The organism is Candidatus Phytoplasma gossypii (assembly GCF_030586975.1).
GTDB lineage: Bacteria > Bacillota_I > Bacilli_A > Acholeplasmatales > Acholeplasmataceae > Phytoplasma > Phytoplasma citri.
The window spans coordinates 1-43015 of sequence record NZ_JAOSIT010000001.1 but is presented as its reverse complement, the minus strand read 5'-3'; the positions used below and the strand labels follow the sequence as shown (position 1 = coordinate 43015).

At 24.1% G+C, this 43015-nt stretch carries 35 protein-coding genes and 1 tRNA gene; 26 read left to right on the top strand and 10 right to left on the bottom strand.

Translation table 11 applies throughout. From position 1 onward, the window contains the following. The first annotated feature begins 332 nt into the window (after positions 1–332). The 13 genes from nrdE (at position 333) to OC698_RS00120 (ending at position 16259) form a co-directional block, all read left to right on the top strand. On the top strand, positions 333–2873 hold the full coding sequence (gene nrdE / locus OC698_RS00180) for a class 1b ribonucleoside-diphosphate reductase subunit alpha (protein WP_304512742.1): 2541 nt from the start codon (positions 333–335) through the stop codon (positions 2871–2873). A 46-nt stretch (positions 2874–2919) separates the two neighbouring features. Continuing rightward, complete coding sequence (gene dnaA, locus OC698_RS00175; protein WP_304512741.1) at positions 2920–4374, top strand: chromosomal replication initiator protein DnaA; 1455 nt, start codon at positions 2920–2922, stop codon at positions 4372–4374. Between the two features lie 11 nt (positions 4375–4385). Then, on the top strand, positions 4386–5525 hold the full coding sequence (gene dnaN, locus OC698_RS00170; protein WP_304512740.1) for a DNA polymerase III subunit beta: 1140 nt from the start codon (positions 4386–4388) through the stop codon (positions 5523–5525). A gap of 40 nt (positions 5526–5565) precedes the next feature. After that, on the top strand, positions 5566–6813 hold the full coding sequence (glyA, locus tag OC698_RS00165; protein WP_304512744.1) for a serine hydroxymethyltransferase: 1248 nt from the start codon (positions 5566–5568) through the stop codon (positions 6811–6813). Positions 6814–6981: 168 nt separating this feature from the next. Next, positions 6982–7197 carry a 50S ribosomal protein L31 gene (gene rpmE / locus OC698_RS00160; protein ID WP_304512739.1) on the top strand — a complete coding sequence of 72 codons (216 nt, stop codon included), beginning with the start codon at positions 6982–6984 and terminating at the stop codon, positions 7195–7197. An 828-nt stretch (positions 7198–8025) separates the two neighbouring features. Further along, positions 8026–8151 (top strand): hypothetical protein, encoded by a 126-nt coding sequence (locus OC698_RS00155; protein ID WP_304512738.1) that lies wholly within the window; start codon positions 8026–8028, stop codon positions 8149–8151. 223 nt (positions 8152–8374) lie between these two features. Continuing rightward, on the top strand, positions 8375–8959 hold the full coding sequence (locus OC698_RS00150) for a thymidine kinase (RefSeq protein ID WP_420887771.1): 585 nt from the start codon (positions 8375–8377) through the stop codon (positions 8957–8959). Between the two features lie 41 nt (positions 8960–9000). Further along, the gene (locus OC698_RS00145) at positions 9001–9468 is read left to right on the top strand and encodes a nucleoside deaminase (RefSeq protein WP_304512736.1); all 468 of its coding nucleotides are present in this window, start codon (positions 9001–9003) and stop codon (positions 9466–9468) included. 229 nt (positions 9469–9697) lie between these two features. After that, a complete protein-coding gene (locus OC698_RS00140; protein WP_304512735.1) occupies positions 9698–10342 on the top strand; it encodes a hypothetical protein in 645 nt (214 codons plus the stop codon). Between the two features lie 65 nt (positions 10343–10407). Then, entirely contained in the window at positions 10408–12264 is a 1857-nt protein-coding gene (gene mnmG, locus OC698_RS00135; RefSeq protein ID WP_304512734.1) for a tRNA uridine-5-carboxymethylaminomethyl(34) synthesis enzyme MnmG, read from the top strand. Further along, a complete protein-coding gene (gene rsmG, locus OC698_RS00130; protein WP_304512733.1) occupies positions 12257–12874 on the top strand; it encodes a 16S rRNA (guanine(527)-N(7))-methyltransferase RsmG in 618 nt (205 codons plus the stop codon). Before mnmG ends, rsmG begins: the two co-directional genes overlap by 8 nt. A 633-nt stretch (positions 12875–13507) precedes the next feature. Beyond that, on the top strand, positions 13508–14863 hold the full coding sequence (locus OC698_RS00125; RefSeq protein WP_304512732.1) for a hypothetical protein: 1356 nt from the start codon (positions 13508–13510) through the stop codon (positions 14861–14863). A 232-nt stretch (positions 14864–15095) separates the two neighbouring features. Next, positions 15096–16259 carry a hypothetical protein gene (locus tag OC698_RS00120; RefSeq protein ID WP_304512731.1) on the top strand — a complete coding sequence of 388 codons (1164 nt, stop codon included), beginning with the start codon at positions 15096–15098 and terminating at the stop codon, positions 16257–16259. Positions 16260–17089: 830 nt separating this feature from the next. On the opposite strand, the gene OC698_RS03280 is transcribed toward OC698_RS00120, so the two are convergent. From OC698_RS03280 to OC698_RS03260, 5 genes are all read right to left on the bottom strand, one after another. Further along, positions 17090–17236, bottom strand: coding sequence for a group II intron reverse transcriptase/maturase (locus tag OC698_RS03280; protein ID WP_304512730.1), 147 nt, complete (start codon positions 17234–17236; stop codon positions 17090–17092). Between the two features lie 180 nt (positions 17237–17416). Further along, complete coding sequence (locus OC698_RS03275; RefSeq protein ID WP_304512729.1) at positions 17417–17713, bottom strand: reverse transcriptase domain-containing protein; 297 nt, start codon at positions 17711–17713, stop codon at positions 17417–17419. Continuing rightward, a complete protein-coding gene (locus OC698_RS03270; protein WP_304512728.1) occupies positions 17689–17847 on the bottom strand; it encodes an RNA-dependent RNA polymerase family protein in 159 nt (52 codons plus the stop codon). Before OC698_RS03270 ends, OC698_RS03275 begins: the two co-directional genes overlap by 25 nt. A 15-nt stretch (positions 17848–17862) precedes the next feature. Further along, positions 17863–18210, bottom strand: coding sequence for a reverse transcriptase domain-containing protein (locus OC698_RS03265; protein WP_304512727.1), 348 nt, complete (start codon positions 18208–18210; stop codon positions 17863–17865). Positions 18211–18217: 7 nt separating this feature from the next. Next, positions 18218–18352: a hypothetical protein gene (locus tag OC698_RS03260; protein ID WP_304512726.1), complete on the bottom strand. Its 135-nt coding sequence runs from the start codon at positions 18350–18352 to the stop codon at positions 18218–18220. A 343-nt stretch (positions 18353–18695) separates the two neighbouring features. Here OC698_RS03260 and OC698_RS00090 point away from each other — a divergent pair, with 343 nt between their 5' ends. From OC698_RS00090 to OC698_RS00065, 6 genes are all read left to right on the top strand, one after another. Beyond that, the gene (locus OC698_RS00090; RefSeq protein WP_304512725.1) at positions 18696–21752 is read left to right on the top strand and encodes a hypothetical protein; all 3057 of its coding nucleotides are present in this window, start codon (positions 18696–18698) and stop codon (positions 21750–21752) included. Positions 21753–21796: 44 nt separating this feature from the next. Further along, on the top strand, positions 21797–22330 hold the full coding sequence (locus OC698_RS00085) for a helix-turn-helix domain-containing protein (RefSeq protein WP_304512724.1): 534 nt from the start codon (positions 21797–21799) through the stop codon (positions 22328–22330). 303 nt (positions 22331–22633) lie between these two features. Then, positions 22634–22721, top strand: a tRNA-Leu gene (locus OC698_RS00080). Between the two features lie 121 nt (positions 22722–22842). Further along, on the top strand, positions 22843–27276 hold the full coding sequence (locus OC698_RS00075; protein ID WP_304512723.1) for an exonuclease domain-containing protein: 4434 nt from the start codon (positions 22843–22845) through the stop codon (positions 27274–27276). Between the two features lie 153 nt (positions 27277–27429). After that, the gene (locus tag OC698_RS00070; RefSeq protein WP_304512743.1) at positions 27430–28767 is read left to right on the top strand and encodes an FAD-dependent oxidoreductase; all 1338 of its coding nucleotides are present in this window, start codon (positions 27430–27432) and stop codon (positions 28765–28767) included. 999 nt (positions 28768–29766) lie between these two features. Next, positions 29767–30114, top strand: a complete 348-nt coding sequence (locus OC698_RS00065; RefSeq protein ID WP_304512722.1) for a hypothetical protein — start codon at positions 29767–29769, stop codon at positions 30112–30114. Positions 30115–30986: 872 nt separating this feature from the next. Here the strand turns inward: OC698_RS00065 and OC698_RS00060 are convergent. Next, complete coding sequence (locus OC698_RS00060) at positions 30987–31616, bottom strand: nitroreductase family protein (RefSeq protein WP_304512721.1); 630 nt, start codon at positions 31614–31616, stop codon at positions 30987–30989. A gap of 161 nt (positions 31617–31777) precedes the next feature. On the opposite strand from OC698_RS00060, the gene OC698_RS00055 reads away from it, so the two are divergent. The 7 genes from OC698_RS00055 to OC698_RS00025 all read left to right on the top strand — a co-directional run bounded on the left by OC698_RS00055 (position 31778) and on the right by OC698_RS00025 (position 39500). Then, positions 31778–33145: a Wadjet anti-phage system protein JetA family protein gene (locus OC698_RS00055; RefSeq protein WP_304512720.1), complete on the top strand. Its 1368-nt coding sequence runs from the start codon at positions 31778–31780 to the stop codon at positions 33143–33145. A 92-nt stretch (positions 33146–33237) separates the two neighbouring features. Then, positions 33238–35079: a DNA polymerase III subunit gamma/tau gene (gene dnaX / locus OC698_RS00050; RefSeq protein WP_304512719.1), complete on the top strand. Its 1842-nt coding sequence runs from the start codon at positions 33238–33240 to the stop codon at positions 35077–35079. A 99-nt stretch (positions 35080–35178) separates the two neighbouring features. After that, positions 35179–35451 carry a YbaB/EbfC family nucleoid-associated protein gene (locus OC698_RS00045; protein ID WP_078122998.1) on the top strand — a complete coding sequence of 91 codons (273 nt, stop codon included), beginning with the start codon at positions 35179–35181 and terminating at the stop codon, positions 35449–35451. Positions 35452–35606: 155 nt separating this feature from the next. Further along, positions 35607–36122, top strand: a complete 516-nt coding sequence (gene rpoE / locus OC698_RS00040; protein ID WP_304512718.1) for a DNA-directed RNA polymerase subunit delta — start codon at positions 35607–35609, stop codon at positions 36120–36122. 116 nt (positions 36123–36238) lie between these two features. Then, positions 36239–36943 (top strand): CDP-alcohol phosphatidyltransferase family protein, encoded by a 705-nt coding sequence (locus OC698_RS00035; RefSeq protein WP_304512717.1) that lies wholly within the window; start codon positions 36239–36241, stop codon positions 36941–36943. Further along, positions 36940–37812, top strand: coding sequence for a phosphatidylserine decarboxylase (locus OC698_RS00030; protein WP_304512716.1), 873 nt, complete (start codon positions 36940–36942; stop codon positions 37810–37812). The genes OC698_RS00035 and OC698_RS00030 overlap by 4 nt, the downstream gene beginning before the upstream one ends. Before the next feature lie 59 nt (positions 37813–37871). Further along, on the top strand, positions 37872–39500 hold the full coding sequence (locus OC698_RS00025) for a CTP synthase (RefSeq protein WP_304512715.1): 1629 nt from the start codon (positions 37872–37874) through the stop codon (positions 39498–39500). A gap of 41 nt (positions 39501–39541) precedes the next feature. Here the strand turns inward: OC698_RS00025 and OC698_RS00020 are convergent, their stop codons facing one another. The 4 genes from OC698_RS00020 to OC698_RS00005 all read right to left on the bottom strand — a co-directional run bounded on the left by OC698_RS00020 (position 39542) and on the right by OC698_RS00005 (position 42543). Continuing rightward, a complete protein-coding gene (locus OC698_RS00020) occupies positions 39542–40057 on the bottom strand; it encodes a hypothetical protein (protein ID WP_304512714.1) in 516 nt (171 codons plus the stop codon). Positions 40058–40208: 151 nt separating this feature from the next. After that, on the bottom strand, positions 40209–40823 hold the full coding sequence (locus tag OC698_RS00015) for a DnaD domain protein (protein WP_304512713.1): 615 nt from the start codon (positions 40821–40823) through the stop codon (positions 40209–40211). After that, the gene (gene rnc, locus OC698_RS00010) at positions 40823–41503 is read right to left on the bottom strand and encodes a ribonuclease III (protein WP_304512712.1); all 681 of its coding nucleotides are present in this window, start codon (positions 41501–41503) and stop codon (positions 40823–40825) included. The genes OC698_RS00015 and rnc overlap by 1 nt, the downstream gene beginning before the upstream one ends. A 14-nt stretch (positions 41504–41517) precedes the next feature. Further along, positions 41518–42543 carry a phosphate acyltransferase gene (locus OC698_RS00005; RefSeq protein ID WP_304512711.1) on the bottom strand — a complete coding sequence of 342 codons (1026 nt, stop codon included), beginning with the start codon at positions 42541–42543 and terminating at the stop codon, positions 41518–41520. Positions 42544–43015 lie beyond the last annotated feature (472 nt).

The following is a 43015-nucleotide window of genomic DNA, read 5'->3' as shown; positions in this document are numbered from 1 at the left end:
ATTCTATTTATTTTTTAATATAACATTTAATATATTTTTTTATATAATAATAATTAGTATTAATTCATTGATTAATTTTTTTAAAATTATTTTTTTATTTAAAAAAATTTTTAAAAAAAAATAATTAATTTTCTGATTCTTTTTCTATTAAATTTATAATTTTGATATTTAATTCTAAATAATATAATTCTAAATTTTTTTATTTTTTTTATTACTTAAGTTTTATACTTAAGTTTTATTTTTTGTTTTAGTTTGAAAATTTATTTATGTTATATAATAAGATCATTAAAAAAATTATAACTGTAATGGAATTTTAAATAAAAATTAAATAGGTGATTGTTTTGAAAATTGTTTATGATGGATTAAAGCAAGGTAATGTTTATGATTTTGTAAAAAAATTAAATTATCCTAATCAACATATATCAGAATTTGTTGATAATAATGATAAAATTATTTTAGTAATTAAAACAGTTGGTTTCGGGGAATTATCCCAAGAAGCTAGAAATTTTTTGAAAAAATATTCTCATTTGGTTATAGGTTTAGCTTCTTCTGGTAATAAAAATTATGGTTTTAATTATGCCAGATCTGGAGATGTTGCTTCTAAAGAATTTGGTATTCCTTTAATTATGAAATTTGAAGGAAAAGGTTTTACAGAAGATGTTCAAAAATTAAATGAATGGATTCAAAATTATAATAAATTTGAAATTAATATAGGGGTGAGTTGTAGTTTGGATTATAAATGTAAAAATTTTTTTAAAAATCAAAATAAATTTTGTGATAATAATTCAATTTCTCGTTGGATTGTTTTAAATAATCAAATCATAGATGAAAATGGTAATATTAAGGATCTTAATAAAGATTTAGAAGCTTTAGATAGTTATTTGTCTGAAGAAATTAAGCCTAAATTAAAGAAATTTGATAATTTATCTGATAAATTAAAATTTTTAATTGATAATGAGTATTATGAGGAAGATTTTTTAAAACTTTATTCTTTTGATCAAATTCAAGAAATTTACAAAATAGCATATGATTATAATTTTCGTTTTAATTCTTTTATGAGTGCTTATAAATTTTATAAAGATTATTCTTTAAAAACTAGAGATAAAAAAAATTATTTAGAAACTTATGAAGATCGTTTAGTTATTAATGCTTTGTATCATAGTTCCGGAAATTTCGAATTAGCTAAGAAATTAATTAATAGTTTAATTAGACAAAATTTCACTCCAGCTACTCCTACATTATTAAACAGTGGGCTTAAAAAAAGAGGAGAATTTGTTTCTTGTTTTCTTTTAGAGGCCGGAGATTCTTTGAATGATATATCTCGTATTATAGAATTTACTATGCAATTATCTAAAATAGGCGGAGGAGTCTCTATTAATTTATCCAATTTAAGAGCTAAAGGTGAATCTATTAAAGGAATTGATAATGCATGCAAAGGTGTTATTGGTGTAGCCAAAATTTTAGATTATGTTTCTCGTTATGCTGATCAAATGGGACATAGATTAGGAGCTGTTGCTATTTATTTAAGTGCTCATCATGCTGATATTTTAGATTTTTTAAACTCTAAAAAATTAAATGCAGATGATGATATTAGATTAAAAACGTTATCTTTAGGTGTGGTAGTATCTGATAAAATGATTTCTTTAGCTAAAGAAAATAAAATGATGGCTTTGTTTTATCCTCATAGTATTTATAAAAAATATAAAATGAATTTTGCAGATGTTAGTGTTGAAATGAATAAATGGTATGAAATTTTGGTTAATGATTCTGATATTGATAAAAAATTTATAAATCCTAGACATCTACTAGAAACAATTGCTCAATTACAAGGTGAATCGGGTTATCCATATATTATGTTTTGTGATAATGCCAATAAACAAAATACTTCGAGCGGAAAAATTAAATTTTCCAATTTATGCACAGAAATTTTACAGCCTTCATTAACTTCTCATTACGCCCCTTATGATCAAAGAGATAAAGATAAAATTGGTATGGATATTTCATGCAATTTATCTTCTGGTCATATGGGTAATATGATTAAAAATAAAAATATTAAAGAGACTGTTTTTTTAGCTATGGAATTGATGAATTCGGTTTCTATAAAGAGTAATATTCATTATGTTCCGGGAGTATGTAAAGCTAATCGATTAAATAGGAGTGTTGGTTTCGGCATGATGGGTCATCATAGTTTTTTAGTAGAAAATATGATAGAATTTGGTAGCGAAGAAAATTTAGAATTAATTGATGTTTTTTTTAATGCTGTTAATTATTATTCTTTGTTACATTCTAATTTGAAAGCGAAAAAAACAGGTCAAAAATTTTTTAACTTTGAACAATCAACTTATGCTAGCGGCGAATATTTCGAAAATAGAAAAGCTATTATGCCTAAACTTCCCAAAATTAAAAAGATTTTTGAAGATATTGAATTACCTAATAACGAAGATTGGGATGAATTACGTAAAAACATTATAAATTATGGTTTATGGAATTCACATAGATTAGCTATAGCCCCTAATGGTTCGATTGGATATGTTATGTCTACTACTTCTTCTCTAACACCTATTAAACAATTAGTTGAAGAAAGAACTTATGGAAATTCTAAAACTTATTTTCCGGCACCTTATTTGTCTGATTTTTCTTTTATGTATCAAACTGCTTATCAAATTGATAAATTTAAACTAATAAATGTTATAGCAGTTGCGCAAAAACATATAGATCAAGGTATTTCTTTGGAATTATGTATTAATTCTGATATTAATACTAGAGAATTGCAAAAAATTTATTTATATGCTCATCATAAAGGAATAAAAACTCTTTATTATACTAGAACTAGAAAATTAAAATTATCCGAATGTGAAGCATGTTCTATTTAATTATTTTTTTTGGATAAAAAAAATATTTCTTAAGGAGAAAATGATTATGTCATTGTCGGTAAGACAAGTTTTAGATAAAGTGGTAGAAGAATTGTCTATAAGGTGTAGTCCAGAGGTTTTTAGAGCTAATTTTGTTAATATGAAAAATCCTTATAAAATAGAAGAAAATACTATTTTTATTTTAGTTAGTGATTTTATTAAAACTAAAATTATTTTACTGAATTATTTAGATTTAATTCAGGAAATTTCTAAAAAATATTCTGATAAAGACATTTTTTTTAAATTTTTGTCTGAAGAGGATTTGTTAACTAATTCTGATAAAAATATGGTTATAGATACTAATAATTCAGATAATTTTGATAAAAACAAATCTTTACAAATTGATTATTCTTGGGATTTAAAAGAATTTGATTTGAATTATAATGATAATTTTTCTTCTGGTTTGGAATCTAGGTATAATTTTGATAATTTTGTTACAGGAGCGAGTAATGATTTTACTTTTCGAATTGCTAAAAAAACTGCTAACGAAGAAACCTTATTGAGAGCTAACCCTTTATATATTTTTGGAGATGTTGGTTTAGGTAAAACTCATTTAATGCATGCTATAGGTAATTTTATAATGCAAAAAAATCCCCATAAAAAAATTTTGTATGTGAAAGCCGAAGGATTTATGGAAGAGTTTACTTCTAAACTGAAACAAGATCAAATGAATGAATTTCATGCGAAATATAGAAATTTAGATGTTTTATTAATAGATGATATTCAAATGATGGAAAATGCTAAATATACGCAAATAGAGTTTTTTAAACTTTTTGATCATTTGAATTCTCAACGTAAGCAAATAGTTATTACCAGCGATAAACCTGTAATTCAATTGAAAAAAATTATGGGTAGATTAACAAACCGTTTTCAATCAGGTTTAGTTAGTGATATTAAGAAACCCGATCAACAACATTGCTTAAAGATTATTCAAAAAAAGTTATTATCAATGCCGAGTAATTTAAGAAATAAATTAAATAAAGAAGTTTTAAATTTTATTTCTTTTCATTTTGGCGATAATATCCGCGAATTAGAAGGAGTTTTATTACGTTTATTGAATTATACTCAAATTTATGGTTTTGAAATGAATTTGACCAATTCATTAATCGCTTTAGAACCTTTATTAAAGAATAAAAATAATATTTCTCCTGAAGAGACTGATATTAGGAAAATTCAAAAAGTTGTTAGTCGATTCTTTAATATTAAAGTTAGCGATTTAAATGGTCAATCTAGAGATCCTCAATATTCTTTACCTCGGGATATAGCTATTTATTTAATTAAAAAAAGAAATAAAATTTCTAATGAAATGATAGGTTTTTTATTTAATAAAAGACATTATTCGACTATTTCAAAATCTTATCAGAGAATCAAAAATAAAATTAAAGTGGATCAAAATTTAGAAAAAAATATTCAGAAAATAATGTTAAAGTTAAATAATGATAATCTCGCTTTGGAGGGTTAATTCGAACAATTATGCATTTAGAAATTACAAAGGAAGTTTTATTACATTATTTATTGCAAATTTATAAAATACTTCCTCCTAAAACTCTTTTTCCTATTTTTCATTATATTAAAATTAAAGCTTTAAATAATGTTTGTTATTTAGAGGCGATGGATTATAATAAGAATATTCAATTACAAATTAAAGACACTGATTTATCAGTTAAACAAAATGGTTCTTTAGTGATTATAGGCAAACATTTAGTGGATATTATTAAAAAAATTGATTTTTGTTCGTTAGAAATGACTCTTGTAGAAGATTATTTATTATTTATTAATTCTAAAAATTCTGAATATAAATTAAAAGTTATTGATTTGCAATTTTTTCCTTCTGTTAGTTTCGATTTTGAATCTGATAAATTTTTAGTTATTAAAAAGGAACTTTTAAAAAAAATTATTAAAGAAGTTAATGTTGCTGCTTCTCGTGATAAGCAACAAAAAATTCTTATGGGAGTTAATTTTATTTATGAAAATTCTATTTTAAGAGTTTTGGCTACAGATACTTTTCGAATTGCACAAAAAGAAATATCATTAGATTTAGATTATTGCGATTTTAATATTACTGTTTCTTATAAAAATTTAGAAGAATTATATAAATTATTAGATTATCAAAAAGACGAATTCGTTAATATATCTATTAATAAACAAAAAATGATTTTAAAATGTGATAGTTTATTATTTCAAACTACTCTTTTAGAAGGAAAATATCCTGCATGGCCTATTATTAAGGTTGGTTCTTTTCCTTTTTTTGTAAAAATTAATAGATTAGATTTTTTAAAAACTTTAGAAAGAGTTTCTTTAGTTTTAACTAAAGAAGAAAATATTTTTTCTAATATTATTAGATTATATATTAGATTAGATAATATTATAGAAATTTCAGCTAGTAGTGATGAAATTGGTCAAGCTTCAGAGCGATTAAATTCTATTGAAGTTTTTGCTAATGAAAATGTGGAAACTTTTTTAAATGTTCAACATTTAGAAGATATTTTAAAGGTATTTGCGGTTAAAGAATTTAAAATGATTTTTGATAGTTTTGCTACATCTTTTGTTGTTTTTAACGAAGAAGATGCTGGTATGTTATATTTGTTGTTTCCTGTTGTTGGCAAAATATAATATTATTCGAAAATTAAAATATCGGTGGTTTTTTGGGGACATGGATTATCTTAAAAAAAAGGATATTACAATATATAATTTAATTTTAAAAGAAAAAAAAAGGCAAGAAGATTGTTTAACATTAATTGCTTCTGAAAATTTTACATCTCCAGCTGTTTTAGAAGCTCAAGGAAGTATATTAACCAATAAATATGCGGAAGGTTATCCTGATAAAAGATATTATAATGGTTGCTATTGTGTTGATGAAATTGAAAAAATAGCAATTTCAAGAGCTCAACAATTATTTAATGTTAAATATGTTAATGTTCAACCTCATTCAGGAACTCAAGCGAATATGGCTGTTTTACAAGCTTTATTAAAACCTAATGATGTTATTTTAGGTATGTCTTTGGATGCAGGAGGACATTTAAGTCATGGTTCTATTTTAAGTTTTTCTGGTATTTTCTTTCGTTCTTTTAGTTATAGTGTTTCTCCGGAGACAGAAATTCTTGATTATGAAAATATTCTTAAAATAGCTTATCAAGTGAAGCCAAAATTAATTATAGCAGGCGCTTCTGCTTATTCTAGAAAAATTGATTTTGTAAAATTTCGCCAAATTGCTGATAAAGTTAATGCTTATTTGATGGCGGATATTGCTCACATAGCGGGATTAATAGTAAGTCGTTTACACCCTTGCCCTTTACTTGCTAAGGTCGATGTAGTTACTTCTACTACTCATAAAACTCTTAGAGGTCCTAGAGGAGGAATTATTTTAACTAATAGTTTAGAGATAAATAATAAAATTAATAAAGGGATTTTTCCTGGAACACAAGGGGGACCTTTTATGCATACTATTGCTGCTAAAGCGGTCGCTTTTAAAGAAGCTTTAACAAATGATTTTATATTATATCAACAACAAGTGGTTAAAAATTCTTTGTGTTTAACTAATTGTTTAATAAGTTTAGGCTATCGTGTCATTAGTGGTACTACAGAAAATCATTTATTAACCATTGATATTACTTATAATAATCCGCAATTAAATGGTAAAATTGCGGCAGATATTTTGCAAAAAATTAATATTATAGTTAATAAAAATTTTATTCCTTTCGATAAAAAGAAAGGTTTTTATCCTTCAGGAATTCGATTAGGAACTGCTGCTATGACTACAAGAGGTTTTAAGGAGAAAGAATTTATTCAAATAGCTTATATGATAAATCGTGCTTTAAAAAATTATCAAAATGAAATTATTTTAGCACAAATAAAAAAAGAAGTTTTAACCTTAATCGCTAAATACCCTTTATATTGTTAAAAAATTAATATAAAATTTTGATTTTATTATGATATTTTAATTTAAATTTGGTGAATATGTTAAAATGTATTAGTGAATATTTTTTATCAAATTTAAATTATTCAAAGATCATTTTTATTGGTTATGAAAAAAATATCAATTTTATTTATTTAGAAAAGGATATAACTTATGAAAAAGACTATTAAACATCCTAATTTTTACGAAATCGAAGTCGCTTGTGCTACTTGTCATAAAAAACATAAAATTGGAACTACTGTGGAAAAAATTAAGATTGAAACTTGTTCTAATTGTCATTCTTTTTATACGAATTCTCAATCTTTTGTTACAGTCGCGGGTAGGATTGATAAATTTTATAAACGCTATGGGGGCGCAAAAAAATCCTAAATTTTATGCTATTTAACCAATAGCCAGGGCGGATATAAATCCTGAAAGGAGATGGTCGGTTTGGCAAACGAAAGAATGTTAGATTAAAGCAGACTATAAAAGCTGATTGTGACGAAAGCAAATTAGTCAAGACGATCCCGCCACCGAATAACTCGATGGAGAAGCCTGAAATGGCCTAATAAGGAAATTGCTGTAATGTTTAAACCTGTCTCGGAAGTTGCTTAAACGGACAGTCCAGAGCCTACTAATACATGACTCCGGTATTGAGTAGTTTATCAAAAAACCTGGAATTAGCCTCCCTAAAGAGGGCACCCCCCTAAAGAATTAAGGTCGAAATTTAGTGTAACTTGGAGAATTCTAAAACTAAGGAAGGGGTTGATAAATTATATCAATAACGGTTTCACCAGAAACAGGGACAAAATTTTATTCTACATGATTCAGATAAACCCCACCCCACCAATAACGCTTGTAAAGAGAAAGTTACAAAGAATTCCTAGAATGGTCAAGTTCAAATCCAATTTCTCAAAGCAAAAACCAAAGAATATGGAGATGAATACAATTGGTTAAGAAAAGGAAAGGTTAAGCGCGACGAAACATTAGCGGATAGAGACGAGTTAGAAATAATCGGGACCTATCAAACAATTGTCAGAGTTGTTATTCAATAATTTTGTTTAGATAATAAATGCGTAACTACAAGGAAAATCCTGATAAGATTGTAAGAATCTAACTGACCGTCTGAAGGCGGAACGTTTTGAGAATTGCGGCAAAGCAACCCAACTTCAAATTCATCACATGGGGACAATTCGCAAGGCGAATCGTCAAAGGAACATGAATAAAAGAATAAAAGTATTGTGTAAAGATTGCCATCATAAGATAACCAATCAACAAATGCATGGTATTAGAAAAATAAGAACAATAAAAATAAATAGCGAATCAGTCGCGAGACGAAATTAGTTCTCGAAAGAGAGTAAATTAGGGAAAGCGGTGTGCTGGGAAACTTGCTCGCACCGTTTGGACGGGGGCCAATTGTAAATAAAACAGTAAATACAAATCGCTGAATAAAACGTAATTAATCTATCCGTATTAAATTATCAGATGTCAAAGATGAAAATAAAAATTAAAAAAATAAATTAAAATTAATTATGTATCAACAGAGAGAGAGGTTATCTTTATAATGATGGTGGTAGATGAAGAAGGTTTTATTGAAGTTATTTGCGGTCCGATGTTTTCTGGAAAAACAACTGAATTGATTAAACGTATTAATTTATTAAAATCTTTGCAATTACAATTTTTAGTTTTTAAACCATTTATTGATAATCGTTATTCGTGCAAAAGTGAATTAATTAACCATAATTTAGAAAAAGCTCCTGCTATTTTAATTGGTCAAAGTCAAGAAATTTTTAATTTTATGAAACCGGGCATTGATTTTATAATTATTGATGAAGCCCAATTTTTAGATTCTGATATTGAAGTAATTGTTAATGATTTATCTTATCAAGGTATACGTATTATTATAGCGGGTTTAGAATTAGATTTTCGTGGTAGACCTTTTGGTTCTATGCCATATTTATTATCTATTGCTGATAGAGTCACTAAGTATAGATCTTATTGTTTTGTTTGCGGAAAAGAAGCATCTAGAACTCAAAGAATTTATTCTAATTTGAAAAATAAATTTTCAATTGAGGAAGAACCAATAATTTTAATAGGTGGAAAAGATTATCATGAGCCTTGTTGTCGAAAATGTCATAAATTTAAATTTTAAATTATTTTTATATTAATTTTGTTTTAGGTTTGTATTTGGTTATGAAAAAAAAACATTTTTGGTTTATGAAAGAAGCTTTTCAGGAAGCGCAAAAAGCTTTTGAAAAAGGAGAAGTTCCTGTAGGGGCTGTTGCAGTAATAGATGATAAAATTGTAGCTAGAGCCCATAATAATACAGAAAATAGCCAATTATTCTTTAGTCATGCAGAATTTTTAGTTCTTATAGAAGTTAATCTTCAAATAAAAAATTATAGAATGAATATGGTTGATATTTATGTTACTTTAGAACCTTGTATGATGTGTTTTGGAGCTTTAATTCAATCTCGAGTTAATAAAGTTTATTATAGTGCTTCTAATGTTAATTTTAATTTTTATCATAATTTTTTATATATCTATAATAATTTAAAATATCATGAAAAATTTGTTAAATTATTTATTTTTGAATTAGAGAGTCGGAATATTTTAAGAAAATTTTTTTCTAATTTAAGACATAAACATTCTTATAATTGATTTTTTAATGTATAATAAGTTAGGTGATGATGTTTAAATTATATATTTAATAATTTTTTTAAAAATCATCATTCAATGTTAATTAAAATGAATTTGGTCAGATCTTAATTGAAGCAGCCATAAATTTTATTGCATGTGAGTGGTGATTTTTAAGAAAATTTGTTATATAATTTATATATATAAAGATAATTTAATTTTGAATAAAAATAAATAGGATAGGTTTAACAATTTGGGTTTTAATTTTTGGAATGAAAGTAAATTTCAGCTTTTACCTTTAGTTTTTGATTCTGTCAAAGGCGAACCTTTTCATGAGGATGAATATAAATTAGATCAACAACAGGTTAAAATTCAATTTTATTATTTGAAACAAAATGAATATCAAGATAATTTTACTAAATTAAATCAGTATGTTGTTTGGACTTTAAAAGATAATATTTATCGAGTTTTTATAGATAAATTTTATTATGAAAAATTTAGTATTTTATATCAACCTGAAATTAATATTTTTTTTATTAAGTATATTTTGAATTCTTTAAAAACTTATAATTCTATGTTATTAAAGAGATATTTTTATATATTTTGCGGGTTTTTATTTTATGTATTAAATGTTATTGTCTTTTTTAAATTAAATTATTTTTTAGGTAATTTCAAATTACTCTTAATATTCTTATTTTTTCTGTTATTTTTGATTTTCTCGTTATATTTAATTAAAAATCAAAATAGTATTTTTGTAGATAAGAAAAAGAAATTATTTCAAGAATTTAAAAATAATATGGAAAGTTTTTTAGGAAAAGAAGTTACGGAAAAAATTTTATTAGAACATAAAGAATATTTAGCTTTTATATCTGATAAAATAAAAAATGAAAATGAATAAATTTACTATTTTTATCAGAAATTTAATTTAAAAGATGACAATTTTTTCAGAAAGGCATGCTTAAAATGAAATATTACCAAACTATTGTAGTGGGCGGTGGTCATGCCGGTGTAGAAGCTGCTTTAGCTTTAGCAAAACAATCTTATAAAACTTTGTTAATCACTGGTAATTTCCAACAAATAGCTTCTCTTCCTTGTAATCCTTCTATAGGTGGTCCAGCTAAAGGTGTGGTTGTGAGAGAAATTGATGCTTTAGGTGGTATTATGGGAAAAGCTGCTGATATTTGTCAAATTCAAATGAAAATGTTAAATACTTCTAAAGGGCCAGCTGTTAGAAGTTTAAGAGCTCAAATAGATAAAATTAAATATCCTCAGTTTATTTTAAAAACACTTAAAAAAACTTCTAATTTAACTTTAATAGAGGATTTGGTCGAAAATTTAATTATTCAAGAAAACGATTCATGTGTTAAAGGAGTTAAATTAATTAGCGGCAAGATTATTTATAGTGATATCATTATATTGACTACAGGAACTTATTTAACAAGTAAAGTTTTAATAGGTTCTAAAATTATAAATTCAGGTCCTAATAAAGCTCCTACCACTTATGGTATCAGTGAACAATTAAAAAAATTTGGAATGGAAGTTATTCGTTTAAAAACAGGAACTCCGCCTAGAGTTCATAAAGATACTATTGATTATAGTAAAACTGTTGAACAAGCAGGTGATAACATTTTTCGAACCTTTAGTTCTCCTCCGATTATTAATGATTTAGGTGTGCAGAAATTATGTTTTTTGACTCATACTAATAATGATACTCATCAATTAATTCGTAAAAATTTACATAAATCGGCAATGTATAGCGGTTATATTTATAGTTCTGGTCCACGTTATTGTCCTTCTATAGAAGATAAAATAGTAAGATTTTGTGATAAAAATAGACATCAATTATTTATTGAACCTGAAAGTTTGTTTTCTGACGAGATGTATTTGCAAGGACTATCTATGAGTATGCCTTGCGAAGTACAAGAAGAAATTTTAAAAACTATTCCAGCTTTTTCAAAAGCTAAAATTGTTAAATACGCTTATGCCATCGAATATGATGCTTTTAATCCTAATCAACTGTTTCATACTTTAGAAAGTAAAAAAATTAAAAATTTATTTTTAGCTGGTCAAATTAATGGTACTAGTGGTTATGAAGAAGCTGCCTGTCAAGGACTAATTGCGGGAATCAATGCAGCTTTAAAACTTCAAAATAAACCTCCTTTTATCTTAAAACGTAATGAAGCTTATATTGGTGTTTTAATTGATGATTTAATTAATAAAGGGACTTATGAACCGTATCGTTTATTAACTTCTAGAGCTGAATTTCGTTTATTATTGCGGCATGATAATGCGGATTTAAGATTAATGCCTTATGGTTTTAAATTTGGTTTAGTCGATCATAAAACTTTCGATTGGTTAAAAAGCAAACAAGTGAAAATTGATTCTTTAAAAGAAAAATTAAGTAATTTTTATTTAGATATAGAGGATTTTCGTAAATTAAATATTCATTTTGGTTCTCGTCGTATGAGTTTATATCAGTTATTAAAAAGATCTGATTTACAAGAAGATATTTTATATAATTTTTTTTCAAATCAATATTCTGCTGATGTTATAGAACAAGTAGGAATTCAAATTAAATATGAAGATTATATTTTAAAATCTGAAAAAGAAGTTAAAAAAAATTCTTATTTGGAAGAAAAAATAATACCTAATAATATTGATTATCAAATGATTAACAATTTATCTCAAGAAGCTAAAGAAAAATTAACTAAAATAAAACCTTTTAATATAGCTCAAGCTTCTCGTATTTCTGGAGTTAATCCTGTTGATATTAATATTTTATTAATTTATTTGCAAAAGTATAGTAATTCTCATGTATAAATCATGTTTACAAAAAAAATTCAAATTAAATCAATTCCAAATGATGAAATTTCATACATATGCTATGTGTTTATCCAATTCTAATAATCAAATAAATTTAACTTCGATATTAGAACCTGAATTAATATACATTAAACATTTTTATGATTCTTTATTAGTGTCTTCTTTGGTTGATTTTAATCAAATCAATTCTTTGTGTGATATGGGTACAGGAGCAGGTTTTCCGGGAATTCCTTTAAAAATTGCATTCCCTCATTTAAATTTAATTTTAATTGAATCTTCTTATAAAAAAACTATTTTTTTAAAAAGTTTGGTTAAAAAAATATCTTTACAAAATGTTTATATTTATAACCATAAGATAGAAAAACATCATCTTCGATATGATTATCTTATAGCTAGAGCTTTAGGACGATTAAATATTATTTTAAAATTGGTTTATCCTTTGTTAAATAATCAAGGTAGTTTTATTGCAATGAAAGGTCCTAATTATGATAGAGAGTTTATAAGTGATAAAATTTTTGATAAATTCCGATTAAAAGATAAACAAATGGTTAATTTGCCTAATCAAATAGGTACTAGAGTAAATTTATTATTTAGTAAATTGATATAATTTTATTTTATTTACTCACGATTGTTAATTTATAATTTTTTATTATCTTGATTTAATTTTAATTGATAGTTTTTTCTTATTTATTGTTAAATTTAATTCTTGCGATTGTTATCTTTTATTTATATATAAATGGCGTTATTTGATAATAATTTTAATTCCAATAGATTAAATAGATATAGAGAAAGCGCTATTAGAGAAAATAATAATGATAAAATTCTATCAACAAAATTTTAATATTCTTTTTAATTTTTATATTGATAGTATTTTTAATCAATTAATTATCAATCGAATTAATTTAAATATTTTTAAATGGGATTTTGGAATAATTTTGGTAGTTCGCTCTGGTTATATCTAGTTAATGTTTATTATTGAATAAATTTTTAATTAAAATGAAAATTTATTTGTATTTTTGTTCTTTAAGATTTATTTTTTACAGTAATTTAATATTTATGAAATTTAGTGATTATTATTAATTATTTTATGTATATATTCGTTTAAAAATAATTTAATTAATGTTGATTTATTTCAAAAAAATTTAATTAAAAATGATATAGATATTTATTAAGTTATTGAATTAAATTATTTGTTATTTTTGATTCGAAAATAGAAAAAAAGGAATTAATATAGAATTTCATGAATAAGTTATGGGAAAATATTTCTTATATTTTAATTTCTTCTTTTATTATTATCAGTGTCTTTTTAATAGGTTTTATTATTGTTAATTATGACGAAAATAAAGCTTATAATAGCCTTCTCAATAATTCTAAAATTTTTGAAAAAAGTCCGAATAATGAAGAAAATAAGAAATTTATAAAAGATGGATCAATAACACGTTTCACGTCTAAATCTTATCATGATTTTCCACAAGACGACCCTTCGGCGTTAGACAATAAAAACAATCAACAAGAAGATTCCGAATCAACTACACAAAGTTTTCAAACCACTAGTCATACAATAAATTCAGGTTCGCCAGAAAATACCGAATCAACAATTAATAATAAAAACAATCAACAAGAAGATTCCGAATCAACTACACAAAGTTTTCAAACCACTAGTCATACAATAAATTTAGGTTCGCCAGAAAATACCGAACCGAGAACTAATATTGTTTCTTTTGGCCAAAGACATTTTTATAATCCGAATTTTTTTGAATTTATTCAAAAAGTTTTAAATTTTGAAGTAATTGACTGGGGAACTATTCCAAATTTACATCCTGAAGATTTATTTTCGTTTTTCAAAGAAGAACCTGATAAATTTTTCACTCAAGAACAAAGAAATTTAATTATTAAATCTTATTTAGATGATTATAATATTCGAAGATTATTAAAAGAATATATTCGTCAAAATTACATTAATTTCCAAGAATTATTTAAATTCGGATTTACTTGGGAACAATTAGCTTTTTATTTTGATTTTCTCGGTTCAGACTTTCCTCAATATATTAGAGAAGTTTTAGAAGGTAAAAAGATTGTATGGAAACAATTATCAGTAGTATATAGTCATGATTTATTTATATTTTTTGATGAAGAACCTGATAAATTTTTCACTCAAGAACAAAGAAATTTAATTATTAAATCTTATTTAGATGATTTAGATGTTCGAGGAGCTTTAAAAGTTTATATTGAAGAAGATTCTAAACGTTTTTCCAAATTACTTAAATTCGGATTTACTTGGGAAAAATTAGCTTTTTGTTTTGGATTTAAAAATAGAGTTTTTTATAAATATATTAAAAATGTTTTAAAAGGTAAACCAGTTGATTTGATAGATTCAAAAAATTTAAATTATCATGATGTATTTAGATTTTTTATACAAGAACCTGATCACTTTTTGACTAAACAACAAAGAAATAGAATTATTCAAGCTTATTTATCAGATGATAATATTAAAAAATTTTTAAAACACCATATATACCATGATATTATTAGTATTTCGCAATTGTTTGAATTTGGATTTACTTGGCAACAATTAGAATTTTGTTTTCAATTATAATTAAAGAGTTTTTAGAATGTCAAAAGGTTGTATATCAATAAATATCAAATTTATATAATAATGATTTATTTTTGTTTAATTTTGTTTTAATGTTTTTTTGATTATTATAAAAATTTATTATTATTTATTTGGTAAAATTAATCGAGATGAAATTTTTAAAAAGTTTATCTCGATTAATTTCTTTTTTCTTTTTATAATAAATTCATTAATTAAGGAAGTTATAAAATATTTTATGAATATCGAAAAAATTTTTAATTATAAATTGATTGTATGTATTATTAATTTATTTTTGATAAGTGGAATGTTTTTTTCAATTTTTTCTAATTATCAAACACAAACAAATCCTAAAGAAGTTATATTATCTTCTAAAAATAACATTTTTAACAAATATAATGATGATTCGAAAATGGTGATTCCTGAGAAAAATTTTTTTTCAATTGATCAAGAATTTTTTAAAAGTGTTACAACTGATATAAGAAAAAAAATTTTTAAAAATGGTAAATTAGTAGGAATAAAATTATATGAAAACGAAAATGATAAGTTTCCTATTGTGTTTGAAGAATATAATGAGAAAAATTTTATAACACAAATTACTAAGTATAACAAAGACAATGGCTTTAAATTGTATACAATTAAATATATTTATGATAAATCAAAAGTTATTAATAAAATTAAAGAAATTTATAATGATTTGCAAAAAATTAGTCAAATAGAAATATACAATGTTAATTATAGTTTTGATAAATCTAATGATTATTTGAGTAAAGTTACTAAATATAATGATTTTAATAGTATTTTATATACTATAGATTATATTTATAATAAAGCACAAAAAGTTAGTCGTATGAATAAAGATATTTATAATGATTCAGGTAAACGTCTTTTTACAGAAATTTATCATATCATTGATGGTTCAGAGATGCCTGTTTTGAGAAAAAAAATTCGTTATTCTTTGAAAAATGGTATAATTGAATCTATTTTTCACTATTTTAACGTAAAAGATAATAAAAAAAAGATAGTTAAGCAATTTTTTGTTGGTGGTATTCTTGATAAAACTGTTACAGAAGAAACCGATTTATTAGCCAATAAAAAAACTAAAATAGTTTATCAAGATCGTAATGATGAAATATTTAAGATTAGTAAATATGATTTAAATCAACATATGTGGTGTTCAGAAGTTTATAAAAATAAAGTTATTGTAGACAGACGTTGCGAAGATAAAAAAGATAAAAGTAATCGTTCTTATAAGCATTATCAAAAATTACAAAATAAAGAAGATTTGGCTCTTATTGATGAACAATTTATTGATGAACAAAATAATGTATGGAATAAAAAATATATTTATAAAGCTAATGGCGAATTAGATCATGTTATCGCTAAAAAAATTTATTATTAAAAATATTTTGTATTATTTTTCAATATTAGAAGTAATTAATTTATAATAAATTTAGATTTTAATTGAAATTAAAATTTTTAAATTTATTTAAATTTTTACTTTTTTTTATTATAATAATATCTAAGGGCGCTAAATAGACCTTAATATTTTTGATATCATATATTTGTTGGCTGGTCCGCTTCCGATGACCAATCTTATAAGGGACCATGGTTTTTTTATTCATAATGTTTTTCCAGTGAGAATCTCTAACGGTTCCGATATAATGAATTTCCAGAGGTTGATTTTCTGATTATCAGACTTCGCATTTTTTCGCTATCAATCTATCAGTTAATCTGTTTCGTCCTTTGAAGAGATTGTGATTGATAATTATTTCGGTTATTTCGCCTTTGTAGTTTCTCATTTTTTTAATTTTCTCCCAGGAGAACTTCTCCCATGATTCCATTTTCATCTTTCGGATTGGTAATTCATATATGATTTCCCATCCCAATTAATGGTTAAGTTTCTTTCGGACTCTGGCGATGGAGGTTTTCCATTTTGTCGCCATTGTCATTAAACAACTGTATTCCTCGAGGTAACTTAGTTACTTTAGATAACATAAAGCTTTAATATTTCTTTGTTGATTGGTTATTTTACGATGACAATCTTTACACAATACTTTTTATTTTTTTATTCATGATCCTTTGGCGATTCGCCTTGCGAATTGTCCTCATGTGATGAATTTGGAGTTGGGTTGTTCTGTCGCAATTCTTTTATCTCAAGAGTAGACGACCCATGGTTCATATTGGGTTTTTCCTTTATTAAGATAAGGAATACTCCAAGTTGATTCTGTATTAAATTATCTTTCGAACTCTGGCAATCGATGTTTTCCATTTTCTTGCCAATGTTTTCAAACAGCTATATTCAGCTAGATAATTTAGATGGGTTAAAACACCGAGATTGTTAGCTAAACAAAAGTATTGGATAAATTCTTCTAACAATTGCCTTATAGGTTCGGATTATTTCTAATTCGTCTCTACCCGCTAATGTTTTGTCGTGTTTTACCCCCCCCTTTTAACTAATTGTATTCATATCCGTATTCTTCGACTTTCGTTTTAGGAGCTTGGATTTGGATGCTGCCGTTTAAAGAATTCTGTGTGGTTTTTTCTTTACGGGTTTTATTAGTGGGTTTTTACCTTTATCATATAGGATAAAAATTTTGTTCCTTTGCTGGCCTTGACAATTTTTGATTTGTCCTTACTGATCGTAAGTTTTAAATCTTGCTCTAGCCATTGAGTGACTTGATTCTTAATCCTTTCAACTTGGTCATACTCGCCTTTAACACCAATGATAAAATCATCAGCGTAGCGGATGTAATCAATTCTTGTCTTTGGGTTTAGGTTGATAGAACTATCAATCCCCAGTTGATGGTGCTGGTTTAAACCATGCTTTCTTATATTCTGGGTTTTTTCTTCCAAGTTGGCTTTCCTTCTTTAATCAGTTCCTCCATTTTCAGGTCGATGTAATGTAAGTATACATTTGCCAACAAGGGGGAAATAATCCCTCCTTGGGGAGAACCAGATAAAGATTTATATTTGATCCCGTCTTCCATGACACCGGCTTTCAGTCATTTGCAAATGGTTGAGAGAGTTTTGTTCTTTTTGATGAACTGGTTTAAGGTTCTCATGAGAATCTCATGATTGATCGTATCAAAGTAGCCTTTTAAGTCGATTTTGATAATGTAATCAATTCCTTGAAATCTTGGTTTGACGCGTTTGATAGCATCATGACAAGATTTTTTGGTTCTAAATCCCAAGTTCCATGCTGAAAAGATATTTTCAAAATAAAGAGCTAAGAGTTGTTCTAGGCATTTTTGCATTAACCGATCTTTGATGGTGGGTAGCTCCAGGGGGTTTGGTTCTTTTATTATCGCTAGGAATGAGAATTCTTTTAACTGGTTTGGGTTTTTAACCATTATTGACTTATTCCTGAGGGTATCTTTCTAGTTTTTCTAAATTAACCTCATCAATGGTTTCATTGTCCACATCTGGTGTACCCGCCCCTTTGTTAACGGCAATTTTATTAAATGTCGTTAACATATTCTGAAAGTTATTCATTTCCTGCTGTAATTCTCTTTTTAAAGAGTAACCGTTTGATGAATAATATCGAATTTATTCAATTTTCGTGAAAGTTTAGTTTCTAGTGAAACCGTTGTTGACATCATTTATCAACTTCTTTCTCGATACCATTGAATAAATAAGTAAATTACTTTCTTCTTTCGTTCTATAAGAATGATTAACTCTTTTCTTGGTAAGACTATCTATCTTTGTAATACATATGTTAATTAATTATTATTTTTAAGTTTTTTATAAATAGCATTTATTATTTTTTTGTCTAATATGTAATAATATATAATAAGTTCAAGTGATAATATTGCTTTAAGGGGATTTTTGTAATATAATGCGTCAAAAAAAATTTAAAAATGATGATATTAATTGTTTAGATAATGTAAAAAATTATGATCCTATAATAGATTTGTTAATTCAAAAACTAATTAATTTGTGTCAAGAAATTCAACAAATAAATTTATTCAATGATAACTATATGAAAGATTTTTTGATTTTTTTGCCTATTTATAGTGCTAATCCTCATACAAATTTAACTCCTCAATTTGCGTCTAATATTCCACAATTAAATGCAGATTCCCATTATAATATAGATAATTTAAAGCAACAACTCAGTAAAAATTTAGAAAAATCAAGGTTAATTACAATTAATAAAGAAATTTCTTTAAATCAAGAGTTTATAAAAAGAAAACAACAAAGTGTTTTACAAAAAGATCGAATAATTACAGAATATAATATTCAAAAAGATAAATTGAATTGTAAATGCCATCTTGCTTTGGAAAAATTAAATTTGTTGGAAAACGAAGTAAACAAAGAACAAATGCAACAAAATGATTTTTTTACAGAACAATATTCTCAAGTTAATCAAAAATATCAAAAAAATATTTCAGATATTTATGATTTTTTTCATCAAAAAATTATCATTTTAAATCAAAAAATTAAACAATTAAAAGATATTTTTAATCATTCTTTAGAAAATATGAAAAATTTTTACCAAAAACAAATTCAACAAATACAAGAACAACAAAGACAACAAGAGATAGATTTTTCCAAAGAAATCAAAGATTCTTTTAATTTGTTACAACGCAAAATAGAAATGCATAATAAAATTTTTGATCAATTGAAATTGGAATTTATAGAAAAACAAGAAATAATTTTTAAAAAAAAACATAATATTTGGAATCAAGGTATAAGGGGATTTTTTTTTATTCAACCAATGTTTATAAATAGTTTTCCTGTAATGACAAATTTAATGCGAGATTTTTTTGTTTATCAACGAATGTATTTTATGCGTTTATATGGGTGGCGTTTTCAATATATGAAATTTAAATTTATTTATAATCGAAATTTAAATATTGTCGAATATAATAAACAAATTTTCCAAAAAATAAAAAATTTTCAAATTAATAATTTTGATTTAATCCAAAAGCAAGAATACAAATTAATTTATAATAATTATTTACAAAAAATTGATAATTTAGAAGTGGACTTAACTTTATTAAAAATAAAAAAAAAATATGGCATCATTAAGGAAGAAGCTATAGATGAACAATATAAACAAAAAATATCTTATGAACATTTACAAAAAAATTTCATTTTAATCGAAAAATTAAATGATATACAATATCAAAAAGACATATTATTATTGCAGAATCAAATTCAAGAACGTAAATTTTTGCTTAAAATGCAATTGCAAATGACAAAAATTCCTTTAAAAACAAAATATGATTGCGAAATTTTGCAAAATCTTCAAGAAATACAAAAATTACAAGAAAAAGTCTCTAATCTACATTATTATCAGGAATATGAAATAAATTTAAAAAATATTATTTATAAACAAAAAAAACAAAATTATTTTTATAAAGTGGAAATACCAAAAATTAAAATCAGAGATATTGTGGCTAAAAATAATTTTATTAAACAAAAAAATTTAATAAATGCTATATTATTCAATAATTATTTAAATAAACAAAATCAAACACATTTGAAAATTTTGCAACAAATTAAAGAACAATTGGATTTGTTTTGGCATTTGTATTTGAAAACAATTAATAAGAGTTTTTCTATGATTCATTTACATTTAATTTATAAATTAAATAAAATTTTTGTAGAAAAAGTTATAGAAGAACATTTTAAATATCTTTATTTATTGAAAATAAATATGATCGATTTAAGACTGAATAAGATAAAACAACAAATTAATTTGAATAAAGTGATTTTAAATTTTTATAATCAAAATATTTCTTTTATTAGTATTTTAATGCATCGAATGAAATTGAAAAATTTGGATAAAAATACAAAATTTTTAGTTTTTTTTGAACAAAAAATGAAAATTTATGAAAATATAGGAAATTTTTTTAAAAAAAAAATGAAATATTTAGAATATCAACAAAATAAACATCAGCAATCAAAAGAACAAATGACTAATAAATTGAAAAAACAACAAAATTGTTTTGTGCAAACTAATAATTTATTACAATACCAAATGTTTCAATTGACTGCTAAACTTAGAAGTTTTTCGAATTCTAAATTTTGGCATCGTATTTTATCTTCGTTTTATCTCAATAAAATGAAAAAGAAATGGTTATATTATTATGAGCATTTAGAATCACCTAGAATTTTTTTTATGCAAGAATATAACGATATTAAGGAAGAAATTTTTCATATACAAAAAAATCAATCAGAAGAAAAACATTTTTTATTAAAAGAAAGCGAATATATTATTGATTGTATTTCTCAGGTTTTTTTCGATATTACTAGAATAATGCATGATGATAGTTTAAATGAGATTATAATTAAATATCAAAAACAAGAAAAACAAATTCGTCATGAGATTAGTTTGTATGAAAAACAAAATAAATTAAAATTAAAAGAAATGAAACGCCAAATAGATTTAATTCAAGATAATTTAAAAGATTCTTTAACCGAAATAGATCAAGATTTTATAACTCAAAAGCACAAAATTAAACTAATATATGATAATAAAAATAAAAAAATTAATTCCGAATATAAAAATCAATTATATCTTTATCAAAAATATTTAAAAGATCAAAATCATCGTAATAATCTTTTTAGGGCGCAACAAAACGATGAAATAGATAAAATTTTATTTCAACATTGGAAAAAACAGAAAGAAATTATCGCAAACAATAATCGATTATTGGATCGGATTAATAAAATTAAAGTTTATCAACAATTTAAAATTAAAAAGATATTGTTTTTTAAAAAAACGCGTTTAATTATTTTGACATTTTTTTGGTGGTATAAATTTTATCAAAATAAACGAATTTTACAAAAAGATTATAAGAAAAATTTAATTATTTTGAAAAAAAAAATGGTGATTAAATTTATGCAATTATATAAGAAATTAATTCAAATATTTGGTATTTAAAATTTATATTATTTGATTACAACATGCAAGGAAATTAAAATAATATGTACATAGGTGATAAAATTCGAACTTTAAGATTGCAACAAAAATTAACTCAAAGAGAATTAGCGCAAAAAATTAATATGACCACAGGCTATATTTCGCAGATCGAAAATAATTTAATCTTACCTTCTCTAAATACTTTGTTTTTAATTTTAAAAATTTTTAAAGTTTCAATAGTAGATTTTTTTCAAAATGAAGAATCTATGATGGCAATCAATAAAAAAACAGATTTTAATATTCAATATAATCCCCATTTGAAAAATAAAATTTATCATATTTTTAAAAATTTAGATAAATTCAAAATAGAACCGCTTATTATTGAGCTTAAACCCCAAGGTCAAACCGAAATACAATTTAAATCTGTTTATCATGAGTTTTTTTTTGTTTTGGAGGGAGAGATTTTTTTAATTTTAGATAAATTACATTATTTATTGAAACAAGAAGATACTTTTTATTTAGGATCTGATAAAGAATATTATTTTGTTAATAATCAAAATTATAAAAATGCTAAAATTTTAAAAATAATTATTTTTTAGAAAATAGTCATGATGATATAAATAAACATTATTATTTAATTGAAAATCAATATTATTATATTGTTTAATTATATTGATTTTTAAAATTAATTATGAAAGAAGAATAATGTTTTACGGAATTATTTTTTATTTTAAGAAATTTATTAGAATTATATTTTATTTAAGAATAATAAGATTTTTTATGAAATTTTTTAAAATAGAAAAAAATTTTTACGGATAGTTTTTCAAGAGACGTTATGATATAATTTTATTATGGTTAGTGAGTATTAATTAATAATTTATTATAATTGATTTATTATTAATGCTGATGTGGCGGAATTGGTAGACGCATTTGACTCAAAATCAAACAAGTGAATAACTTATATCGGTTCGAGTCCGATCATCAGTACCATACCATCCAAAAAAATTATTTTTTTAAAGTGACATGAAATTTTTCATGTTTTTTTTCTTTATATATGAAATTTTCCGATAATAAACTAAAAATAAATAATTAAAATAAGTTGAGATTGATAATGAAGCTTTATTCAAAATTTATAAAATTTATTAAAAATAAAAATATTCCAAATTTTCCATTAATAGAAGTTGTGGTTGATGATAAACAAATTAATAGTTGGGATTGTTTTTTCCAAATAGAAGAATATCCTGAAGAAACTACACATTTTGAATTTTTTGAAAAAGAATTTCAAAATTTTTTTTTAAAACAATTAAATGAAGATTTAGAAAATTTTGCACAATTACAACCTATAATTAATGTGCATTTTCGTATTCTAAATTGGAATCTGTTAAAGGATGATTATATTTGGAAAAAACATTATCAATATATGTTAGATAAAGTTATGGCATACTTGGATATAGATACAGAATTAAAAAATTTTTTTCAAAAAACTCCTATTATTTTGGATATACATAACAAAACATGTTTATTTAAAAGACAGAAAAATATAAACGAAAAACAATTAGAATCAAAATTATTGAAATTAAAAAATTTATTTATGCAATATTTTGATTTTAATTTTAATTTAGATTTATTGTCTTTATCAAATTTTAAAGAAAGCTCGGAAAAAATTTCACGTTTAATACTAATTAAAGGTTATTTACAATTTATTAATTATGATAATTATAAAAATTGGATTAGTTTTTATTTGGTTGAATCTGTTAGTTTGCAAGATTCTATAAAGGTTACAATATTTTTTAAATCTAAAGATGAAAACAAAGCTAAAAAAGAACGTGATTATTTAATAAATTTTTTACGAGAGGGAATATTAATATTAGCTATTATTCGAATAGATAAAAATAAAGATAAATTTTATTTTAATTTAAAAGATTATGAAATTTTAGATTCTTCGTCTATTTTTTTTAAAAAAATGGATAATTATCCTGGTAAAAAGCGAATTGAATTTCATATACATACTAAAATGTCCAATTTAGATGCTATTACTAGTGCTAAAAATTATATAGAATTAGCGGAAAAATGGGGACATGAAGCTATTGCTTTTACAGATCATGATGGTTTGTATGCTTTTCCGGAAATTTCTAAATATATTTCTGATAAAAATATTAAAGCTATTGTAGGAGTAGAATTAAATTTTGTCGAAGAAAAACCGATTTTTATTACTAATCAAGAGATAAATGTTGGTAAATTTGCTGATTTTGTTTTGAAAAATCATTGTTATGTGGTTTTGGATATTGAAACCACTGGTTTGTCTAAGGTTAGGGATAGGATAATTTCTATAGCTGCTGTTAAAATTCAAAATGGTAAAATTATTGAATTTTTTGATGAATTAATTAATCCTGGGACAGATATAAAGATTAATCATTTTATTCAGGAATTAACCAATATTTCTAATGATATTTTGTTAAAAAAACCTCATATTAAAGAAATTTTTCCCAAATTTTTAGATTTTATTAAAGATTGTCCTGATTGTGTTTTGGTAGCTCATAATGCTAGTTTTGATATAGAATTTTTACAAGAGGTAGCTAAACAAATTGGTTTATCTTGGCCTTTATTACCTATTATTGATACTTTAGCTTTAGCTCAAAAGCATTTTAATACTTTGTTAAAATATTTTAATTTAGAAAAAATTGTTAAATCTTTTAAAATTAAACTTGATTCAGAAGGTCAATACCATAACGCTTTATTTGATGCCCGCGCTACTGCTCTTGTTTTGTTAGAAATGTTAGAACAATTAGAAGCTCAAAAAATATTGAATTTTTATGATTTGCAAGGTCCTTTAGATATTAAATTTGAGAGACCTTATCATGTTAATATCATAGTTAAAAACAAAAAAGGTTATAATAATTTATTTCATTTAATAAGTGATGCTTTAACGAGAGATTTTATGAAAACCCCTCGTTTATTAAAATCTAATTTTGAAAAATACAGAGAAGGCCTATTAATTGGTAGTGGTTGTTTTGATAGTAATGTGTTTAATATCGCTTTATCTAAAGATGAATATGATTTAGCTAAAGCTATTTCTTATTATGATTATATTGAAGTCCAACCTCCTCAGGCTTATCGTCATATCATTTATGATTTGAATGGTTCTTCAGAATTTGATAATGATAATTCATATGGTCTTAGTATAATTCAAGATACTATTTTTAAAATTATTAAAGAAGCTCGGAAACAAAATAAAATTATTATAGCTACTGGCGATGTTCATTATTTATATTCTTGCGAAAAAGTTTTACGTGAAGTTTATATTAATGCGAAATTAATTGGTGGCGGTATACACCGTCTTTCAAAATATCCTTCACAATTTTTGCCTGATAATTATTTTTTAACTACTCAAGAAATGTTAAATGCTTTTGATTTTATTAATGATGAACAATTGAAACAAGATATTGTAATTAATAACACTCATTTATTGAATCAACAAATTGAAAAATTTCAATTTTTTTCTAATCAACTTTTTAATATTCCTGATGATATGTTTTTGAAAAATTTAAAAATTTCTAGTATTAGAGCTGAAATGATAGGTTTGATTAATGAAAAAATTTTTAATTTATATGGTCACTTGTTACATCCTAATGTTAAAGATAGGATTGAACAAGAATTATCTGTAATTGCTCCTAAAGATAATTTAGAAAATAATAATATTGCCGCAATTTATTATTTATCCTATTTATTAGTGAAAAAATCAACTGAAGATGGTTATCCAGTAGGTTCTCGAGGTTCTGTAGGGGCTTCTTTTATAGCTAATATTTTGGGTATTACTGAAATCAATCCCTTGCCTCCGCATTATCGTTGTGCTATTTGTAAATATATTATTATGAAAATGGGTTTAACCGAACTTCAAAATGTTGAATATCAAAATTATTTCAAATCATATTCTTTTGTTATTGATATACAAAAATATCAAAAACATTTTACAAATGTATTTTCAGGTTATGATTTACCTAAAGAAAGTTGTTCTATTTGTGGTAAAATTCTTATTAAAGATGGTCAAGATATTCCTTTTGAAACTTTTTTAGGTTTCGGTGGTAACAGAAAACCTGATATTGATTTAAATTTTTCTGGAGATTATCAAAATAAAATTCATAATTATTTTAGAGAGTTATTAGGTGAAAGTTGTGTATTTCGGGTTGGAACTATTCAAACTGTGGCGAAACAAAATGCTTATGGTTACATTAGATCTTTTATGGAGGAAAGACAAATTGCAATAAGTGATAACGAAAAAGATCGTAGAGCTATAATGATTGAAGGGGTAAAACGTTCTACAGGTCAACATCCTGGCGGCATTGTGATTGTTCCTAAAGGTTTATCCATATATGATGTTACCCCTATCCAATTTCCTGCTAATGATACTTCTTCCGAATGGAAAACTACTCATTTTGATTATCATGCTTTAGAAAAAAATTTATTTAAGTTAGATATTTTGGGTCATGATGATCCTACTTTGATTAAGTTTTTGATGGATGATGTTCTTCAAAATCCTTCTTCTTTTCCCTTTCGAAAATTTCAAGATATTCCTGTCGATGATCAACAAGTTTATGAATTTTTTGCTAATAAATCGGACTACCAAACTTCTCGAGCAATTCCTGAATTTGGAACACCTTTTGTTCGTGATATGTTGAAAGAAATCAATTCAGAAGGAAAAAAATTTAATTTTTTTAAATTTAATTTTTCTACTTTAGTGAAAGTATCAGGTTTATCTCATGGTACTGGCGTTTGGTCAGGTAATGCTCAAGATCATTTAAAAAATAATAAAAGTATTTTTGATTTGATTACTTGTCGTGATGATATTTTAAATTATTTAATTTCTAAAGGTTTGGAAAAATTGGTGGCTTTTGAAATTATGGAATTAGTTCGTAAGGGGCAACAAAATAATGATATACAAAAATGGCAAAATCTATCTCAAATCATGCGCGAACATAACGTAGATGATTGGTATATCGAGTCTTTGCAAAAAATTCAATATCTTTTTCCAAAACCTCATGCTGCCGCTTATGTTTTAATGGCTTTACGAATAGCTTGGTTTAAGGTTCATGCCCCTTTACTTTTTTATAAAGGATATTTTTCTACTAGAGTGTCGCAATTTGATTATGACAATATGATGTTGTCATCTGATGAAATAGATTCTATTATTAAAAAATTAGAGAAATCTGATAAAATTAATAAAAAAAAGATGACATTAGTTCAAAAAGAAAAATTGCATACTTTAAAAATTGCTAAAGAAATGAAAGATAGAGGTTATAATTTTTTACCTATTGATTTGAATAAATCCGAAGCTAATCTATTTGTGATGGAATTATCATCCAATTCTTTAATTATGCCTTTTATTACCATTGATGGTTTAGGTCAAGTAGGGGCTAATAATATTGTGAAAGCGCGTGGCGAAAAATTATTCACACAACAAGATTTTGAAAAAAGAGTGAAATTGAATAAAACAATTTTAAAAAAATTTCATGATTTAAATTTAATTAAACAATTACCTTTAGAATAAGACTTTGTTGATTTTAAATTATAAATTAATTTTTTATATATGTTATAATTTAATTGTATATCTTTTATAATTAATTATTTATAAAAACTCAAATAACGGAAACTTATAAACATAATTTTAATAGATGAAAAGGTGATATTAATGAATGAAAAGATGAAAGTTATAGTGGTCGGTTGTACTCATTCGGGTACTGCAGCTGTTAAAACTATTCGAAAAACTTATCCATATGATAATATTGATATTACTGTTTACGAAAGAAACGATAATGTTTCGTTTTTATCTTGTGGTATAGCTTTATATATTGGTGGAGTTGTTCAAGATAAAAAAGGTTTATTTTATTCTAATGCTCAAGAATTGTCTGCATTAGGGATAAATATGTGTTTAGAACATGAAGTGTTACAGATTGATTTTGATCAGAAAAAAATTTGGGTTAAAAATTTAAAAACTAATGAAGAATTTTTTGATTATTTTGATAAATTGATTTTATCTACAGGTTCTTGGCCAGTAATTCCGAAATTAGAAGGAATTAATTCTAAAAACTTGTTTTTATGCAAAAATTTTGAGCATGCGAATGAAATTATTAAATATGCCCGTAATGTTGACAATATTACTATTATAGGTGCTGGTTATATTGGTGTTGAGTTAGCTGAAGCTTTTTCTTTGCAAAACAAAAAAGTTGTTTTAATTGATGCTGAAGATAGAATTATGTCTAAATATTTAGATGCTGAATTTACTGAACCTGCTCAACAACAATTTATAAATAATCATGTTCGTTTGGCTTTAGGACAAAAAGTGTCTCAATTTGTTACTGAAAATGAATTAGTTACTCATGTAAAAACTGATAAAGATATTTTTGCTACAGAAATGGTTATTTTATGTATTAGTTTCGTTCCTAATTCCAGTATTGCTCATAATTATTTAAAAACATCACTCAATGGTGCTTTTATTGTAAACGAATTTTTACAAACTTCTCATCCTGATGTTTATGCTTGCGGTGATTGTATTAATGTATTATATAACCCTTTAATGGATTATAAATACATTCCTTTGGCTACAAATGCTGTTAAAACAGGAACTATTGTAGGTTTAAATATTAAAAATAATAGAATAGCATTTTCTGGAGTTCAAGGCACTAGCGCTATTAAAATATATGAACTCAATATTGCTTCTACGGGAATTACGGAATATGTGGCTTCACGATTGAAATTAAATTATGATTTTGAAGTTATTAAAGATGCTGATAAACCTGAGTTTATGCCTGACTATAACGGAGTTATTTTCAAGATTATATTTGAAAAAGACACTAAAAAAATTTTAGGTGGTCAAATTTTATCTAAATCTAATTTGTTGGAACAAATCAATATTTTGAGCTTGTGTATTCAAAAACAGATGACTGTCGAAAGTTTATTTTCTATTGATTCTTATTTTAATCCTCATTACAATAAACCTTTTAGTTTATTGCAATTAGCTACTTTAAGGTGTTTCAAATAATTCAAATTTTTATGAAATGTTTCTTTTTTGAAAAACTTTATGTGATTAGCGAGGGCGCCAAAGAGGCCTAAATTTCCTGCTATTTAACCAATAGCCAGGGCTGATAAACCCGGAAAGGAGATGGTCGGTCTGAAAAACGAAAGAATGTCAGATTATAGCAGACCATAAAAGCGGATTACGACGAAAGCAAATTAGTCAAAAAGACCCGCCGCCAAATAATTCCACGGAGAATCCTGCAATGGCCTAAGAAGGAAAATTGAAGTAATCATAAAACCTGTTCCGGAAGTTGCTGAAACGGACAGTCCAGAGTATACTAGTATATGACATAAGTACTGAGTAGTTTATCAAATCAAGAAAACTTGGAATCAGCCTTCCGAAAGAGGATACTTCCCCTAAAGAATTAAGGTCGAAATGTAGCGTAACTTGGAGAATCCTAAAACCAAGTAATTAAGTTTACTAATTCGGAAATAAAAGCCCGGATGGTCAAGGATAAAGAATCTTTTGAGTAGTCGTAAGGATAAAACCTAAATTTGGAATAATTTAGTTAATCGTCTTACCGAGAATAGAGTTAATTACTCTCATAGGGCGAAAGAAAAAAGTAATTTAATATTTATTCAATGACATCAAGAAAGGAGTTGATAAGTTATGTTAACAACGGTTTCACCAGAAACTAAACTTTTGCGAACATTGGATAAAATTCAATATTGTTTTTCAAATAGCTACTCTTTAAAAAGAGAACTATAACAAGGAATGAATAATTTATTGCTAATCAACCGTGAGGAGAAATTTAGTTCTCGCAAGAGAGTAAATTAGGTAAAGCCGGATGCTCGGAAACTTGCTCGCACCTTTTGGACGGGAGCTAATTGTAAATAAAACAGCAAATACAAATCGCTGAATAAAACACAATTAATCTATCCTTATTAAATAAAATAATTAAAATCAAATATATTTTATTCTTGTAATTTTATTTGCAAATATTCTGAAGAGGTTTTTTATATTATGTTTTTCAAATTATTTAATATTATTTTTTTTATTATGTTTAATATTTGTATAGCTTTATGCGGAACTCTTTTATATCAAAAAGCTGTAGAAAATGAACCTTTTTATAAAAAAAAATTAGAATATAATACTAGAAAAATTAATGATGTACATAATACAGAAGATTATCCTCAAAGTCAAAAACCAATATATGAAATTAATAAAATTTCAACCCAAGATACTGTTATCACTAATTATGATAAATTATTGCACTATTGGTTAGAATTTGTTCATTCATCTCTTATTTTTTTACACAATTTGAAGAGTGAATTTTTATCATCTTTATTACCTAAAATTAAAAAAAATTAATCAATATTTATTTATTGATTATATTTTTTTTTAAATTAAAATATAGATGGGGATGTTTATTGGTTTCGCCAAAATTAAAAAGTTTTATTTGTCATAACTTGGTTGCGCAAGTAAAAACGTTCGAGGTTTTTAATAAACGGCACTAAAGAAAATAAAAATAGTCAAAATGAATATAAAAATGAAAACACTTGGGTTTCTAATCCAGAATCAAATTCTGTTTTTGGACGCGCAATGGCAGCGTAAGCAAATTAAATTTATATAATTTTTGATTTTGCTTTATTAATTAATTTTGAAAATATCTAGGTTATTTATTAATTAGATATTTAAAAAATTAAAATATTATATTATTGAATTAATTATTTTTTATTTTTACATTTATTAAATATTTTTTGTTTGTTTTTGATCCCATAAAACAAAATAATTATGTACAACAAATAAAACTGATTAATTTTGTACAGGGGTTCGAATCCCCTCATCTCCACCATTTGTATTAATTTTTTTTATAAATTTTTTAAATTAAATTTAAAAATTTAATATTTATAAAAAATTAAATTTTTAATTTCTATTGTTTTATTTTTTATGAATTAAAAAAATTTTATAATTTATTTATTAATGGATTGATATTTATTTAATAAAATATAAATAAGAGATATTTTTATTTTAAAAAAATCAGATTATATTGTTGATTTTTTTAAGATTTTTTCTTTAAAAAAATATATAATAATTATTTGAATTTATTTTTGTAAGTAATTTTTAAATAATCTAAATATTTTTAATAATTTTGGGATTTTTTATAAATTTTATAAACTTGTGGGGGTATTTGTGATTTATATATTTTTAAAAAAATTTTATTTTAACAAATGAAATGAAATTTATAAAAAATTAACAAAATCATTTATAGTTAGTTTGAATGGTATTGAGTTTTCGATATTTTTATTTATTGTAGATTCAATTTTATCTTTCTTATTACTTTGACCTACAGCTATTAGAATAATAGGTATGTATTTTTTTTCTATATTGAATAATTCATTTAATTTATCAAAATAACAACCTCCCATAAAACAAGTATTATAATTAAAATGTTGTAAAGTAATAACAAGATTGCAGGCAATTAAACCACACTCAAAAAAAATTTCATTTTTTAATGTTTGTGGATTCATGTTATGGTAATGTTTTTGTATTTGTTTTAAAATAATTTCTTTTTGGATTAATGAGATATTTTTATGTTTTAGTTTATTGTTATAAATATATGAAGCATCTTGGACTTTGTTAATGTTTCCGCATAATATGATGATAGCAGAACTATTTGTGGTTTGTGGAATATTTCCTATCATACATTTTTTTAGTTTTTCTTTATCTGTAGATTTAGTAATTATAAAAAAACGCCATGGTTGTAAATCAAAAGAGGAAGGGGTATATCGAATTTCTTGAAAAATTGTTTGCCAAATTTTAATCGGTATTTGGTGATCGGGATCAAAAGATCTAATAGTTTTAATTTTCATTTTGTTTTTTAATCCTTTATTTAAGTTAAATTATTTAACATTTGTTTATATTTTATATAATTTTAGACAATGTATTTTAACAAATTTGACAATAAGTTTCATAAATTAATATTTTCGATAATAAAATAAATAAATTAGAAAGGTTTTTTGGATTTTAAAATATGTCGTGTAATTTATTCGATATTTTACCATTAAATTTTTTTAATTTATTATCTTCTTCTAATAAAGAAATTTATTTAGATTGTCTTTTATTATTAGCAGATTTAGCAAATGACGAATTTGATGGATATATTAATAAAAATTTAGCCATTTCTGTATTAGAAAACTATTTTAATAAAAATAATTTCTTTTTGGATGATGAAATTGATTTACAAGTTTCAGTTGATGCTAAACAAAAAGCTTCCAAAATTATTTATTTATTAAAAAAATATGGATGGATTGGCGAAGAACGAATTGGTTACAATAATGATTGTTTAAGTTTTTTTGATTATAGTTTAGAAATGATTCATTTTTTTAAAAAAACTGTAAACCAAGTAAAACCTGAATCCATTGGTAATATTTATAGTATTTATGCTTTGTTAAAATCTTTATTAATAGAAAAAAATTATGCTAATTTTTATGAAGCTTTAATTAAAACACAAAATATTTTGTGGAAATTAAAAATTTTAAAGTCTAATATTTATCGTTTTTATTATAATTTGTTAAATTCTAAAAACTACATAAACACACAACTTTTATTATCCCAATTGTTAAGAAATTATAAAAAAAATTTTTTTGATTCTTCTTATTATTGGTTAAAAACATCGGATAATTTTTTTAAATATCGTAGATATATTAATTTATTTTTAAATCAATTGGAAGATTATCATATTTACGTAAAATCTTTAAGTGAACAATTATGCCTTATTAATCAAAAAACTTTAGAAGAAAATGTTGAAATAATCAAAGAACAAATTCAGCAAATGAAATTGAATTTAAAAATTGCCGATAGATTAATAGAAATTATTGATATTAAAAACGAACAATATTTACAAATTATTTGTCAGCGAATTTTATTGTTTGATAATAAAAACGATAATTTGTTAAACTTATTGCTTCGTGGTATTAGATTGATTCATGATCATGTTTTTGAATATAATTATTTATTTAATTTGAGTTATATTCGTAATTTAGATCAATTTTCCTTTTATAAACCTCGCCGTCATAAGCAAAATTTTGTTATTAGTAAATTAACTTTAATATCGGAAAAATCAAAAAATTTATTAAAAAATAAAAAAAATTGTTTATTAAAGAAAGATTTTTTTTATACTAAAAATAATATTCTTAAATTTGTTAAAAATTTACAATTTAATCAAAATTATTATTTAGCTTCCGATATTAATTTAGAAAAACCTCAAGATTTATCTCGATTAATGTTAATTTTATTATATTCTTCCAAATTAATGAATTTTTATTCTATTAAACCTTTGTATCATAGAATTATAGTTAATGATATCTCTTTTTCTAATTTTTTAATAATTAAAAAATAGAAATTAATTCAATTAATTCTCTGATAATAATTTATAATTATTTAAATTAAAGCAAAATTAACAGAATAAAATCAAAAAGGTGTTGTCGAGTTATGAATTATTTGTCTTTATATCGTAAATATAGGCCTCAAAATTTTCAAAATATTATTGGCCAAGATATTATTGTTAAAACTTTAAAAAATGCTATTCAATATTGTAAGATAAATCATTGTTATTTGTTTAGCGGTGATAAGGGAGTGGGCAAAACAACCCTAGCAAAAAATTTAGCTAAAGCTATTAATTGTTCTAATGATTCTAGTTTCGATTGTTGTAATTTATGTAAATCTTGTATAAGTATAAATCAAAGAAACAATTTAGATTTAATTGAGATAGACGGTGCTTCTTATAATGGTGTAGATGAAATTAGAGAATTACAAGATACTTCAAAATATAAACCTATTTTTGGCAAATATAAAATTTATATTATCGATGAAGTTCATGTTTTATCTTATAATGCTTTTAATGCTTTGTTAAAATTATTAGAAGAACCGCCTGCTAAAATTATTTTTATTTTAATTACAAGTGAATTTGATAAAATTCCTAAAACTATTATTTCGCGTACTCAACATTTCGGATTAAAACCGATTACAACAGAAGATATCGTAAAACAATTGAAATTTATATCTATTAAAGAAAATATTGATATTCACGAAAATGCTTTGTATCAAATTGCTCTTTTTTCTAAAGGTAGTATGCGGGATGCCTTAAATAGATTGGAACAAGTTAGCACTTATTATCATAATAGTCATATCAGTTCGGACGAAGTTTCAAAAATTTTAGGATTAGTTCCGAAATATAAAATGAAGGAATTAATTAATTATTTATTATATGGTGATTTTGTTACGATGATTGATTTTTTAGAAAATCTTTTGCATCCTCATGTAGATATTTTATTTTTTATGGAAGACTTAATAGATTTTTTTCTAACTTTATTTATTCAAGAATGGAAAGATGATGATGAAAATAATTTTAAAAAAATATTTAAAAATTTAGATATTAATTCTAAAGATCAATTTTTTATTTTTTTATTTACTTGGAAAAATAATCTTAAACATAATTTTCATAAAAAAAAATATTTTATTATCAATTGCATTCGCTTAAAAGAGTTTTTAATCTCATATAAAAAAAAAGGTATTTTAAATAATCAAAATATCACTTATGATAATAGCGGGGTTAATCTAGAAAATGTTATGCCTAAAAGAGAGTCATTATCATTTCCAAAGCCCTTAACCACTACTTCTTTAAATAATATTAGTTTATCGGTAAATTCTAGTGTTTTTGAGTTTGAATGCGCAAATGATAGTGATTTAAATTCCGAAAAATTAGATAGTTTTTTATATGGTATCAAACAAATTTTAATAACTCCTGATATATCTATGACTCAAAAATTATTGAAAAATTGGCATAAATTAACGGAAATTTCCGATAAAAACTTGGAAATGGCTGCTATGTGTTTATATAAAAGTAAATTGTGTTTAATTAATTTAAATAAAGAATGGTTGATTGCTTGCGATAATACCGAAGAATATAAACAATTACTTAAACCGCATATTAAAAATAAAATAAAAACTATTTTAAATAACAAAAAAAAATTAATAAAAGAGTATTTTGTAATTTTGCATCAAGATTGGGAACAAAAATTATTTCCTCTTTTTGAAAAATATCAAAAAAAACGTTATATATGTGATTCTGAATTGTCTAAATTGGATGTGAATTTTTATTTAAAACATGCTACATTTACGTCTCAACATAATTTTTTAATAAATTCGAACGTTAATTCATCGAATAATGTTCAATTATTAGTCTCTGATGATTCTAATAATTTTGCCGAAAAAACTCATTTTTTTAAGTTAGCTATTGAATATTTTGACATTGATAAGGTTAGATCAAAATGATAAATAAGACAATTTTTTTAATATTTTATTCCTATTGTAGTTATAATATAGTGATTGACGGATTAAAATCATAATTTAGAATAAGGAACGGAATGTAATATGTTCGAAAAATTAAAAAGAATTCAAGAATCAATTAAATATGAGCAAAAAAAATTAGAATCTAGAGAGTTTACCGCTTGTGTTGGTGATGTAATGATTGTGATGCAAGGAACTAAACAAGTTATTGATGTACGTATTCAAAATTCTCAAATTCTTCAAAATTTAGATCTATTACAAGAAAGTATTTTATTATCTTTTAATAATGTTTTACAGCAGGTTGATAAAGCTTCTCGCGATGTTATTACAAGAGCTTCGGAATATTTAGAAGTTTAAGAATTGTCAATTAGAAGTTTTTGGAGTTAATTTGATTTTAATATTGCTTATAAACGTTATTGGTTATTATGGATGTTTTTTTTATGAATATTTATAAGTTTAATAGTTTGAATAATTGTTAAAAAAATACAAAAAAGAAGGTTATTGGAAATATTATGATAAACGAAACAAGTAATAATCAAAATTATTTAGAATATTCTATGTTAGAATTGGCTTTAGATATTTTGCAAAAAAATCAAAAACCTATGCCTATTCATCAATTAATAGAACAGGTTTTTCAAGTAAAAAAAATAAAAGATTTACAACAGGAACGTTTTTTGCAATTGTATTCGGATATTGTTGTTAGCGGATTATTTGTATTTCATGGTGAAGATTTATGGGGGATTAAAACTGATAATTTAGATTTATGGGATAAAGAATATTATGTAGATGAAGAGAAATCTGATATTGATCCTGAATTATTAGATTTAAAATATTCTAATAATTTGGATGATGATTTTCGATTAGAAAATGATTCGGATTTTATCCCTACAGATGAAACAGCTGATCGTGAAATTTTAGAAGATATAGATGATACAGTTTTAGACGATGATGAAGCTTCTCTAAGAGATGAAAGTGATTCTTCTAATACAGAAGATAAAAATGAAGATATTAACGAATATAATTATTGAGTAAGTTATGTTCCTAATTTTTCATTTTTTATATCATTTTAGGAAGATTATATTAATTAAAACATGATTAAGTGTTTTTCTCGATTTATAATAGATGAAGGTTGTAATAGCGAATTATGTTTTTAGGAATGTATAATTATACTGTTTATTTGACTTATTTAAATTTGTTAAGTGGATTTTTGGGAGTGGTATTCGCTACTCAAAACAAAATTATTGGTGCTTGTCTTTTATTGTTATTATCTGGCATTTTAGATGTTTTAGATGGTGTTATTAGTCGTTGCAAAAAAAGTCGTTCTCTTAAAGAAAAAAAATATGGTGTCCAAATAGATTCTTTAGCTGATTTGATTAGTTTCGGTATGTTACCTATTTTTATAGGTATATCCTTTTATAAAAAAATTTTTAATAAAGATTTAGATTTTAAAAATTATTATGATATTGCTTTTATTTTAATTAGTTGTTTATATCTTTTGACATCTTTAATTCGTTTAGCTTATTTTAATGTTTTGAACGAAAGTTCTAAAAAAAAAGCAAGTATTTCTAGTTTTGTTGGTGTTCCTGTAACCGTTGCATCTATTTTGTTTCCTTTATTAGTTTTATTATTCGTTTTCGATCCTTTTAGAATATTGTATTGGGATAAAATTTTTATAAGTGTATATGTTTTTTGCTTAATGTTATTATCTTTTTTATTTATTAGCGATAAACTTCATTTTAATAAACCTGATATCTTGGGAGTGTTATTGATTTTGTGTTTATTATTTATTATTATTTTTGTTTTTTTATTTATGAACAAAAATATTTTTTTTAATGCGAGGAGAATGTGAATTTTTTATTTCGAACGAACAACAAACACAAGCAAGTGACAAGTAGTTGGTTGCAAAAATTTTTATATCAAGATATACAAAAAAAATGGTGGAAACGTTTTTTGTTAAGAATATTTATTTCTCGTATTTTTAGCAAAATATTTAGTTTTTATTTAAATTCTATCTTTTCGCGTGTTCATGTGAAAAAGATTATCATTAAAAATCGCATTAATACTGGTTTATTTACGAAAAATTCATTTAAATCTTATAATGATTTTTTTATTCGTGTTTATAAAAAAATTAATTTTGATGCTTCTCGTTCGACTTTTATTAGTCCTGGAGAGGGTCAAATTCGTATTTTTAATATTAATGCTGATAGCTTTTTTAATATTAAAAATACTTCTTATCATTTAAATGATCTTTTGAAAAATGATTATTTAGTTCAAAAATATCTTAATGGTTTTTTAGTGATGTTGAGATTGCAAATTTTTGATTATCACAGATATATTTTTATAGATCAGGGCATTCAAGATGAAAAGCGTGTGAAAATTAAAGGGAAATTACATACAGTTAATCCTATTGCTTTTAAATATTTTAATGTTTTTTCGGAAAATAGTCGTGAATATACTATTTTAAAAACTTGTAATTTTGGGGATATTATACAAATGGAAGTAGGAGCTTTATTAGTAGGTAAAATCAATAACCATCCGATCCGTAGTTTTCAAAAAGGCCAGGAAAAGGGGTTTTTTTCTTTTGGAGGTTCTGTTATTGTGCTCTTAGTTGAACCTAATAAAATTAAATTTAATCAATTAATTTTGAATAATTCTCAAATCGGTGTAGAAACTAAAGTTAATATAGGAGAGACTATAGGTTTTAAATTGAAAAATTAAATTTAATAAAGGTAGAATGAAATTAAAAAAATAATAATGAATGGATAGTTAATTTATCAATGCGCAAAAAAACTAAAATTATTTTTATTACAGGCGGAGTTGTTTCTGGATTAGGCAAGGGTTTGTTAGCTTCTTCTCTGGGATATTTATTAAAACAACGTAATTTAAAAATTTTTATGCAAAAACTAGATCCATATATTAATGTAGATTCGGGAACTATGAGTCCACAACAACATGGTGAAGTTTTTGTGACTAATGATGGAGCCGAAACCGATTTAGATTTGGGTCATTATGAAAGATATTTAAATATTAATCTTACTAAAGATTCGAGTATTACAGCAGGTCAAATTTATCAATATGTTATTCAACAAGAACGTCAAGGAAATTATTTAGGAAAAACTATTCAAGTTATTCCTCATATTACAGATGAAATTAAATCGCGAATTTTAAAAAATGTTTATTCTTGTCAATATGATATTTTAATTGTGGAAATAGGAGGAACTATTGGTGATATAGAATCATTACCTTTTATAGAAGCAATTCGTCAATTGCGACAAGATTTGGGTTTTGAAAATGTTTTATATATACATAATACTTTAATACCTTTTTTAAAATTTTCAGGAGAACCTAAAACTAAACCTACGCAACATAGTGTGAAGGAGTTGAGATCTTTAGGTATTCAACCTCAAATTTTGATTTTAAGAAGTGAAAGTGATATTTCGGCAGAAATAAAAGAAAAAATTTCGATTTTATGTGATGTTAAAAAAGAAGCTATTTTTTCTAATGTGAATGTTTCTATTGTGGAAACTATTGTTCTGAATTTGCATGCTCAACGAATTGATAATTTCATCTTGAATTTTTTTAATTTAGAATCTTTACCATTAGCTAATTTATCAGCATGGCAAGAAATGATTCAACAGATGAAAATTTTAAAAAAAGTTGTTAAGATTGGTATAGTTGGTAAATATACTGCTTTTCATGATGCTTATTTATCTGTAGTAGAAGCTCTTAAACATGCAGCTTATTTTAATAAAGTAGGCATTGATATTCAATTTATTTATTCTGAAGATATTAATAGTGATAATGTACATGATTTTTTGTGTGACTGTGATGGTATTTTAGTTCCTGGTGGTTTTGGTAGTCGAGCTATTGAAGGAAAATTACAAGCTATTCGTTATGCTCGCTGCCGAAATATCCCTTTTTTTGGGATTTGCTTAGGTATGCAGTTGGCTGTGGTGGAATATGCTAATAATGTGTTAAATTTATTCGGAGCAAATTCGACGGAGATAGATGAAAATACTCCTCATCCGGTAATTAAATGCAAAATTAGTGATACTGATATGGGAGGGACTTTAAGATTAGGTTTAAAGAAGACTAAAATTATAACTCCAAGTAAAAGTTATGCGATTTATCGAAAATTAGTAATTTCTGAAAGATATCGTCAACGTTATGAAATGAATTCTGAATATATTTCTATGTTTATGCAAAATAAAAATTTTAGAGTTTCGGGTTTTAATTTGCAAAAATCAATCGTAGAAATAATAGAATTAGTAGATCATATTTGGTTTATAGGAGTTCAATTTCATCCAGAATTTTTATCTCGGCCTTTTCATCCACATCCCTTATTTAAAGATTTTATTTTAACTGCGGTAACTTGTCGTCAAAAAAATAAAAAAAAGTGTTCATAAACGAACACTTTTTTATTTTATTAAAAAATATTAAATTGATTTTATGATAATTTTAAATCTGATTTAGCTTTAGTGAATAAACTATCGATGTCAGTAGTTTTAACCATTTTGTTTACAAAACTTACTACGTCTGCATTTTCCCAAGTTTTAGGAGCAGTAGTTTCATCAGTAACAAATTTTAATGCATCATCAGCTTTTGTTTTTAAATCATTTGCTGATTGAATTGTTGCGTTAGAGATTTTTTTATCTTTATCATCTGCTTTGTTATTTTCTGTAAATGCATCTATTATTTTTTTTAGACCATCAACTGCTTTTTGCGCTTCTTTTTTAGCATCGTCTGAAGAAAGATCATCTACTTTTTGTTTTCCAGTTAAGTCTTTAAGGTCTACTTTTAAATTTTCAAAATCTTTATTTGTTAATGTTGTTATGTTAAAAGGTTTCCAATGTAAGAATTTAGCTGCTATTAGATAAACAACTATAGCTATAGCTAAAGATGCTAACACACCAACTGTAATTTTGCCGTTTTTAGTTTGTAAAAAATTTTCTTTGTGATTCATAAAGAAACTTTTTCTTCTCCTCTATATTATTATAATTTTATTATATTATTAAATCTTTTGGTTTATAAAAAAAGATTCAATATCGCCTTCAATTATAACATATTTTTAGCATTAGATAAGGTAAAATAATAAATTATTTATTTTTAACTTATTATTTTATTTTATCAAAAATTTTATGTAGATTTTTTTCTATATTTTTATCTTGCGATATATTTTGTTTATTTTGATAATTTAGTAAACTGTTGATGTAAAAAATAGATTTTTTTTTGTGAATATGTGCTTGTCGGATCGCTTTTGTAATTTTGTCTTGTGGATAATTAAATTCGATATACCATTTTTTAATTATTTCTAATTCTTGGCTATTTAAAACATCTCCTTTAATTTTTTCTATATTAGATATAGTATTACTAATATTTGAAGTATTTTTAGGTTTTAATTTATTTAATTTTAGCTGTTTATATAAATTTTCAATTTTATCGAAAGTTTGACTAAGATCGAACATTTCTTGAACTTGATTATTAATTTTTTGTTGATATAAAAATAAAAAATTTTTTTTTATTAAATTTCTTAAAATAGTATCTATTTCGGGTAGGGAAAAATTAGTTTGTTGTATTATTTTTTCTGTTGATAGAATAGGAGTTTGGTATTGTCGAAAGAGTAATAATAATAATTTGACTTCTTTAATGAGTAAATTAAGTTTTAGATATTGATTAATTAAAATTTTTTCTATATCTAAATATCCTTCTTCATATATTTGTTTTAACATTATTTTAATTTACTTTCTTGTGATAATTTTTCTAAAGCTATTTTAGCTGCTTGTTGTTCGGCGGATTTTTTGGTTTTCCCTTCACCTTTGCCTAATAGTTGTTCAGATAAATATACTTCAGCAATAAATTCTTTTTCATGCGCTAATCCTGTTTCAGCAACAATTTTATATTTAATATGTTGATGACGTGTTTGTACTAATTCTTGTAGTTGTGTTTTAAAATCAATAATACCTATGACTTTTGATAAACAAGGAACTACTATATAATGAAAAGTTTTTTTAACTTGTAAATAACCTAAATCTAAATAAATAGCCGCAAATAAAGCTTCGAAAGCATCAGCAATAATGGAATAATTATATATGCCTCTTTTGCGTTCGCCTTTTCCTAATAAAATATATTTTTTTAGATTTATTTCAGCTGAATAAATTAATAGAGATGCTACACAAACAGCTTGAGCTCTTTTTTTAGTCATTATACCTTCGTTATCTTGATTTTTTCTATAAAGATAATTAGCCATAAGAAAATTAATAATAGAATCACCTAAAAATTCTAATCTTTCATTATTTTGATTTTTTAAATTATTTTCATTAGCGTATGAACTATGTGTTAAAGCGTTAATATATAAATTAATATTTTTAGGTTTTATATTTAATCTTGTAAATAAATTTTGAAGATACATGATAATCCTTGTATTTATTGAAATTTTTCAATTATTTTTTTTAAAAAATTTTTTTTGATTAAATTAATAGTTTGATTAATAGTTTGATAGAAAGTATTACTTGTAGAATTTCCAGGAGCTTTGATAATCAGTTTGTTTAATCCTAACAATATAGCCCCTCCTGTTTCATCCGTATTAAATTGTTGAAAATGTTTTTTTATGTTTTTTTCTAAAAAGATTTTGCTAATTATTCGGGTGCAAAGATTACTAGTGAGTATTTGTTTTAAATGTCTTTTATACATTTCTGCAGTTCCTTTAAATGTTTTTAAAATCATATTGGCTGTAAATCCATCGCTTATTAAAATATCAGCTTCTGTATTGAAAAAGTTATTCGGTTCTTCATTGCCTTGGAAATTAATATTGGGATTATTGCTTAATAATTTGAATATATTAATGTCTATATTTCTACCTTTATTAGACTCTGTACCTATATTTAAAAGTTTAATTTTTGGGTTAGGAATATTTAATAATGTTTGAGCTAAAAAATTAGCACATACAACAAAATCTAAAATATTTTCTGCTTTTATTTCCGCATTAGCTCCTGCATCTGTTAAAATTCTAGTTCGATGATCGATGGATTTAAACATAAGTGCCAATGATATTCTTTTTATACTAGGTAAAGTTTCTATAATAAGATAACTAGCTAAAACTAAAGATTGTGTTGGTCCAGCTGTTATAAAACTATCTATTGAAGTTTTTGAATCGGCAGTGTCTCTAAGAGCTACCAACATGGAATAAGGAAGATTATCTCTTATGGCTTCTCTGATATTTTTAGCATTCATAGGCAAGTATAAAGGAGTATTTATAATTTTTAATCTTGTTTTAATAGAATTTAAAATATTTGTGGTAAATATGTTTTGTAAACAATCTTCTATTTGAGTTTGAATACCATATAAATAAATATTTAAATTTTGATTTGCAATTAAAGCCTCTATTGTTCCTTGAATTACCGTTTTAGGTGCGAAATCTCCGCCCATAGCGTCTATAGCTAATGTAATCATATAAAATCCTTATATTTAAAATTTTTAATTTTTGTAAAATTTTGTCATCATTTTTTTTATTAAAAGTTTATTTAAATCTTTACAAGTTTTATAAGATTTTTTTATTAATATTATTAATTAAAAAAATGCATTTTTCATTTATAATTATCAATTCAAATAATTATCAAAAATAATATCTTTTATTAAGGTTATTTCTTATTTGAATATGAAATAAATTTAACATGATTTAAAAATTTTAATTTTTATTTATTTAATAATAGTAATAGATTATTTATTTTTTTGGTATTCATTATAAATAACACTCTTTAAATAAAATAGGAAATTTTCCTAAATTTGTATTCTAACTATTGGATAATTCCTCTAACAATTGTTTTATAGGTCCGGATTATTTCTAATTCGTCTCTATCCGCTAGTATTTTGTCGTGTTTCACCTTTCCCTCTTTTATCCAATTATATTCATGTCCGTATTCTT

Coding starts and splice junctions, on each gene's coding strand:
- dnaA (WP_304512741.1), top strand. CDS start 2,920: ATGTCATTGTCGGTAAGACAAGTTTTAGATAAAGTGGTAGAAGAATTG.
- dnaN (WP_304512740.1), top strand. CDS start 4,386: ATGCATTTAGAAATTACAAAGGAAGTTTTATTACATTATTTATTGCAA.
- glyA (WP_304512744.1), top strand. CDS start 5,566: ATGGATTATCTTAAAAAAAAGGATATTACAATATATAATTTAATTTTA.
- rpmE (WP_304512739.1), top strand. CDS start 6,982: ATGAAAAAGACTATTAAACATCCTAATTTTTACGAAATCGAAGTCGCT.
- OC698_RS00155 (WP_304512738.1), top strand. CDS start 8,026: ATGAATAAAAGAATAAAAGTATTGTGTAAAGATTGCCATCATAAGATA.
- OC698_RS00150 (WP_420887771.1), top strand. CDS start 8,375: ATGGTGGTAGATGAAGAAGGTTTTATTGAAGTTATTTGCGGTCCGATG.
- OC698_RS00145 (WP_304512736.1), top strand. CDS start 9,001: ATGAAAAAAAAACATTTTTGGTTTATGAAAGAAGCTTTTCAGGAAGCG.
- mnmG (WP_304512734.1), top strand. CDS start 10,408: ATGAAATATTACCAAACTATTGTAGTGGGCGGTGGTCATGCCGGTGTA.
- rsmG (WP_304512733.1), top strand. CDS start 12,257: ATGTATAAATCATGTTTACAAAAAAAATTCAAATTAAATCAATTCCAA.
- OC698_RS00125 (WP_304512732.1), top strand. CDS start 13,508: ATGAATAAGTTATGGGAAAATATTTCTTATATTTTAATTTCTTCTTTT.
- OC698_RS00120 (WP_304512731.1), top strand. CDS start 15,096: ATGAATATCGAAAAAATTTTTAATTATAAATTGATTGTATGTATTATT.
- OC698_RS03270 (WP_304512728.1), bottom strand. CDS start 17,847: ATGGAAGACGGGATCAAATATAAATCTTTATCTGGTTCTCCCCAAGGA.
- OC698_RS03265 (WP_304512727.1), bottom strand. CDS start 18,210: ATGGTTAAAAACCCAAACCAGTTAAAAGAATTCTCATTCCTAGCGATA.
- OC698_RS03260 (WP_304512726.1), bottom strand. CDS start 18,352: ATGAATAACTTTCAGAATATGTTAACGACATTTAATAAAATTGCCGTT.
- OC698_RS00090 (WP_304512725.1), top strand. CDS start 18,696: ATGCGTCAAAAAAAATTTAAAAATGATGATATTAATTGTTTAGATAAT.
- OC698_RS00085 (WP_304512724.1), top strand. CDS start 21,797: ATGTACATAGGTGATAAAATTCGAACTTTAAGATTGCAACAAAAATTA.
- OC698_RS00075 (WP_304512723.1), top strand. CDS start 22,843: ATGAAGCTTTATTCAAAATTTATAAAATTTATTAAAAATAAAAATATT.
- OC698_RS00070 (WP_304512743.1), top strand. CDS start 27,430: ATGAAAGTTATAGTGGTCGGTTGTACTCATTCGGGTACTGCAGCTGTT.
- OC698_RS00065 (WP_304512722.1), top strand. CDS start 29,767: ATGTTTTTCAAATTATTTAATATTATTTTTTTTATTATGTTTAATATT.
- OC698_RS00060 (WP_304512721.1), bottom strand. CDS start 31,616: ATGAAAATTAAAACTATTAGATCTTTTGATCCCGATCACCAAATACCG.
- OC698_RS00055 (WP_304512720.1), top strand. CDS start 31,778: ATGTCGTGTAATTTATTCGATATTTTACCATTAAATTTTTTTAATTTA.
- dnaX (WP_304512719.1), top strand. CDS start 33,238: ATGAATTATTTGTCTTTATATCGTAAATATAGGCCTCAAAATTTTCAA.
- OC698_RS00045 (WP_078122998.1), top strand. CDS start 35,179: ATGTTCGAAAAATTAAAAAGAATTCAAGAATCAATTAAATATGAGCAA.
- rpoE (WP_304512718.1), top strand. CDS start 35,607: ATGATAAACGAAACAAGTAATAATCAAAATTATTTAGAATATTCTATG.
- OC698_RS00035 (WP_304512717.1), top strand. CDS start 36,239: ATGTTTTTAGGAATGTATAATTATACTGTTTATTTGACTTATTTAAAT.
- OC698_RS00025 (WP_304512715.1), top strand. CDS start 37,872: ATGCGCAAAAAAACTAAAATTATTTTTATTACAGGCGGAGTTGTTTCT.
- OC698_RS00020 (WP_304512714.1), bottom strand. CDS start 40,057: ATGAATCACAAAGAAAATTTTTTACAAACTAAAAACGGCAAAATTACA.
- OC698_RS00015 (WP_304512713.1), bottom strand. CDS start 40,823: ATGTTAAAACAAATATATGAAGAAGGATATTTAGATATAGAAAAAATT.
- rnc (WP_304512712.1), bottom strand. CDS start 41,503: ATGTATCTTCAAAATTTATTTACAAGATTAAATATAAAACCTAAAAAT.
- OC698_RS00005 (WP_304512711.1), bottom strand. CDS start 42,543: ATGATTACATTAGCTATAGACGCTATGGGCGGAGATTTCGCACCTAAA.